Annotated in this window: 41 protein-coding genes and 2 pseudogenes (2 of these 43 running past the window's edge); 24 read left to right on the forward strand and 19 right to left on the reverse strand. The window is 44.9% G+C overall.

Annotated elements, in window-relative coordinates:
* Positions 1-112: the start of a nuclear transport factor 2 family protein gene (locus J4N43_RS16225; protein WP_053350178.1), read on the reverse strand. The gene continues 905 nt to the left of window position 1, outside the view; only the first 112 of its 1,017 coding nucleotides appear in the window; it begins with the start codon at positions 110-112; the stop codon falls past the left edge of the window.
* A 101-nt stretch (positions 113-213) separates the two neighbouring features.
* Entirely contained in the window at positions 214-1,509 is a 1,296-nt protein-coding gene (locus J4N43_RS16230) for an MFS transporter (RefSeq protein WP_005374774.1), read from the reverse strand.
* 339 nt (positions 1,510-1,848) lie between these two features.
* Here J4N43_RS16230 and J4N43_RS16235 point away from each other — a divergent pair, with 339 nt between their 5' ends.
* Together J4N43_RS16235 and J4N43_RS16240 are read left to right on the forward strand one after the other, a co-directional pair.
* Positions 1,849-3,390 (forward strand): sodium:solute symporter family protein, encoded by a 1,542-nt coding sequence (locus J4N43_RS16235; protein ID WP_017634478.1) that lies wholly within the window; start codon positions 1,849-1,851, stop codon positions 3,388-3,390.
* Between the two features lie 11 nt (positions 3,391-3,401).
* Complete coding sequence (locus J4N43_RS16240) at positions 3,402-4,772, forward strand: L-serine ammonia-lyase (RefSeq protein ID WP_053350179.1); 1,371 nt, start codon at positions 3,402-3,404, stop codon at positions 4,770-4,772.
* Positions 4,773-4,850: 78 nt separating this feature from the next.
* Here J4N43_RS16240 and glgX read toward each other — a convergent pair whose 3' ends face one another.
* Positions 4,851-6,842 carry a glycogen debranching protein GlgX gene (gene glgX, locus J4N43_RS16245; protein ID WP_053350180.1) on the reverse strand — a complete coding sequence of 664 codons (1,992 nt, stop codon included), beginning with the start codon at positions 6,840-6,842 and terminating at the stop codon, positions 4,851-4,853.
* Positions 6,843-7,288: 446 nt separating this feature from the next.
* Between glgX and J4N43_RS16250 the strand changes: the two genes are divergently transcribed.
* The 5 genes from J4N43_RS16250 to J4N43_RS16270 all read left to right on the forward strand — a co-directional run bounded on the left by J4N43_RS16250 (position 7,289) and on the right by J4N43_RS16270 (position 13,976).
* Complete coding sequence (locus J4N43_RS16250; RefSeq protein ID WP_005374784.1) at positions 7,289-8,560, forward strand: maltoporin; 1,272 nt, start codon at positions 7,289-7,291, stop codon at positions 8,558-8,560.
* Between the two features lie 100 nt (positions 8,561-8,660).
* A complete protein-coding gene (locus J4N43_RS16255; RefSeq protein ID WP_005374786.1) occupies positions 8,661-9,470 on the forward strand; it encodes a MalM family protein in 810 nt (269 codons plus the stop codon).
* A gap of 317 nt (positions 9,471-9,787) precedes the next feature.
* A complete protein-coding gene (locus J4N43_RS16260) occupies positions 9,788-10,294 on the forward strand; it encodes a hypothetical protein (protein WP_053350182.1) in 507 nt (168 codons plus the stop codon).
* Between the two features lie 120 nt (positions 10,295-10,414).
* A complete protein-coding gene (locus tag J4N43_RS16265) occupies positions 10,415-12,028 on the forward strand; it encodes an alpha-amylase family glycosyl hydrolase (RefSeq protein ID WP_053350183.1) in 1,614 nt (537 codons plus the stop codon).
* Between the two features lie 331 nt (positions 12,029-12,359).
* Positions 12,360-13,976, forward strand: a complete 1,617-nt coding sequence (locus J4N43_RS16270) for an endonuclease (protein ID WP_053350184.1) — start codon at positions 12,360-12,362, stop codon at positions 13,974-13,976.
* A gap of 99 nt (positions 13,977-14,075) precedes the next feature.
* Here J4N43_RS16270 and pulA read toward each other — a convergent pair whose 3' ends face one another.
* A complete protein-coding gene (pulA, locus tag J4N43_RS16275; protein ID WP_053350185.1) occupies positions 14,076-18,065 on the reverse strand; it encodes a pullulanase-type alpha-1,6-glucosidase in 3,990 nt (1,329 codons plus the stop codon).
* 546 nt (positions 18,066-18,611) lie between these two features.
* On the opposite strand from pulA, the gene J4N43_RS16280 reads away from it, so the two are divergent.
* From J4N43_RS16280 to pdxY, 6 genes are all read left to right on the forward strand, one after another.
* A complete protein-coding gene (locus J4N43_RS16280) occupies positions 18,612-19,808 on the forward strand; it encodes a tetratricopeptide repeat protein (protein WP_053350186.1) in 1,197 nt (398 codons plus the stop codon).
* Positions 19,809-20,345: 537 nt separating this feature from the next.
* Positions 20,346-20,792 carry a helix-turn-helix domain-containing protein gene (locus J4N43_RS16285; protein WP_025768646.1) on the forward strand — a complete coding sequence of 149 codons (447 nt, stop codon included), beginning with the start codon at positions 20,346-20,348 and terminating at the stop codon, positions 20,790-20,792.
* A 410-nt stretch (positions 20,793-21,202) separates the two neighbouring features.
* Positions 21,203-23,383 carry an ornithine decarboxylase SpeF gene (gene speF / locus J4N43_RS16290; RefSeq protein WP_044129606.1) on the forward strand — a complete coding sequence of 727 codons (2,181 nt, stop codon included), beginning with the start codon at positions 21,203-21,205 and terminating at the stop codon, positions 23,381-23,383.
* Between the two features lie 61 nt (positions 23,384-23,444).
* Complete coding sequence (gene potE / locus J4N43_RS16295) at positions 23,445-24,755, forward strand: putrescine-ornithine antiporter (protein WP_005384657.1); 1,311 nt, start codon at positions 23,445-23,447, stop codon at positions 24,753-24,755.
* A 147-nt stretch (positions 24,756-24,902) separates the two neighbouring features.
* Entirely contained in the window at positions 24,903-25,091 is a 189-nt protein-coding gene (locus J4N43_RS16300) for an AbrB/MazE/SpoVT family DNA-binding domain-containing protein (protein ID WP_017634469.1), read from the forward strand.
* A gap of 101 nt (positions 25,092-25,192) precedes the next feature.
* Positions 25,193-26,062, forward strand: coding sequence for a pyridoxal kinase PdxY (gene pdxY, locus J4N43_RS16305; protein WP_053350188.1), 870 nt, complete (start codon positions 25,193-25,195; stop codon positions 26,060-26,062).
* 65 nt (positions 26,063-26,127) lie between these two features.
* Here pdxY and sstT read toward each other — a convergent pair whose 3' ends face one another.
* The 7 genes from sstT to malT all read right to left on the reverse strand — a co-directional run bounded on the left by sstT (position 26,128) and on the right by malT (position 34,849).
* A complete protein-coding gene (gene sstT / locus J4N43_RS16310; protein ID WP_005374821.1) occupies positions 26,128-27,345 on the reverse strand; it encodes a serine/threonine transporter SstT in 1,218 nt (405 codons plus the stop codon).
* Positions 27,346-27,701: 356 nt separating this feature from the next.
* The gene (gene rsgA, locus J4N43_RS16315) at positions 27,702-28,778 is read right to left on the reverse strand and encodes a ribosome small subunit-dependent GTPase A (protein ID WP_053350189.1); all 1,077 of its coding nucleotides are present in this window, start codon (positions 28,776-28,778) and stop codon (positions 27,702-27,704) included.
* Positions 28,779-29,053: 275 nt separating this feature from the next.
* The gene (locus J4N43_RS16320; RefSeq protein ID WP_053350190.1) at positions 29,054-29,362 is read right to left on the reverse strand and encodes a PTS sugar transporter subunit IIB; all 309 of its coding nucleotides are present in this window, start codon (positions 29,360-29,362) and stop codon (positions 29,054-29,056) included.
* Positions 29,352-29,966, reverse strand: coding sequence for an SCO family protein (locus J4N43_RS16325; protein WP_042522188.1), 615 nt, complete (start codon positions 29,964-29,966; stop codon positions 29,352-29,354). The genes J4N43_RS16320 and J4N43_RS16325 overlap by 11 nt, the downstream gene beginning before the upstream one ends.
* Before the next feature lie 9 nt (positions 29,967-29,975).
* Entirely contained in the window at positions 29,976-30,401 is a 426-nt protein-coding gene (locus tag J4N43_RS16330; protein WP_025768641.1) for a hypothetical protein, read from the reverse strand.
* A 243-nt stretch (positions 30,402-30,644) separates the two neighbouring features.
* Positions 30,645-31,562 carry a polyprenyl-phosphate transporter gene (locus J4N43_RS16335; RefSeq protein ID WP_031778872.1) on the reverse strand — a complete coding sequence of 306 codons (918 nt, stop codon included), beginning with the start codon at positions 31,560-31,562 and terminating at the stop codon, positions 30,645-30,647.
* Positions 31,563-32,140: 578 nt separating this feature from the next.
* Entirely contained in the window at positions 32,141-34,849 is a 2,709-nt protein-coding gene (malT, locus tag J4N43_RS16340) for an HTH-type transcriptional regulator MalT (protein WP_005374834.1), read from the reverse strand.
* A 734-nt stretch (positions 34,850-35,583) separates the two neighbouring features.
* Here malT and J4N43_RS16345 point away from each other — a divergent pair.
* From J4N43_RS16345 to J4N43_RS16365, 5 genes are all read left to right on the forward strand, one after another.
* Entirely contained in the window at positions 35,584-38,037 is a 2,454-nt protein-coding gene (locus tag J4N43_RS16345; RefSeq protein WP_053349993.1) for a glycogen/starch/alpha-glucan phosphorylase, read from the forward strand.
* Between the two features lie 117 nt (positions 38,038-38,154).
* Positions 38,155-40,335 carry a 4-alpha-glucanotransferase gene (gene malQ / locus J4N43_RS16350; protein ID WP_158159425.1) on the forward strand — a complete coding sequence of 727 codons (2,181 nt, stop codon included), beginning with the start codon at positions 38,155-38,157 and terminating at the stop codon, positions 40,333-40,335.
* Positions 40,336-40,618: 283 nt separating this feature from the next.
* Positions 40,619-42,811, forward strand: a complete 2,193-nt coding sequence (gene glgB / locus J4N43_RS16355) for a 1,4-alpha-glucan branching protein GlgB (RefSeq protein WP_242013629.1) — start codon at positions 40,619-40,621, stop codon at positions 42,809-42,811.
* 137 nt (positions 42,812-42,948) lie between these two features.
* The gene (gene mtgA / locus J4N43_RS16360) at positions 42,949-43,623 is read left to right on the forward strand and encodes a monofunctional biosynthetic peptidoglycan transglycosylase (RefSeq protein WP_053349995.1); all 675 of its coding nucleotides are present in this window, start codon (positions 42,949-42,951) and stop codon (positions 43,621-43,623) included.
* 180 nt (positions 43,624-43,803) lie between these two features.
* Positions 43,804-45,864, forward strand: a complete 2,061-nt coding sequence (locus tag J4N43_RS16365; protein ID WP_053349996.1) for an alpha-amylase — start codon at positions 43,804-43,806, stop codon at positions 45,862-45,864.
* A 69-nt stretch (positions 45,865-45,933) separates the two neighbouring features.
* Here the strand turns inward: J4N43_RS16365 and J4N43_RS16370 are convergent, their stop codons facing one another.
* Positions 45,934-46,650, reverse strand: coding sequence for a DsbA family protein (locus J4N43_RS16370; protein ID WP_252094186.1), 717 nt, complete (start codon positions 46,648-46,650; stop codon positions 45,934-45,936).
* A 96-nt stretch (positions 46,651-46,746) separates the two neighbouring features.
* Entirely contained in the window at positions 46,747-46,953 is a 207-nt protein-coding gene (locus tag J4N43_RS16375) for a hypothetical protein (RefSeq protein WP_005374843.1), read from the reverse strand.
* 529 nt (positions 46,954-47,482) lie between these two features.
* Between J4N43_RS16375 and J4N43_RS16380 the strand changes: the two genes are divergently transcribed.
* From J4N43_RS16380 to J4N43_RS16395, 4 genes and pseudogenes are all read left to right on the forward strand, one after another.
* The gene (locus J4N43_RS16380; protein WP_053349998.1) at positions 47,483-48,220 is read left to right on the forward strand and encodes a nucleoside recognition domain-containing protein; all 738 of its coding nucleotides are present in this window, start codon (positions 47,483-47,485) and stop codon (positions 48,218-48,220) included.
* Positions 48,220-48,687 (forward strand): YjiG family protein, encoded by a 468-nt coding sequence (locus J4N43_RS16385; protein WP_005374849.1) that lies wholly within the window; start codon positions 48,220-48,222, stop codon positions 48,685-48,687. Before J4N43_RS16380 ends, J4N43_RS16385 begins: the two co-directional genes overlap by 1 nt.
* A gap of 9 nt (positions 48,688-48,696) precedes the next feature.
* Positions 48,697-49,821 (forward strand): annotated as a pseudogene (locus J4N43_RS16390) (M20 family metallopeptidase).
* Between the two features lie 222 nt (positions 49,822-50,043).
* The gene (locus tag J4N43_RS16395; protein ID WP_053349999.1) at positions 50,044-50,418 is read left to right on the forward strand and encodes a YkvA family protein; all 375 of its coding nucleotides are present in this window, start codon (positions 50,044-50,046) and stop codon (positions 50,416-50,418) included.
* Positions 50,419-50,427: 9 nt separating this feature from the next.
* Here the strand turns inward: J4N43_RS16395 and J4N43_RS16400 are convergent, their stop codons facing one another.
* The 5 genes and pseudogenes from J4N43_RS16400 to J4N43_RS16420 form a co-directional block, all read right to left on the reverse strand.
* Positions 50,428-51,621, reverse strand: coding sequence for a lipase family protein (locus J4N43_RS16400; RefSeq protein WP_025768632.1), 1,194 nt, complete (start codon positions 51,619-51,621; stop codon positions 50,428-50,430).
* Complete coding sequence (locus tag J4N43_RS16405) at positions 51,621-52,094, reverse strand: DUF6795 domain-containing protein (RefSeq protein WP_232284613.1); 474 nt, start codon at positions 52,092-52,094, stop codon at positions 51,621-51,623. Before J4N43_RS16405 ends, J4N43_RS16400 begins: the two co-directional genes overlap by 1 nt.
* Positions 52,095-52,497: 403 nt before the next feature.
* On the reverse strand, positions 52,498-53,802 hold the full coding sequence (locus J4N43_RS16410) for a dicarboxylate/amino acid:cation symporter (RefSeq protein WP_025768631.1): 1,305 nt from the start codon (positions 53,800-53,802) through the stop codon (positions 52,498-52,500).
* 389 nt (positions 53,803-54,191) lie between these two features.
* Entirely contained in the window at positions 54,192-55,457 is a 1,266-nt protein-coding gene (locus tag J4N43_RS16415; RefSeq protein ID WP_025768630.1) for a DUF1835 domain-containing protein, read from the reverse strand.
* Positions 55,458-55,737: 280 nt separating this feature from the next.
* Positions 55,738-56,629 (reverse strand): annotated as a pseudogene (locus tag J4N43_RS16420) (LysR family transcriptional regulator).
* A gap of 109 nt (positions 56,630-56,738) precedes the next feature.
* On the opposite strand from J4N43_RS16420, the gene J4N43_RS16425 reads away from it, so the two are divergent.
* Together J4N43_RS16425 and J4N43_RS16430 are read left to right on the forward strand one after the other, a co-directional pair.
* On the forward strand, positions 56,739-57,047 hold the full coding sequence (locus J4N43_RS16425) for a monooxygenase (RefSeq protein ID WP_005374871.1): 309 nt from the start codon (positions 56,739-56,741) through the stop codon (positions 57,045-57,047).
* Between the two features lie 7 nt (positions 57,048-57,054).
* Entirely contained in the window at positions 57,055-57,426 is a 372-nt protein-coding gene (locus J4N43_RS16430) for a hypothetical protein (protein ID WP_025768628.1), read from the forward strand.
* A gap of 65 nt (positions 57,427-57,491) precedes the next feature.
* On the opposite strand, the gene J4N43_RS16435 is transcribed toward J4N43_RS16430, so the two are convergent.
* Positions 57,492-57,671: the 3' portion of a polysaccharide biosynthesis tyrosine autokinase gene (locus J4N43_RS16435; RefSeq protein ID WP_033906668.1), read on the reverse strand. The gene runs 1,980 nt beyond the window's last position; the window shows 180 of its 2,160 coding nt (coding positions 1,981-2,160); the start codon falls outside the window, past its right edge; the stop codon is at positions 57,492-57,494.

Genomic DNA, 57,671 nt, shown 5'->3' on the forward strand with positions numbered 1-57,671 from the left:
AATCTTTTGAAGTATGTGCTTTTAGTACTTCTGCCACGTTCTCGTGAGTTGCGTTTTCCATTGCGCTGAAGTATTCACGTACAACGCGTTTTGCTTCTTGATATTTAGACATAATAAACTCTCTTATTTGCTGTCGAGTCGGCTTTGGGAACAGGACTCGAAACTAAGTTTTTTCATCCGGCCGGGGAGCCAGCCGGAGTTTTTGAAATTCAGTTACGCTTTTGCTGCTTCGGCTTTTTTGCTCTTATCGAACACGCCGCCTTTTAGTGTCTCTGGCAGTGATAGCCATAGAAGACCAGCAAGGATCCATACGATTGGTGAACCCCACATTGCGGTTTGTAGGTCGGTACGCTCTTGGATGAAGATAAGTACCATTGGTGCCCACATACCGAGGATACGACCGCCGTGGAATAGCGCTGCGCCGTAGCTACGTAGGTGTGCTGGGAACAGTTCTGAGAAGTAACCACCCCATACCGCAGAAGAAGACAGACCGAAGTTGTAAATCAGACCAAGTAGAGCCAGCATGTTTAGGCCGCCAATCACCATGTCGCCAGGTGCAACAAAGAAGATTGAAACCATGATGCCCGCTAGGATGAAGCCAAATGCGTTCACCTTACGACCGAATTTGTCAGCTACCCAACCCCAGAACCACGCACCAAACAGTGAACCAAATGCTGAGATAGAGAAGATGAGACCGATGGTTGCACCGTCGAACATACGTACATCACGTAGGTATGTGGTTACGAAGCCACCAAAGAATTGGAAACCGTAGAAGTTAAGGCCAGCCAGTAATAGACACGTTAGAGTGATCTTACGGTAAGGCTTGCTTAGCATTTCGCCCCAAGAGCCTTTTTTCGCTGGTGCATCTGATTCTTCTGCTTTTGCTTGCTCTTCTTCACCGTAAGCGATCACTTTGCTGTCGCTAGGTAGTACAAAGATCATGACAACAGCCGCTGCCAATGGTGGGATACCACCGACAAGCATTAGGCTTTCCCATGGTGCATCAATACTTGCAATAAATGCTGCATACGCACCCATTACCATCAGTGCTACAGAGAACATAGAAGACGCGAATGCCGTCAACTTACCACGTACCGTTGGCGTAAATAGGCCGATCATCAAGCTTACTGCCACGGTGAAGTAACCACCCAGTGACAAACCAATGATGAAACGCATTGCTGCCCATGTTGTGTAGTCGGTGAACATCATATTGATGATCGTTGCGCCACCGTTTAGGGCTGTGATGGTAATAAGAGTGGATTTCTTACCAAATTTTGTTGCGAACCAAGCACAGCTCAATGCACCGATAAGTGCACCAACCGACTGCCATGTATAGAACTGGGCAGTGTCTGACAGGCTAATACCATCATACGCTTCAACGATGTATGGGCGTACGTAGTCAATAATTACAAAGTTATAACAATAGAAAAAGTAACCAACCAGTATTGCTAGATAGGCAGCTACCCTTTGAATCATAGGAACTTCGCTCATGTGTCTTTTGGCATTCATGACCGATAAACCTCTATTTCACTTAGGATTTGTTGCTATTCAAACTTAAAGAACACGATCTTATTGGGATCATCTTCGATTTCGTGTCGTGGTGAATCATAGTTTTTTTAAGGTCATTAGATCCGTGATCAATATCAATTTTAAAATGAATGCGTACCCAATTTGTGATTTTTAGTGATGGGAGTCTCATTAAATCGGTCTTTTTGGCATTTTTGAATATATAACCGTCTATATTGGTGATTATAGTCACAGTTATGGCGGGATTATCGTTTAGATATGCTTTTTTAAAGTAATATCCAAGCACAAATAATTAGCACCCAGAATTATGGAAACCCTGAAATGGTTACGTACTCAAGTTTTGTGGTGATTGCGTTATACGTGTTAATCACCATATTAATCAGCTATTTAGTGAACAAGCGCTACAGCAATGGTGGCGACTTTTCTACGGGTGGAAAGCAATTTGGCTGGTTTACGGCGGGTGTTTCGATACTTGCGACTTACATTAGTGCGATGACGTTTGTAGGGATGCCTGGTTGGGTTTATAGCTCTGGCATGGAAGCGATGAGTATTCACCTTAACTATCCCATCGTTATCTTTTTCACCGTCATTTTCTTTGTGCCTGTCTTCTATAAGCTGGGCTTGACTTCGATTTATGAATACCTTGAGCACCGCTTTGGGGTGTATGCAAGAACCATCAACTCGATTGTGTTCATTGTGGTTCAATGTATCTCTGCGGGTGTGATTTTGTATGCCGTGGCGCTGATCTTAGTGCAAGTTCTGCCTATCAGTATTTCTGAAGCCATTATCTACATTAGTATTTTCACCGCTTGCTATACCTATGCGGGCGGAATTTCCACGGTTATCTGGACCGATATGTTGCAATCTGCAGTATTGGTAGCAGGCAGCATCGCTATCTTTGCCATTCTAATGACAGAGATTAATGCGGCAGATTACCTTTCTCGTAATCACCTGAATATCATCAACTTAGACTTTGATTTAGGCGTAGATACCACACTCTGGGCTGGCGTGGTTGCCGTGAGCTTTTTGCATTTGAGTGTGTACGGCACCAACCAATTGATCATCCAACGCACGTTAGCGACGAGATGTGAAAAGACGGCGCAGAAGTCGATGCTGTTGTGTGGTTACGGTGCGTTTTTCGTGTACTTGTTCTTCGCGGTACTCGGTGTTCTTTTGAGTGTTTTCTATCAAGATCAATCATTTGAAAACAGCAACGAAGTGATTTTGGATTTCGTCTTCAACCACACTAACCCAATAGTCGTTGGTTTGATCATTTCCGCATTGGCGGCGGCCGCAATGTCGACCTTGGACTCGACCTACAACTCAATGGCGACTGTCGCGACGTTCGATATCTACAAGCGTTTCGTTCGCAAGAGTGCCGATGATGAGCACTACGAAAAAGTCGCAAGAAAGATGAGTTTGCTCGCTGCGGCCATGGTGGTAGTGCCAGCTCTTCTGGCGGTATCGAATGAATCGGTACTCAAAACCATCGCTAGTCTGACTTCTATCTTTGTTGGTATCCGTTTGGGTTCATTCGTGCTTGGTTTATTCTGGGCGAAAGCCAATGAGAAAGGCGTGATCGTTGGCAGTATCATGAGTGTGATTGCGGTGTTTACTGCGATGTATCTCGACGTGGCTTGGCCGTGGTTCGCGCCAATTGGTACGTTTGTCTTCCTTTTGTTTGGTGTGTTAGTGAGCCGTCGTTGGGGCGCTGTGACTGCCGAGCAACAAATTTTTATCAATAATCAAAAACATCTTTTTGCAAAGCCAACCGCAAGCCATTATGGGCTGTTGGTGTTCGCTGTGGCGACCATCGCTGCTTGTATGGTTCTCCCTGATTGGCTTTATGCTGCATTGTCGTAATAGGTAAGTTTATGCTGTCCATCTTTGATATTTACAAGATTGGTGTGGGCCCTTCTAGCTCTCACACCAATGGTCCAATGATCGCGGGTTACCACTTCACTCGTTTGATTGAATCGAACTTGGCAAAAGTGGTTCGTATTCAAGTTGATTTATACGGCTCACTCTCGTTAACGGGGATTGGTCACCATACTGACCGTGCAACGATTTTGGGTCTGTTGGGTAACAAACCAGATACCATCAAAATTGCTTCTGCGAACAAAGCGATGCGCAAGGCGATTGAAGAGGGCATGATGTCTGTCGATGGCCGTCATGAAATCGAATTCAACTACAAAACGGATATGTTGTTCCACGAAGAGAACCTTCCTCTGCATGAGAATGGCATGACGATTACTGCGTTAGATGCGCATGGCAATCAGGTTGGGTTTGAAACTTACTACTCTATCGGTGGTGGTTTCATCGCAACGGCAGATGAACTGCAAAATGGCAGTACGACTGCGACTGTAGAAGTTGAGTTCCCATTCTCCAGCGCGGACGAAATGTTGGCACAGGCTGAGAAGAACGGCATGAGCCTCGGCGGTATGATTCTGAAAAACGAACAAGCGTTTCAGAATATGGAAGCCATCAATCAACGCGCAGAGCAGATCTGGCGTGTGATGACGCGTTGCATGGAGCGCGGTTTCGAGACAGAAGGTATCTTGGATGGCGGCTTGAACGTGACCCGCCGTGCGCCTAACTTGCTGAAGAAGCTTGAAGCAAATGCAGCGATTGAAAACGATCCAATGGAAATCATGGATTGGATTAACCTGTTTGCTTTTGCTGTGAGTGAAGAAAACGCGGCTGGTGGACAAGTCGTAACGTCGCCAACTAATGGTGCGGCGGGTGTGATTCCTGCGGTATTGATGTACTACCATCGCTTCATCAAAGAGCTTGATACTAAACAGCTTAAAGACTTCCTTGCTGTATCCGGTACGATTGGAATTTTGTACAAAACCAATGCGTCTATCTCGGGTGCCGAAGTGGGTTGTCAGGGCGAAGTTGGCGTGTCTTCTTCCATGGCGGCAGCTGGCTTGACCGCGCTACGTGGTGGCAGCAATGAGCAAATTTGTATTGCGGCCGAGATCGCCATGGAGCACTCACTAGGCATGACTTGTGACCCAATTGGTGGCTTAGTGCAAGTACCGTGTATTGAGCGTAATGCAATGGGTGCAATGAAAGCGATCAATGCATCTCGCATGGCACTAAAGCGTAATAGTAAATGTTTGATCTCGTTGGATAAGGTGATTGAAACCATGTACCAAACGGGCAAGGACATGAACAAGAAATACCGCGAGACGTCACAGGGTGGGTTAGCTTTGATTCACCTAGCGCCGCCTTGCGAATAATGAGTTAGGCACATCTAACCAACAAAAAAGCCGAAGCACTGAGATGCATCGGCTTTCCTTTTTTGGAACGTTTATAATTTAGCTATGCGTTTGCTCACCTTTTGGTGTGCTTTGGTTTGGTTGATAGTGCAAAATCACCATCGAGGTGGGTGACAGCAAGACTTCGCCTTCAGCATGTCCTGGGTTGAGGTTACGTACGTTTGTATCACAGATCGTCACCCATTCTTGCTTTCGCTCATTGGGGAGCTTAAAGCGCGCTGTGGCGTTAGTTTGGTTGATGAGGTAGACCAACTCTTGTCCTTCTTTACCGATACCAAGGTGAAGTGCGACAGAGCTTAAACGGTTCCAATCATCGTGCTCCATTAAGCGACCGTCTGTTCGGCGCCAGAAAATGCGGTTGTTATTGCGGTTTTCGCCACTGAAAGCTCGGATAAATGGCACCATGTATTGATTTCGGTTGGCGACCATTTGTGACATCCATGCTTTGAAATGTTGCTTACGTTCTGTCTCTTCCCAGTTCAGCCAACTGGTTTCGTTGTCTTGGCAATAGGCATTATTGTTACCGCCTTGGGTGTGAGACAGAACATCAGCAGTGAGAATGTGTGGGATACCGAAGGCAAACAGCAAGCTAGCAATAAGGTTGCGTTTTTGCTTCTCACGCGTGGCGATGATCATCAGATTTTCGGTCTCGCCTTCAACACCGTAGTTTTCTGAACGATTGTCGCCGTGACCGTCGCGATTTTCTTCGCCATTGGCTTCGTTATGTTTGTGCTTGTAAGACACTAAATCTTGCAGTGTGAAGCCATCGTGATACGTGATGTAATTTACGGTGAGTTTGTATGGCCAGTTCGCTGCACTATAAATGTCACGAGAGCCCATTAATCGAGTGGCAAACTCTTTTAAATAGCCTTGATCACCGCGCCAAAAACTGCGGGAAATATCACGCAGTTTGTCATTACATTCGTTCCAACCAAATGGAAAGTTACCCACTTGGTAGCCATTTGGACCAATATCCCAAGGCTCGGCAATCAATTTGGTTTCACGCAAAATTGGGTCTTGCGCAACGGCTTTAAAGAAAGCTGCTTCTGGGTTGTAATCATCGCCCTGTCGACCTAACGTTGCAGCCAAGTCAAAACGGAAGCCATCGACTTTAAATTCGCTAACCCAGTAGCGCAATGTATCCATCACAAGGTTTAAGGCTGGTTGGTAGGTGAGATCCACTGTATTTCCGCAGCCAGTGTAATTGGCGAAGTGGTTGCCATGTTTGATGTAAAAACAGGAGTCGAGGGCTTTCAGGTTGAAAATTGTAGGCCCTTCACCACCTTCAGCAGTGTGGTTGTAAACCACGTCGAGAATCACTTCGATGCCGTTTTTATGCAATTCGCGAATTGTTGTTTTTAATTCCGTAACGGCGTCTTGTTCTGCGTAGCGCGGATCGGGCACCATAAAGAGATAAGGGTTGTATCCCCAATAATTGACCTTTTCCATCTCTAGTAGGTGAGGCTCATGCATGCATGCTGCGACAGGTAGCAATTGCAGCGTGTTGATGTTTTGCTGTTTGTAAAAGGCCAGCATTTCAGGTGATGCAAGACCTAAATAGCGCCCCCTCAGCTTGTCCTCAACCTCTGGGTGGCGTTGGGTAATCCCTTTGACGTGCGTCTCAAACAACACCATCTCTTCTCTGGGTATACGCGGGTGATCCGTGTTTTGCCAGTCAAAATCATCTTCGATAACGACGCACTTCGGCATATCGAAACTTTTGGCTGGAGAGTAGGGAGGATGATAGTGGAGGGCTTTATCTATTGATTTTGCGTACGGATCAGAAATTAACAGTGGCTCGTCCTTGTGGGAGACAAGATAACCGTATTTTTGCCCCGGCTCAATATCTGGAATAAAAGTATGACGTATGCCAGCGTATTCATTCGGTAAACCGCGAAGCTCGTAGCTGCCATCGTCTGCAAACAATGCCAGTTGAATGTCTTTTACGCCCGGAGCATGAATAGAGAAGTTACAGCCTTCTTTATTCAATGTTGCGCCCAGGGGGTAGGGGCGAGAGAGAAGTCGTGTCATCGGAGATACTTTATTTAATATTTATTGCTACCTTTAGGAAACTATAAGTTAAAAACTTTGTCTTACTAAGGTCAACCACCCTAAATATAAAAATATTCGTGTAATTTAATTACTTTATGTGACGGCTTAGAGTCAAAAATATGAAATGGCTATCACTTTGTAGCGGCTCAAAACCGAACAAACTTACTAATTCCTCCCTAGATTGGTGATCTGACTCGAAAAAACACCATTCGGTAAATTTTCTACTCCCTTCTCATCCCCCTTAAATTAGTTTAGGGCGGAGGAAGTCATCCTTGTACGCCTCGGGTAATCTCACAACTGTTGAAACAAACGGGGATTCGTTCCCATCTTACCTCTCTTTCTTTAGGTGTGTTTTTACTGCCTATATTCACCTAAAAGAGTGAGCAGGGAAGACAGAATTATAAATACCCTTAATGGAGTTAAGAATGAAAAAAGTAAGTGCAATTGCTGCTGCTGTAGCTGCAACTTTAGCTGCTGGTTCTGCATTCGCAGTGGATTTCCACGGTTACATGCGTGCTGGCGTTGGCGTGAACGCTGACGGTGGTCAACAATTAACATTCGAAAAGAACAAGATCGGTCGTCTAGGTAATGAAAGCGATATCTACGGCGAGATTCAACTAGGTAAAGAAGTTTACAACAACAACGGCAAAACGTTCTACGTAGACTCTATGGTTGCAATGACTTCTAATGGTTCAAACGACTGGGAAAGCACTTCTGCTAACTGTGGTTTGGATAACGGCGAAGTGAAATGTGTAGACGATGCACAATTCGCACTACGTCAGTTCAACGTTCAAGCTAAAGGCCTACTAAACTTTGCTCCTGAAGCAACGCTTTGGGCAGGTAAACGCTACTACCAACGTCACGACATTCATATCTCTGACTTCTACTACTGGAACATCTCTGGCGCGGGCGCTGGTGTTGAAGGTATCGAAGCTGGTCCTGGTAAAGTTTCTTTCGCTTGGGTTCGTAACGACCGCGGCGATATCGCAGACCCAGGCAACGATGGTGGCGCAACAAACGTAAACACTCTAGACGTACGTTACGCAGGTCTTCCTCTATGGGACAACGGTTCTCTAGAAATGGGCTTGAACTACGCAATTCTTAACGAAACTGACGCTGCGCCAAACGGCACTAAAGATGCGAAAAACGGCGTAATGTTCACAGCTGAATTGACTCAAGGTCTAGACGCTGGTTTCAACAAAACAGTGCTTCAGTACGGTACTGAAGGTTACTCTAAAACAATGGCATTCTACGGCGACGGTAGCTGGTACGGCGCAGAAGCTGACAACGGTGCATCTGGTTACCGCCTAATCAACTGGGGTGTAATCGGCATGGGCGACAGCTGGGAAATGGGTCACCAGTTAGTGTACGGTGTTGGTGAAGACATGTGGGCTGGCCAAGACAAGTGGGAAACAATGTCTGTTGTTGTTCGTCCAATGTACAAATGGGATGACAACCACAAAACTATCTTCGAAGCTGGTTACGCTATCGACGATAACGACGGCGAAGAAAACAAATACGGTAAGCTAACTGTTGCTCAAGCATGGTCTGCTGGCTCTAGCTTCTGGGCTCGTCCTGAAATCCGTGTTTACGCTTCTTACCTAACGGCTGACAAAGAAGACAACTCAAACACATTTGACAACGGTCGTTCAGACGATACGTTCCAATTCGGTGTACAAGCTGAAGCTTGGTGGTAATCATCTAGCCACTAAGTCCTAAATTGTCCTAGAATGATACAGCCAGAACTTATCTGGCTGTATTTATTTAAAAAACAATAAAGAGTCGAGGTAGACAGTAATGAAAAAATGGCTTGCTCCCGTACTGCTGGGCATGTTGGCTACTGGTTGTGCGTCTGTAGAACAAGTAGAGATGAGTCCAAAAGGTCAGCAACAAGTGATCACGCAATCGGGTGATATTCAATGGGTACCGCTTAACGTGCCTGTGGTTACTGAATTCGCTTTGACTGATAAAAGCCAAATGTTGTTGGATGGTAACAGTGCTGGCGCTATTGCAGCGTTTGCTCTTCCAGGTAACCGTGGCAGTCTCGATATCAAATTAGAGACATTCGTAAGTAAAGAACTTCAATTTTATGCTCCTAATGTCGCAGTGATGAACTCGGCAGGAGAAACCATTTACCAAGCAGATTTTTCAAAGTTTAAGTACGAACCAGCAAAACTGTTGGACAATGATAAATTCGTACTTGATCTCAATGTGATTCCAGACATGACAGGTAACGATCTGCATGTGTTGGTTTACACGACTTCCGCCGATCTAAAAGGAAGTACACAAGTTTTACACCCTGCAAAAGCCTTCGCCATGGCGCGTCACACTCAGCCGCCAGATATTGCAGACCCTCTAGCGAAACATAGCCCACTTGGTCAGTTCCGCTTTTCGGTATCCGCGAATGATATTGTGAATACTAAGATTGTTGCGAAAAACGATAACATTCCCCAAGGTACGGACCTTACTAGCTACTACTACAGCTCAATTGAAGCGGCAGTCGCAGCGAATGATATTCCGAAAGCGCTCACTTTGCTTGATGAAGCAAAAGAACTGGGTATCGAAGGTGCGCAACAAGTGTTTGTGAAAGCCGTAAATAGAAAATAATCAGATAAAAAAAGGTCAGCGAAATGCTGACCTTTTTCATAGAAAATAAAGTAATAAAAATACCCCTACATAGAGTTACCTTATTCACATAATTATTTTTATTACTTTGTTTTTTATATAGGTTGGATCAATAATTAATGGCAGTTCCTAATTTATTTTGTGTACTTAGGAAATAAACAAACTTCTCGAAGTGATTTAAATTCACAATCTGACGATATTTATTTGTCGTTTGATATTTCCATTTTAATAACGATTAATATTTCTTTTAACCGTTGAGTTTATTTTACTTTGGATATACTAAAAAGGAATTACGTGAAATGAACATGATGAAGACCTCTCTTGCTGCTGCTCTACTTGTTGCCTTAGTGGGTTGTCAATCGACTGCAGAACCAGAAGCGGCCGCAGAGCCTGTTGTTAATATGTCTCAAGACGAAGTGGTTGCTTTCATGAAAGCGTGTGACAACCCAGATAGCACAGCGAAAGGACCTATTTCTAAACCACTATTTGTAGTGGGTACTTTTGCGGATTCCGATTGGAAACACGTGTCTCAGCGTCAATACACCTACAAAGGGAATAATTTCTACCAAGCCGTGGTTCAAGAAAAAGTAGGCTCCTACAAAATGCAGTACGCGACCGAGTTGTGGTTCCCACAATTTACCGCAAAAGGTAATAGAATGAACGTTGGTGAATTAACACCATTAACATTTGGTGGTTATGGTACGGATACTTCGGTTGATATTAAAGAAGATGGTAAATATGTATGGAGTCTTCAGTTTGAAGGAAAAGGTAAACCTGTTCATGTCATGGTAAATAAGTGCCAATAATATTCCATTCAATTATTTAAAATCTATTTTTATTTATTAACCCCTGCATGAAACACATGTCGGGGTTAATTTTATTACTCAAATGTCATTAGTTTATTTGAGTAAGTTAGGGAGAATAAAATGCGTAATATCCTACGTAACCATCGCCTGTCTCGATCGTTGCTTGCGTTAAGTGTGATTGGTGCTTTATCTGCGTGTAATTCTTCTGGTGGTGGCGACACTAATAGCAGCACTCCGCTACCGGATACCAGTTATGCTTGCCAAGCCAATGTCATGGCGCAAAGTAACCAACTTCGTACTTATCAAATCATGGTAGAGAGTTTTGTGGATGGTGATGCGAGCATTGGTCACGGTACAGGTTATGGCACCAGCCATCATAACGGCGATTTGCAAGGAGTGATTGATTCACTCGATTACATCCAAGATTTAGGGATGAACGCGATTTGGTTGACGCCAGTTTTTGAATCGGAAGCGATAGCGGGCCAAGAACACTGGGCCGATCGTCTGGATGCCACGGGCTACTTTGCAACGGATTACTTCACCATTGATCCACGTTTTGGTGATTTAGAAACGGCGAGAACCTTGGTCGAGGAAGCACACAAACGCGGCTTATACGTGTTTTTTGATGGTGTATTTGGTCATCACAAAGATGGTTTGATCAAACCATCTCCCTCCGGTTTGTTGCCATCGGGATCGAGCAATCCCGTTGATTACCCGGCCAGTCTCGATTTCTACAAAGAAGTGGCAACGTATTGGATCAAAGAACTGAAGATTGACGGCTGGCGTTTAGATCAAGCCTATCAAGTTCCGACAGACGCTTGGACACAAATTCGTAAAGCCGTCGATGAAGCCTCACAAAGTGTGACGTACACCAATAGCAAAGGCGAACAAGTGAATCCGTTGGGTTACATGGTGGCAGAGATTTGGAAAGGGGAGTCTGAGATCGCGAATGAGGCGTATGGATCGAACAGCGATCCGGCACTGTGCTCTGCATTTGATTTTCCTATGCGCTATCGCATCGTTGAAACTTTGGCCGTGAATGAGAGTGGCGTGGGTGGTCGCGGTGTGGATTGGCTAGACAACGGTTACAGCACACACAACCAATATCCAACACATGCGCAGCCGAATTTGATGATCGGCAACCATGATTTAGTGCGCTTTGGTGACTTGTTACAGCGCGGAAACTTGGCGGATGTGAATGATGTAGAATATTGGTTACGCCATAAAGCCGCGTTTGCTTTCCAAGCGGCGTACACAGGGCCAATCACGTTGTACTACGGTGATGAAATCGGGGAGCAAGTGGATGGTTTTGCCGTAAAACAAGACAACAGCACCTGCGCCATTCAAGGTTTGTGCGATGATCACGTTGCGCGCAGCAGTGCGAAAATTGAAGGCGTGACGGCGACGCTTGATGCAAACCAAGCCGATCTCAAATCTTATGTGACATCGCTGATGACAATGCGCGATGCGCATCCTGCACTTTATCAGGGGTCACGCACGAATTTAGTTGCGAGTAACGGCAGTTATGTGGATTTGAAACAATCTGGTTCGGACAAAGTCTTGTTTGCGCTAAATACCTTAGAGAGCGCTAGAAGCGTCACTCTTACTCAGGAGAGTGTTGGTACTGGTGAGTTGGTGGATTTGCTCACGAATGAAAAAATTACTCCGAGTAATGGTCAATATCAGATTCTGATGTCGCCACTACAAGGACGATTCTTTGCGGTAAAACCTTAAGGAATTATTCAGAATTGATGCTCACCAGTTGAGCTGACCACAAGCTTTCTTATAAACAAGCCAAGTGTTGTTGCTGACCCCCATAGGCGCACACTTGGCTTTTTTCTGTCTGTTTTACTTTTCCCTTAATGGTTTTACGACGATGTAGCCAACAAGTTGCTTCGCTTTTTGTATTGGCGTTTGTTTTCAGCAGATGGATATTTGTGAGATAAGCTGCACATTAAAAAGTAAATTAACACTTGTGCAACGTAAAAATGTGACTGAAGGATTATTTATGCCCCACTAATATGTTTATCGTGTCTGGGATTTATATAACTAATGGAAAAGTATAATGAAATCCATAACGAACTCCCTCTGTCTCCTTGCTGCTGTTAGCTCTCCGTTTGCATATAGCCAAATTATCAACGGTGACTTTGAACAGTGGAATGGCAATGTACCTACGCAGTGGTCAGAGATTGACGCGGGCATTACAGTGTCGCCAAGCAGCGAGCAAATCAAATCGGGTGGTCTGGCTGCCCAGGTCGTCGTGAATACAGGTACCCAAAGCAACACCGACTTTTTGCAAACCATTAATGTGGAGCAAGGGAAAACCTATCCGTTTTCTGTCTCGGTTTATCATACCGAAGGAAATGTAAAAGCACGTCTGGTGGTTGATGGTTATCACAATTACTCGAACCCACAACAGATAAACCAGTGGCAAGAGCTCGCGCACAACTACACAGCGAGCTCGAACAAGACCATCAACGTCGGTTTGCGTTTTTACGATGAAGCCAGTTTTGATGGCTCAGAAGTTGTCTACGTCGATAATTTTCAACCGACTGAGACGAGTACACAACCTCCTGTAGAAAGTTGTAGTGATCACCAAGTGGTCTTGACTCTCACAACAGATAATTATGGTTCAGAAACTAGCTGGACGTTAAAAAACAACCAAGCCGAAGTACTGTTTTCTGGTCAGGGATATGAGTCAGCAACCACCATTGAAAAGAGCATGTGTTTAGCTGACGGTAACTACCAATTGACGATTCAAGACGAGTATGGTGATGGCATTTGTTGTGGCAGTGGCGCGGGGTCGTACACGCTGACTGAGGGAGATAAGACTCTTGCTTCTGGCGCTGAATTCTCGAAAAGTGAAACCACCGATTTTAACTTAGGTGACACAACGACGACCCCACCAGTGGTTGATGGTTACTATCAAGCGGCATCTGGTAAGACGGGATACGCTCTAAAAACAGCGTTGTTTAACATTATCAATAATCACTCCAGCCGAGGCTATTCTGCGGTCTGGACCTTGGTAAAAGATGCCGATATTGATCGTTGTTACGAAAATGATGGCTCTATTCTCGATATGTATTCTGAAAAGCCATCTGGTAGCGATACAGTAAGCTTTACCAAAGTCACAGACCAATGTGGCCAATACAAAACGGAAGGGGATTGCTACAACCGTGAGCACTCTTTCCCGAAAAGCTGGTTTGGCGGTAAGGTTGAGCCGATGAACTCAGACGGTCATCACTTGTTTGCAACCGATGGTTATGTAAACGCGAAGCGCAGTAATTGGCCATTTGGTGAAGTGGGCACCGCGACCTACGTGTCTAGTAATGGCTCTAAACTTGGACAAGCAAGCACTAGTCTGGGCTACTCCGGTACGGTGTTTGAGCCGATTGATGAGTTTAAGGGCGACTTCGCCCGTGCTTATTTCTACATGGCAACCCGCTATGAAAATGTTGTAGGTAACTGGGAAGGCAATTCAAGCAATGCGGATGCTGTCCTTGATGGTTCAAGTTCAACGGTTTTTGAACCTTGGATGTTAAACATGCTGAAACGTTGGCACAAAAATGATCCCGTTAGTGAAAAAGAACGAAACCGCAATCAACAAGTGTTTGATTTTCAGGGCAATCGTAATCCATTCATTGATCACCCTGAGTTTGTTGAACAGATTTGGGGAAACTAACACCTTCTTGATTTTGGTATCCGCCATTTAGTGACGCCAATAAAACAAAGGGGAAGCGTGATGCTTCCCCTTTTTCATTATGGATGTTTTCAAATGAAACTAGTTTTTCGTAACGGTTACGATTGGCGCTGACTTGTCAGCTGCATTGAAGTGAAAGTTGTAATTTCCTGCTTCTGCAATCGCAATTTTTAGGTTTGCGCTACCGCCACCGGCTTCCATCGTCAGCCCTTTACCAAGTTCAACACTGCCTTCACCACCGAAGTTGGTGTCTGCTGCCCAGTCTGCGCTCGCAACTTTCATCTCGTAGTTGCCCGCCGCTAGGTCAATGTCTAGCGAGTAAACATCATTAGCGACGTAGCTGAACTTCGCTGCTGAATCTTGCGCTGGAGTGTCCCAACTTGTGATGGTGCCACGTAGGTACAGTGCAGTTTCACCGAATGTTGGTGCATCTGCTGATTTGGTCACTGACACGACCGGTTTTTCTACGCTTTCATCTTGAACATGTAGCGCGTTCAGAGTGAAGTTGTACTTACCTGTTTCAGCAACAGACAGCTTACAGTTACCTTCTGAACCTAATTCTAGTGAACCAGAAGCTATATTCGCAGCTTCACAACCGATGTTTGGATTTGCCCAACCAGAGTCCGCGAATTTGAACTCGTGTTCACCTGCTTCAAGAACGCCAGTTACAGAGTACATGCCGTTGCCAATAAAGGTCATCGCCCAGTCACTGCTATCTGACCACTCGTTCATGGTGCCTTTGACGTAAACCACGGTTTCGCCGTAAGGAGGAATACTCGATACGTCTTTATTATCCGTGTTTACTGGTAGGCCAGCACCTTGAGCGCCGTCTTGTGGCTGTACGAATACCGCTGTTGTCAGTGCTGGTACTGTGAACGTTTCATTGGTGAAGCTTGCACCTTTCACGGTGTCATCCGCAGAGTTTTGTTGAACTTCATGTAACTCGAAACCAGTTGCGCCAGCAACCTTGAAAGATTTCTCAGTTGATGTTGAGTTCACAACGGCCACAACAGCATCGTAGTTCGAATCTAAATCGGCACCTGCTGATGTACCATCGTCGATAGACATCACAATCAAGCCTTCCACTTGGTCTTTCCCTACGTTGCGGAAGTCCACACGGTTCATCACTTCTTGCGCGGTATCTAGGCGAAATAGTTCGCTTGTGCTACGGATTTTTAGTAGCTCTAGGAATTGTTGCTTAGTCAGCTCGATGTCGGTTGAATCTGGTTTCGCCGTGCTGTCACCAACGATGGTTTTGATCAGCTCCCAGTTTGCACCGTCTTTGTCTTCACGTGGTAGACCAACGTTCCAGTTATTGTCGCTTCCGTCGAAGAATACACGGTTGAACCAGTCACCAGAATCGTACGAGTCGCGCTGCATAGATTTAGAGCGCAATAGCTCAGAACCCATGTGGATGAATGGAATGCCTTGACCAAGCATCACCGTTGATAGGGACACAGACTGCATACGTGCACGCTCGGCAGATGAAGTGCCTGTCGCAATCTTGTAGGCGTTGTTATCCCACAATGTTTGGTTGTCGTGCTTAGACACGTAAGAGATGTTCTCTGATGGCACTTTTGTGTAGCCTGCAGGCGCACCATTGTAATCAACGTTCTTACCCAGCTTGGTTTCGCCTTTGTAATCAAGAAGGATGTAGTCAGCCAAGTTACCAGCCATACCTAGACGAACCAGATCTTGGTTGTGTAAACGACCATTCACCGATTCTGCGTCAGTTTTGGTTTCTTCGTTAGGGTAAGCAGCATTACCAAAGCCTTGGTTAAAGCGAAGTGGGTGCTTACCTTCAGAATCTACACCGCCATCAAACGGGCTTCCGCCACGAACTGCGTCACGCAGACGATCAGAGAAAGTACCGATTTCTGTCCCCGCCATGTTGACTTGTGTCGCCTGATCGAAGCGAGCGTTTTGCGCGACTTCACCAAAGTCCCAACCTTCGCCGTAGAACAAGGTATTCGGGTCAATTTCACGGACTTTTTCAAGTGCGTAAACCATCACATCTTTCGGCTGGTGGCCCATAAGGTCAAAACGGAAACCATCGACTTTATAGTCATCCGCCCATACCATCAATGAGTCAACCATTAGTTTACCCATCATCAAGTTCTCGGTTGCGGTGTTATCACAACAGGTTGAGTTTTCGACGCCGCCAGTGTTGACGTTTAGGCGGTGGTAGTACCCAGGGACAATCTTATCCAGTACTGATTTTTCGTTCACACCAGATGCATTTGTGTGGTTGTACACGACGTCCATGACCAGTTTCAGATCCATTTTATGCGTCGCTTGAACCATTTCGCGGAACTCAAGAATACGCTTAGACCCGTTAGGATCGGTCGCATAACTGCCCTCTGGCACGGTGTAGTGGTAAGGGTCGTAACCCCAGTTGAAGCTGTCTAGCATGCGAAGATCGTTCATCAACGCTTGTGCTTTGCCCGTTGTTGGGTCGTAGCTATTTAATACCTCTTCAATCACTTTGCCGTCATCTTCGGTCTCACAAATGGAGGCTTCTGGCTTGATGCCACAAAGTTTACCCACGGTGTCGGTGATATCGACTCGCTGGTCAGCGTCTTCATCCACGGTTGCAATATCAAACGCAGGCAGGATATGTAGCGTTGTTAGGCCAGCATCTTTCAGGGCTTGTAAGTGAGATACAGACTCACGCTCAGGTTCTGTAAGCGCCAGATATTTGCCATCAAGACTTGGTGTGCCTTTGCTGTCGTTAAAGCTGAAATCACGAATGTGTGACTCGTAAAGGACGTGGTCTTCGTCTTTTTTAACCGTTGGGCGTGCGTAGTTTTTCCAATCTTGAGGCATTAAGCTTGGATCATCTAAATCAACCACTTGCGAGTATCGTGAGTTCTTAGACAAGCTCATTGAATATGGGTCTGTTACCAAACGCGTTTCAACGACGCCAGTTGTTGGGTGGTATACCTTAACTTGGTAGCGATAGTATTTGTTGACAACGTTGCTTTGTGCCTCAGAAACCCAGATACCTGTTGCTGGGTCTTCCGTCATGGCAACGGTCGCTTCTTCTGCTAAGTTTTCATCGTAGATTATCAGAGCAACATCTTGGGCAGTTGGTGCCCATAGTTTGAAGGTTGCGGCACCGCCTTCCACAATCGCACCGAGTTCTTGACCGATCGCGTTACCTGCCTTGGAATCGGCAAACACCGCATCCAAAACGCCCGGTTTTTGCACTTCAGTTGCAGAAATGACGTCACCATTTGCGTTGTAAGCCACCATAACGATTTGTGACTTCAGGATCGTACGCAAGGTCGCGTCATCGACATCGATACCCGCAGATTGAAGGCTAGCAAGGTGACGGAAGCGTGATTTTAGTCCATCAGATAACTCACCAGCTTTTGTCAGCTCAACCGCAGTACCGCCAGAGATTTGCTTGTCTTCATCCATTTTGATGTCATTGCTAAGGCTGTAGAACAGCTTCATGGAATCCGCACTGGTCGCCGCTTCCCATGCAATGGTGTTGGCGTCTAACCAATGGGCTTTTTGACCATCAATATCAACAGGGCGCTCTTCTATTGGCTCGTAGTAAAGTTCACTGCTGCCGTGGAAGCCAAACAAACCTTTCGATTCGCCGATTTTCGTCAACTCTACTTTTGAGTTTGCGCTGCCGAACGCTTTCTCATCACCTTTGTGCAGAATGAAGTTCATGCATTCGTGTGGGTCAGAGGCGTCAGGGTTTATTTTCAGTACGTAGTAAGCACCGTAGGTGTCGTTGATGCCATCGAATGGGTGTGGCGCAGACCAATCCGTTCCTGTTCCCGGAATGCCCATTGCGTCTAAATCTGTGCTGGTACAGCCCTCACCGTTCCATAGGTGCAAGCCCCAACCTTCGTAGTCGCTTGCTGTTGAAGCTGATGCTACGTCACGTTTGTAATAAATGACGACTTCGTTCTCTCCCGCAGGGTACAAGCCTGAGCCAGGGTTCGTCGTATCTTCGTTCGTGCTATCACTACCACAACCGCTGATTACCGCGACGGAAATCAAAGGCAGTACGGTTTTGGCAATTGTTGATAATTTAAATGTCTTATTGTCCACGTTTACAAATCCATTGTTATTGAATTGATATTGAGCTGCGCGCTGCCTTCGCTGACTCAATCATCAAGAAGGTTTTGCACACGCTAGAAAGGCAGATGCCAAAAAAGGAAATGTTCAATTAGATGCTAATACACTGAATCATCAGCAAAATGTGAGAGCAGGCTGTTAAGTTTTTTACAGGTGCAAATTTTCTGTCACAGTCGATTTTGTTCACAAATTAAATAATAAAACAGGCGCATAGTGAGAGATTCTGCACATCATTAAAATGTAAATTTTTATGGGATGAGTAAGGGGGGATGATAGGGGATGAGAATGTCTCAGCCCCAAAACCGTGATTAAGTTCTATAAAAATGAGGGCTATATTTTTCTTTTAAAAATAAGTTGCAGTGATGTTGAATAAAATACCGCCATTAAGTCTTCGCAAGCTTCAGATTTTCGCTAAGTGGTCGTTATATAATGAAGGTAGTCGGCGTTATGTCGGCGCGTAATCATAAGATTTCCCTGAAAGGGAGTTGAATTGGGCCCTGAAACCAAAAGAGGCTATTTATGAGTAGTATGGGCATTGCCATTGCGGCAACTGGCCTTTCACTCGTCCTGATATTTGTGTGGATGATCTCGTTGTCGATGCGGAAACAGAGACTCGAGGCAGAGAGGAAAGCTCGCGAAGCCGCTTATCGAAAGGCGATGCATAAAGCGCGAGAGCAAGAGCGTAAAGAGCGAGAGTTCAAAGCAGAAACCGGGCATATCCCCACCATTTTATTTCTAGCGAAAGAAGCCGAAAAGGACAACATTCGTCAAGCGCTGTATTGGTATGATAAAGCCGCTAAACTGGACAATGTGACGGGGATGTACGGCATTGTTCGCTTAAGTGAACGCATGCGCGAAGATGTGATTTTAAAAGAGCAGGCAAACTTCTGGCGCACCGCAATTGCGGGAATGGAAGGGGATACCGAAGCGAAATTTTCGACGGGCAAGGCCTTGGTCTTTGGTCGAGGAACTGAAAAAAATATCCCAAAAGGTAACCAACTGATTGAAACTGCCGCCGAAGAAGGCTGCATTGATGCCATGATTTATATGGGGGAATGGCAGCTTTCACCAGACAATAGTGCAGGACGCAGTGCAGATGCGCTTTACTGGTTTATGAAAGCGGCGGAAAAAGACAGTGCAGATGGCAAGATCCAAGTCGGCTTATGTTACCTAAATGGCATTGGTACAGAAAAAAGCATGGTTAAAGGTTGCTACTGGCTGGAACGGGCCGCGGAAGGTGGCAGTGCTAAAGCGATGTATCATGCTGGCGAAGCGTGGAAGGATAAAGGTAAAACGGGTAATGCAATTGCTTACGTTTGGCTGTTTCTTGCTGCCAATATGGGCTACCAACCTGCGCGTACGTTGCGTGATGAAGTGGCGACCAATATTGGTGTTGATGTTGTCGTTGGATTGCAGTCCATAGCGAAGCCGTTGCAAAGAAAGCTGGCCTCAGGAATGGTGAGAAAGCACTCTATTATTCGAGCCCTTAACAAAGTGTACAAACGCGAAGCGTATTTTCCTGCGGAAGAGGAGCTCAATGCGGTGTTGAATGATGAGAATAAAGACGCCTCCGAAGCTTGGGAGGATACATCAACACTAGATTTTCAGCCTAACATGACAACGGTAACAGCAGAAGACCAGGCAAGCACATTGCCCAACGAAAAAAAACTTTCTAAAGAGGCGCTCGATTTCACTCAAAACTTCCTTCAACCATAACCTATCTTATCCAGAAGCCTCAAGAGTGAGGCTTTTCTTTTGCTCTTTTGCCAGTATCTCTATCAGTCACGACAACAGAATGTAAACTTACTTAAGCAGTCATTTTACTGATGTGCATACTATTTATGCGATTTTTCAACATATTTTTAGTACTTAACTAAGATGGGATCTGTTTACCTTAAAAAAGAGGTTTTTCCCTCTTTATTTACTTCCGCTATTGGGCTTAGATCAAGCCTTTTCAATTGATAGTAATAATGATTGAAGAGCAATACTTGATGCCCCAATTTATAGGTGAATAGTACTCATTACTTTATCTAATAATGTAAATTAAAAAATGTATTATAAATCTTAAATTGTTCTTTTATATTTAGGTGTCGATTATTGATTTTATGATTAATTAGGCGCAAGATAACGTAAAAATAAAATAGCATAGTTAATATGCAGAATTACACTAGGAAGTAACTTTTTCATTACATGTTTCATAATAAATAGAGATAATTTTTTATCTCTGTTTTTATTTATATTAGAGATTTGTGTATGTTGAGAATCATTAGTGCAGATAAATTTATCTCTTCAAGGTTTATCTTAGAGTACAGTAAGGCTGAGTTCGCTTCTTTATTAGGTGTTTCCGTCGCTAAAATAAGTAATATTGAAAGTGGAAAATCTTCAATCCCCCCGGTGTATGATTACGCCATTAATTACTTGTTGAGCGAACATCCATTTAAAGATAGTGCTGTTGAGGCTTTATGTTCTCATGAAACGTTAAACTTTGCTCGTCGTATTGACGTCAATACCAAAGTAAAACGCTTGTCCTGTAAGCGTTGCGATAGCCGTAGACTGCACGTTATGGCTGGCATGAGTGGCTTGTATTTTGTCGAGTGCATGGATTGTAAACACACTATGTACTCGTCAGGCATGTCTGTAAAACGTTATCAGCAATGGTCGAATGATGGAGTCAAACTAGATAGTCATTTATTTAATTGAATTGTGTTTCCTTTGCACCTAAAGTAAAAAGCCATCAATACATGTGTTGATGGCTTTTTTATTATGTGTTTAAATTTAGTTAAAATTAAAATATTTATCATTCCTAATAATATAGTCCTAATAATTATATAGTGATGGAAATCTCAAAAAATTATTTTCTTGATATTTTATTTCTAACAACAATGGCTGTGGTCACACAATTTTTAATTATTTTTCCTTTTAAGCCTGGTTTCAATATCATTGGGCTATCAATTGGAAAGTGATGAAGATCGCGAAATTTTAATTCGAGAAAATAAGACTTTTAAATATGAAAATTTAATCACGAAATTTGTTTTTTGAATTTTAAATGTCGTTTTCGTTTGTAATATCTGTACCTGTCAATTTTAAAGAACAAAAAAGAGATATTCCAAATGAAACGTTTAATTATAGGTGTTAGTAATTACATGCCAGAAGACTTCAGTTTATTAGCTGAATCTTTAGATGAACAATTTAATCGTCATTTACAACCTTTAGAGCAAGTTGAATTAACCGACGTTGGTGCGGCTATTATTACTTCAGCAGACATTAAAGCAGGTCTGCATAAAATGATTTCTGAAACGGGTTACGGTATTCCAGTTTTCTTAGTAACGGATGCAAACCCAGTTTCGGCTGAAGATTACGTTTGGCTAACTGGCGTTATCGATTTAGAAAGACAATCTATTGAGTACTACTGTCGTCAAATCAACGAAGCAGTAACCAAGTACGAATGTCGTCTGCTTCCTCCTTTCTTCAAGCAATTAACGCACTATGTTGAGATGGGTAACTCAGCGTTTGACTGTCCGGGACACCAAGGTGGTCAGTTCTTCAAAAAACACCCAGCGGGTAAACAATTCTACGATTTCTTCGGCGAAAACCTGTTCCGTAGTGACTTGTGTAATGCGGACGTGGATTTAGGTGACTTACTGATCCACGAAGGTTCTGCACATCAAGCGCAGGCGCACGCTGCAAAAGTATTTAACGCGGACAAAACTTACTTCGTACTTAACGGCACTTCTGCTTCAAACAAAGTAGTCTGTAACGCGCTGGTAACTGAAGGTGATTTGGTACTGTTCGACCGTAACAACCACAAATCGAACCACCACGGTGCGTTAATCCAAGCGGGTGGTATGCCAGTTTACTTAGAAACGGCGCGTAACCCTTGGGGCTTTATCGGTGGTATGGATGAACACTGTTTCGATGAAGAATACATTCGTGCTCAAATCGCGAAAGTGGACCCAGAACGTGCACGCGATGAACGTCCTTTCCGTCTTGCTATTATCCAACTTGGTACTTATGACGGTACTATCTACAACGCTCGCTACGTAATGGATAAGATAGGTCACCTTTGTGACTACATCCTGTTTGACTCTGCATGGGTTGGTTACGAGCAGTTCATCCCGATGATGAAAGACTGTTCACCACTGCTGCTGGATTTGAAACCAGAAGACGCAGGTGTGATCGTGACTCAGTCTGTTCACAAACAACAAGCTGGCTTCTCTCAAACATCGCAAATCCACAAAAAAGACCGCCATATCAAAGGTCAAGCTCGTTACTGTAACCACAAACGCTTTAACAACGCGTTTATGATGCACGCATCGACTTCACCATTCTACGCACTGTTCTCTGCGCTTGATGTGAACGCGAAGATCCACGACGGCGAAGCAGGTCTGCGTTTATGGCGCGATGCGGTTAAGACAGGTATCGAAGCGCGTAAAGAAATCCTTAAGAGTTGTGAATTGATTCGTCCGTTCATTCCAGATGAAGTCGAAGGCCAACCTTGGGGCGGCTACGACACTGACGTGATCGCAACGAACAAGAAATTCTTCATGTTTGAGCCAAACGCAAGCTGGCACAAATTCGAGGGGTACGGTGAAGGTCAATACTTCGTTGACCCATGTAAATTGCTACTAACCACAGCAGGTATTGCTGAAGATGGCAGCTACGCAGACTTTGGTATTCCTGCAACGCTTTTAGCGAACTTCCTTCGTGAAAATGGCATCATCCCTGAAAAGTGCGACTTGAACTCTATCTTGTTCCTACTCACTCCTGCGGAAGATATGGGTAAGATCCGTCACCTTGTGGCTCAAATTAACCGATTCGAAAAATTCATCCGTGATGATGCCCCTTTAAGTATCGTACTTCCAAGCGTCTACGAAGCGAATAAAGAACGCTACCGTGGCTACACCATCCGTCAGCTATGTCAGGAAATGCATGACATGTACAAAGAGCTGAACGTGAAACAGTTACAAAAAGCGATGTTCCGCAGCGAGTACTTCCCACAAATGGTTCACAAACCTGACGTAGCAACACGCAAATACTTCCGTGGTGAATGCAATTACCTACCACTTAAAGAGGCCGTGGGCCGCGTAGCCGCTGAAGGTGCACTTCCTTACCCTCCAGGCATTATCTGTGTGATCACTGGTGAAGTCTGGACTCAACAGGTGGTGGATTACTTCCTATCTCTAGAAGAAGGCATTAACCGCTTCCCAGGCTTCGCGCCAGAAATTCAAGGTGTGTACCTTGAAGATGTTAACGGTCGCACTACCGCACATTGTTATGTCCTAAAAGATTAATCTACCCGTTCGCACCACGCTCCGGCGTCGGTGCGAACCGCTTATTCGTGGAGAATAATTTATGAGTACTGAAACTAAAAAAATGTCGGTGGTGCAGTTAACCATTCTGACGTTCATCAATATGGCTGGCTCCGGTATTATCATGCTGCCAAGTAAACTGGCGCAAGTGGGTACCATTTCAGTGTTGTCCTGGCTGATCACGGCTGCGGGCTCTTTGGCGTTGGCTTATGTGTTTGCAAAATGTGGTCGCTTTAGTAAACGAGACGGCGGTATGAACGGTTACGCGTCTTACGCATTCGGTAAATCGGGTGCGTTTATGGCGGGCTGGACTTACGGTTTGTCGCTCCTTATTGCGAATATTGCGATCGCGATTACCTGTGTGGGTTACGGCTCCGCATTCTTTGAAGTGACCCTATCTCCGGTCGAAACCTGTTTGTACACCATCGCCATTCTTTGGATTTGTACTTTCGCTAACTTTGGTGGTGCGAAAATCACAGGTCAAATCGGTACCTTCACGGTATGGGGTGTGATCCTACCGGTATGTTCGCTAGGTATTGTTGGTTGGTTCTGGTTTAACCCAACCATGTACATCGAAGCTTGGAACCCACACCACCTACCATTTGGTGAAGCTGTGAGTGCTTCTATTGCCATGACACTATGGGCGTTTCTTGGTCTTGAATCGGCCTGTGCGAACTCAGAAGCGGTAGAAAACCCAGAGAAGAATGTACCAATCGCAGTATTGGGCGGTACGTTGATTGCTGCTGTGGTTTACATTGTATCGACAAACATCTGTTCTGGTATCGTTGCAAACTCTGAGCTTGCCGCTTCTACCGCACCATTCTCAACCGTATGGTCTGTGATGCTTGGCTCAGCAGCAGGTAAAGCGGTTGCTGGTATGGCGGTATTGGCTTGTGCGGGCTCTCTATTGGGTTGGCAATTCACTATCGCGTCAGTGTTCAAATCGTCTTCTGATGCGGGCTTCTTCCCTAAATTGTTCTCTCAAGTGGACAAACGCGGCACACCGATCAAAGGTATGATCGCGATTACTATCATCCAATCAGTATTGTCTCTAATGACGATTTCTCCAACGCTGAACGAGCAGTTCGAAGCACTGGTTAACCTAGCGGTAGTAACAAACGTTATTCCTTACATTTTATGTATGGGCGCAATATTTATTATGCAGCAAGTAGCACACGTGCCAGAGCGCGAGATGAAAACCACCAACGTTATCGCTCTGATTGGCTCTCTGTACAGCTTCTATGCGCTTTACGGCTCCGGCTACGAAGCGATGATGTGGGGCTCTATCGTAACCTTCCTAGGCTGGAGTGCTTACGGTCTGATTGCTGCGAAGCATGAGCCTTTAGCAAATTAAAAAATAATACAGAAAGAGCCTTCCCAAACGCGGTGTGGAAGGCTCTTTGTTTTTAGGCATTTACGCCAAACCCAAGTCAGCTCAATGCATTTGAGGCTAGACATCCAATGGCGTGAAAACTCATTTTCGACATTTGGAGGACGAAAGATGATAAGTCAACCTGTTAAAATCGGTGACGACACCGCCGTAGTCATTCCAAGCGTAATCCTAGCTCAGCTCGGGATAAGGGAAGGAGATACCCTAGAAATCGCACTGAATAAAGACAAAATGGAAATTAAGAAGATGGTGTTGAAAACCAGCGCGCCAACTTACTCTGAAGATATTGAGGAGAATTGAGTTAGAGAATCTTGGTTTGTCGGATACACTACTGGTTTCGCAAAACTGGCGCTTGCCGCTGTCTTTGAACTATCGATAACTACAATAAGAGGTAAGGTACTATGCAAGGTATCCTCTCTATACAATCTCATGTTTCTTTTGGTCATGCTGGTAACAGCAGTGCTGTTTTCCCAATGCAACGCATGGGTTTCGAAGTATGGCCGATTCATACCGTTCAATTTTCTAACCACACGCAGTATCAAGAAGGCTGGACTGGGCGAGCGTTTGCGGCTGAAGACATCAGCGAGTTAGTTCGTGGACTTGGTAACATCGGCGCGCTGGAAAAGTGCCAAGCGGTATTGACGGGCTACCAAGGTAGCGCAGAGCAGTGCCTTGCTGTTGAAGATACCGTGACGAAAGTGAAGCAAGCGAACCCGAACGCACTTTACGTTTGCGACCCTGTGATGGGCGCGCCAGACAAAGGCTGCATTGTGGCTCCGGGCATTGCTGAAAATCTTCTAACGCGTTTGATGCCAAAGGCGGACGTGATCGTTCCGAACCAATTCGAGCTAAGTCAATTTGCTGAGATGGAAATCCACTCATTAGACGATGCGATCACCGCATGCCAACGTGCGCTAGAGAAAGGTCCAAAAGTGGTGCTAGTTAAGCACCTTTACTGCCTAGAAAATGGCAGCTTCAACATGCTATTGGCTACGCAAGAAGGCATTTACCTTGCGAAGCGTCCTCAATTTGAGTTTGCTAAACAACCTGTTGGCGTGGGCGATCTTATTTCAGCTATCTTTACCGCGGGACTCTTAAAAGGCTGGTCTCCTAAACAAGCTTTCCAACATTGTCACGACGCGTGTTACGGGGTGTTGAGTGCAACGTACCATGCGGGTGAGTGGGAACTGCAAACTATTGCTGCGCAGCAAGAGTTTGTTGAACCAAGCAAACACTTCCTGATTGAAGAAGTGGCTTTGGTCACCGCGTAATTGAGCGCAATTAAACAAAAAAGGGGAGCCATCATCGGCTCCCCTTTCTATTTGTTCTGTCAGTCTTACTGAGCTTTTTGCTGCTCTGATTTACAAACTGCTGCCGTAAAGACAACGTCTGTTGAGCTGTTTAGCGCAGTTTCTGCAGAGTCTTGAATCACACCGATAATGAAGCCAACCGCTACAACCTGCATTGCTACGTCGTTTGAGATACCAAACAGGCCACACGCAAGTGGGATAAGTAGTAGAGAGCCACCTGCAACACCTGATGCGCCACATGCAGAAACCGCAGCCACAATACTGAGCAGTAGCGCAGTCAGTAGATCAACTTCGATACCCATAGTGTGCACAGCTGCAAGCGTTAGTGTTGTGATAGTGATTGCAGCACCAGCCATGTTGATGGTCGCACCTAGAGGAATAGATACTGAGTATGTATCCTCGTCCAGTTTTAGCTTCTCACATAGTGCCATGTTTACTGGAATATTCGCTGCACTTGAACGAGTGAAGAACGCTGTTACACCACTTTCACGTAGACAACGGAATACAAGTGGGTAAGGGTTTTGTTTGGTTTTAACGAACACGATCGCCGGGTTTACAACGAGTGCGATGATCATCATTGCGCCAAGAAGAACCGCCAGAAGGTGTGCGTAGCTTGCTAGCGCGCTAAAGCCTGTTGTCGCAAACGTTGAAGCAACCAAGCCAAAGATACCAAATGGTGCAAGACGAATGATAAAGCGCACAATGTGAGACACGCTGTGGCTTAGATCTTCAAATACGGCCTTCGTTGTTGCCGATGCGTGGTGTAGTGCAAGACCCAGACCCACACCCCAAGCAAGAATGCCGATGTAGTTTGCTTCTACTAGTGCATTTACTGGGTTGTCGACCAGTTTAAACAACAATGTGCGTAGAATTTCAGCAATACCTTGAGGAGGCGTTGCACCTTCAGCGCCGGTGACAAGCGTTAAATTGGTCGGGAAAAGGAAGCTTAGAACCACTGCTGATAGCGCCGCGAAGAATGTACCCATCAGGTACAGTACAACGATTGGGCGCATGTAAGTGTGTTGGTTTTTCTTTTGGTTTGCAATTGAAGCGGCAACCAAAATAAACACAAGAATTGGCGCGATCGCTTTAAGCGCACCGACAAAAAGGCTACCAATTAATCCCGCGCTTTCGGCATGGCTTGGAGAAATTGTCGCGAGCAAAATACCAAAGACGATACCGACAAGGATCTGGACGACGAGGTTACCACGAGCATATCGGGCAACGAGGCTGTTGTGTTGCATACATCATTCCTGCAATTTTATGCCAGAGTGGCAGGGCAATAGTCCATCATTACACGGCGATAATGCCCTTATATTACAAGGGGTGAGCATTGCTTCTGGTCACTAAGACACATGATTATCAATTATCCTGTTTTTATAAATTCAGCCATTTTCTTGCTGAATATCACATATCTTAGCTTGGTAATATTTTGTGTCTAGTTTTAGTTTGTTTTTGGATTAAATGTTTGCTCAATGTTATTTAAATAAGATTTTTATGTTGAAAATTATCATTAGTTATGAGTAATGGTTTTTAATAAAGTTGTTAAAAAGGAGACTTTCGTCTCCTTTGATTTTATTGACAACTCAAACGCAACAAATTAATAACTTTGTTGGCGCCTGCGCTTATCACTCATGGCATTGCGAGCAAGTTTACCGAATTGTCGACTTTGAGCTCGTTGCTCTGCCAAAGTCGCGCGGTTAAAGGCTTGTTCTCGCAATAGTTTTTGATAGTTATTGAAACGACGAACCTCCAGTTTGCCATTTGCAATCGCAGTTTGAACTGCGCAGCCTGGCTCAGTTTGGTGCTTACAATTGCCAAAGCGACAACGCTGAGCGAGCGCCTCAATGTCAGAAAATGCCTCACTGACCCCCGATTCACAATCTGCTAGTTGAAGCTCGCGCATTCCCGGAGTATCAATCAAGATGCCGCCATCAGGTAATAGATGGATAGAGCGCGATGTAGTTGTATGTCGCCCTTTGCTATCGTCTTCACGAATATGCCCAGTTGCCTGTTCTTGTTGCCCGAGTAATGCATTAACAAGAGTTGATTTGCCAACGCCTGAAGAACCGATAAAAGCGAGGGTTTGTCCTTCTTTGCACCAGGTCATGAGTTTAGAAGCACTCTCTATTTCTAAGCCGTTGACTGTCTCTATAGCTAATAGAGGGTCGAGCTTCTGTACTTGGCTTTTTAGTTCATCAGTATTGTCACACAAATCGGCTTTGGAAAGCACGATGACGGGTTCGACTTCGGCTTCATGAGCCAAGGCAAGATAACGTTCAATACGACTTAAATTGAAGTCGTCGTTAAGGGAACAGACGATAAACACTGTATCCACATTGGCTGCGATAAGTTGCTCTGCCACTTTGCTGCCAGCGGCTTTGCGGCTAAAGAGGCTCAAGCGATCCAGTAAGCGAACAAATTGCTGATCTTCATTTAAGATTACCCAGTCTCCGACGGTCATATTGGGTAAAGAATGGTGGGCATTAAGATGAACTTGCCCAGTTTCTGTTGCCAATAAATAACCACTTCGGTGATGCGCAATTACACGAGCAAAGATAGTGTTGTCGTAATCGTCTAATGTCAGTTGTTGCTGAAAAAATGGTTTCCAACCCAATTGTTTTAGAGGGTTTGAAGTTGAAACTAATGTGTCACAAAAAGTATGTGTTTGATTCATTATTGAATTATCCCAGACGCAACAAAGCGCCTTAATACAAATCGCATTAGGGTCTAATTCGGATAGAGTTGACCCCGGTGAAGACCGGGCAGAGAAGGGAAGTTGTGGCTATGCCACAGAGTTGGTGCTGTTAGGGTTACCCTTGCGATGCCCAGTTAGTGTTATTCAATACAATCATCTTGTGTCCTCTTCGTTGGTTAATAAATAAGTGAGTTAATTAAGCCAAAAGAGTATAGCCGCCGTTTTTTAAAGAGGGTAGCTATACTGCAAAAATATTAACTTTGTTTTGTGATGCGCTCTTCCATAATTTGCGAATACGTGTTGGCTTTTAAGCCGTATATGATTTGGACATGACGATCATCCAATATCACGACGCCATGCGCGTCATGATTTTTGAGTGCGTTCTTATCGATGACGGACGTCGCTCTGAGGGTAAGACGCAGCCGAGTCGCACATGCACCAGTTTCTAGCAGGTTCTCTATGCCCCCAATGGCGTCAATGATCGTATCGACGTCTTGTTCGACATTGGGGTTGGTATGAGTTAGGAAATTGAAAAATTGCTTCAGCACTGACTTAACCGTCATTTGAAGAGCCTTCGGTCGTTAGTTTTGAAATGGCTTCAACAATCGGTGCCGGCGAGAGCGTATGCGGTACTTTAGTGATTAACGTGCCATCCGGCTTCAAGAAGTAAAAGTAAGAGCTATGATCCAGCGTGTACTTTAGTTCCGAGCCTTCCAATTCTGTCTTGCGGAAAATGACACCATAGTTGTGTGCCAAAGGTGTCGTTACATCAAGTGGTGCCGATAGGCCTTCAATCATTGGATGGAAGTAATGGGCATATTTTGCTGATGCATCGGCCTCATCACGCTCTGGGTCTAAAGAAATGAACATCGGGCGTAGTTGTGCTTTTTGCGCGTCATCAATTTGATTCAGTGCTCCTGCCAACATTGCAAGAGAAGTTGGGCAAACGTCTGGGCAGCGAGTAAAGCCAAAATAGACGACTCGGATGCGAGGGTCATTCACATCGAAGATATTGACGGCTTGGTTATTTTCCCCAAACAATACCGTTTGTTGAGAGGTGGAACTGTCCACTTGCTCTGGCTTCGTTTTCTGATTATCTAAATAGCTCTTTACGCCAAACCCGAGTGCGAAAGCAGCTACGAGAAATAGGGACCAATTGCGGCTCATAACGATTCCTTATCTTTGCATTTTTATAGCAGGGTAAACGGTATTCTCTCCATCACTGAGTTCACCAACCCAAGTCATTGCATCCTCCGTGCAAACCGGGAGAATGATGTCACCTTGATATTGGCCAGGAGCGATTTGCTTCAGCAAAAACTTAGGCTCACCCATCTCCATTTCTCTTCCTGAAAGACTTAGGATGAGTTGCTTAGCATCGCTTGTATGCCACTCAACATTTAGAGTGGTAGGAACCAAGGGTTGAGCAGTTTCTGAGTTTAGCGTCATCGTAACATTTTCTTGGACGCAAGAGGTTGTAGAGAGAAAGCAGTATTCATCTATTGACTTGCTTTGAGTGGAAGAAGAAAAGCTTTTTATTAGAGTCGGGGCATAAAATCCCGCAACTAATGCGGCTGAAACAGCGGCGATTTGTAACAGTTTCATTAAGGTTCAGCATTTATCACTTAACATTACGAGCATCGTAGCACAGATGCGCCGCTCGCCAACTCGTGACCTCGGTAAATTGTGCGTTATACCTCGGTGACCAGCTTCTTAGTAACGCGACGGACTTTATTGCATCAAATACAGCAGAGTTTTCAATTGAGATGTTTTGCCCTTAGCCAATAGATAAAAACGGAGCCAATTGGCTCCGTTTTTATTTGGTTCAGTATGTGTTTGATACCAAAGTTATTTATCTGAATCTGCGAATTTCTCTAGACCCAAAACCAGAGCAATGGCTGCAAGCATCATTACGACAGCAAGTACTAACTGAGAAGGTTGTGATGTCACGTGTTCAAATTCAAATGGTGATAGGTTGTGCTGTAGCAATGGCACTTGCTCGCCCTTCGAATTGGTGCGCCAAGTGATGGTTTCTTTCCATGGCCAAATCTTTGGCAACGTACCAATCATTAATCCAGTCAAAAACATCAGGGTGAAATCACGGAACTTGCGTAGTAACCACGACAATAAGTGAGAGAAGGACAGTAAACCGATCACGCAGCCAGACAAAAATAGCGCTAATGTATCGACTTGAAAACCTTTCACTGCGGCTAATACAGGAGCATACATGCCAATCAGCAGCAAAATAAAACTGCCAGAGATACCCGGCAAGATCATCGCACAAATCGCGATAGCTCCAGCGAATAAGGTGTTAATGGCCGTTGGTTCCATGTGTAAAGGTTTGAGCACAGTAATACTATAAGCAAACCCGACACCAACGAGCAGAATGACAAAGCGGACAAGATCGCGTTGCTCAACCTGACGAATAATGTGATACACAGAGACCAAAATCAGACCAAAGAAAAATGACCAAAGTGGGATCGGGTGTGTGTCAAGAAGCCAAGTAATCAACTTTGCTAGCGTTGCAATACTGGTGAAAATGCCGGCAAACAGAGCGATAAGGAAGAATCCGTTGATGTGATTAAACGCGGCTTTAACCCCTTCTTTTCGCCAGATAGAGAAAAGTGAGGGGTTAATGCGTCGAATGCTTTCAAGCAGCGTATCGTAAATACCAGTGATAAACGCGATGGTGCCGCCAGATACACCAGGTACAACATCTGCTGCACCCATGGCGATTCCCTTGAAGAAAGTAATTAAGTAGTTCATTGCTCTAATGCTAAGTCGTTTCGATGGCAGAGAGTATACAAACATTGCGATGAAAAAAGTATGAAATAGTGCTGTAACTACTTGGTTTTATATCCAATCTATTGCCTATCTTTATTACCCGCCAAGAGACAATGCCGCCGTAACGAGCTTTTAATGCTTGGTTTACATTTTTGAGATGATTAACTCTACTATCAATTATCAATCTTGGTTGCATTATGCAATTGCACTTTGCATTATCAAATTGCATTTTGATAATTTGCGCGTGAATAAATCCAGCTTATATGAGATCTTGTGCCCAAAAATAAGTCTTTGCATTTTGGCATGATTAATGCATAATACTGCTCGACCCTTCTTAAGCCGAGGGTCACCTAGCCAACTGACGTTGTTAGTGAATACAATTTGTTCACACTAAATATAAGCCAATCGCGATTATTGCGGTTGGCTATTTTTTTATATGAACAACGTTACTTACGTGCTTTGCAAATTGCACTTCTCTTACTGTCAGTCATAAAAAAGGGCTGACGTGTTACGCCAACCCTTGTGTTTTACTTTACGTTTTAACCCGTTTATCTAGCAGTTCAGTATCCCATTAACTGTAGCAAATTTTCAGCTGTCACAATGGCTTCTTTACGATTAGCAATATTAAGCTTTTGGTACAGGTTGCGAATGTGGGTTTTAATTGTCGTACCTGCCACATCCAGCTCTTGTGCGATTTGCTCGTTACTAAAGCCTGAATAAATCAGTCCCAGAACCTGCCATTCGCGTTGTGTTAATGGGCTGGTACGTACTAGCTCTGGCACATTAGGGTGATTCACCAACTTTTCAATAAAGTCTTCATCAAAGTGAATTGACCGGCTACGTTGATTCGATGAAATGTCCTTCATTAACTGTTGAGCACGGTGACGCTCAAGATCGCCCAGTTCATGGCGGAGGCTCAACTTCTCCAGCAGACCGCCAATGGTTGCACCATCAATCAGGAAGTTTCCGACCATGCCAGTTTGGTTCGTCATTACTAATGCTTCTTTTAACAGAGCCTTGGCTTGCTCCTCATCTTTTTGGCGAGCAGAAAGGACTGCTTCAACCACTAAGTTGCGATTAGTATCTGTGATTAGGTTAGTGCGACGAGCTTCACCTTGGAGAAAATCTAACGCAGCACGAGCGTCGGTATATTGGCCTAAGTTAATGTGGGCGCGAGCAATGTTACGCCATTGCAATTGAGAAAAGTGGTTGCATGCCGATTCAGGACGAACCGCAGTGTTGAGCCATTCTTGCATTGCATCGGTATTCCCACGCGCTTGCCAAAATAGAATCAACGATAGTGAAGCGTTTGCAGTCCAATCTACGTGGTAAGTCGACTGTTTCATCAAGTGTTGGATGTGCTCAATGAATTTACCGGCTTTGTCTAATTCACCGCGTCCAATCGCAATACGCGCCAACATCGAATAGCTATGTAAGTGCTTGCTTGGTGAATGGTTTTCGAGAATTTGCAGACCTTTGTACGCGCATTCTTCCGCTTCATCAAGTCGGTTCCAGCACCAAAGTACTTGCGCGCGAATACGCAGCAAAAATTCATGAAGAGGAACATGCTGAAGCTGCTGATCTTCAATCAGACGGAATGCGGAATCTTGTAGTTCAAAGGCAGCTTGCACGTAACCTTGTGCAATTAAAATCTCGCTTTGCTGCAATATTGCCCATAACGCTTGGTGATATACCTGGTACTGACGAGCTAGCTTTTCAGTTTGTTGCATCATTGGCAAAGCACGGTCTAGTTTACCTAGCACGTGGTTAACTTCACCAACAACCGAAGTCGCCACAATTCGGCTACGGTAAATTGTGTTATCAAGTTGGCTAAGCGCTAACTCCGCTAATTCGAGAGCTTTTTCTGGCTGGTTACTGTTGATAGCCACTTGAGCAAGCAACGCGTTTGCTTGACCTTGATAATGAATATCTAACGCAATGTTACGCTTTTTGTGTTCCTCTTCCGCTTCTTCAAGCAGGTGGCCCACTTGGTTATAACGATGCTGACTTTGAGCCAACCATGCTCGGAGCATCGTAAGTTTTGGGTGGCTGAACAACAGATCATCGTCCAACTTGTTAATTGAGCTTTCCAGTGTGCTGAGTTCGCCTTGGTTAAACATCTTCCAGCCGAATTCGTTTAGGATCTCTACCACTAAGTCCTTATCATTCGATTTTTGTGCATGATGAATCGCTTGGTGTGGTGCTTTTTGTTGTAACCAAGCGATAGCAGCATTGCGGTGGAGATCTTTTTCTTGCTGAGGAATACGAGCTTGGCGCTCATGAGATAAAAACTCGCCAAATAAGTTATGGAACCGGAACCAGTTCTGTTCCCCTTCGAGCGGGTAAATGAATAAGCCGTAACGGTTAAGCGATTCAATCATTCCCAGTGCGTCTTCGCGTTGGGTAAGGGCAAACACTAGCTCATCATTGAAGTGGTCAAGCACGGATACTTGCATTAAAAAGTGACGAGTTTCGTGATCGAGTAAGTCAAACACTTCTTCGACCAAGTAATCCCACAAGTGCGCGTGATTGAACTGCGATACCGACTCTACAGTTTGCGCCAATGTGCGGTTTTGATGTTGGGCTTGTAATGCGATCAACTGCATCGCCGATGGCCAACCTTCAACATAGGTTCTTAGGCTGTTCGCCATGTCTTCATCAATACCATCGGCGATACGCTGGTTAAAGAAGCGAGTGGTTTCTTCGGTATCAAACGCCAACATCTCGTTGCCAATTTCGATCATTAAATCACGAACACGTAAGTTTGCAGTGCCTAGAGGCGGCGCTGCACGACTGGTTACCACAACGGTGAGGTTGTCTGGCATGTGCTTTAAAAAGAAACGCATGGATTCATGGATTTCATCATTCGTGATTAAATGGTAGTCATCAAGCACCACGTAGCACTCTTGATGAAAGTCAGCCATTTCTGCGAATACTTCGCTAAATAGGGAGCGTAAAGACGAGATCTGACGTTTTTCCGCCAGTTTTTGTGCGTTAGCGCAACTGAAGTTGGTGGCTTTGTTTAATGCTTGAAGCAGATAGTTTACAAAGCGAAAGCCGTCGTTATCGCTGTCATCAATGCTGTACCAACCGACGTTTGGCTTATCGGATAGCCACTGCGCTGCCATTGTTGTTTTTCCGTAACCTGCTGGGGATCGGAATAAAACCAATTTGTAGTAAGGCGCTTGCTGTAGTAAGTCCAACACTCGTGGGCGCACGATGGCATTGTGCAGGCGTCCTGGTCGAGTAAGCTTAGATGGAATCCACATTAGTAGTTATGTCCTTATTTATGTATACCCAAATGACAGCAACGTGATCATTCTAGTAAAGCCCCCTTGAAAGCCGTCTTACTGAATGATGCCATCAGCATCAAAAACACTGTTTGAATACCGGATAATGTCGCTGCTATTGGGGCTTGCGTCCGTCTGAAAAACCATTCCATACGGTCACTTAAATATAAAAGCTAGCGAAAACTAGAAATAACTCACATCGCCTAATTCTAGTTTGTATAAAAAGCGTACAATCCTGTGAGCTGAGAGGGATGTTACGACATCAGAAATGTTCGTTACTTTGATCCACTTCCTAATTCTCAAGGGTTGATGGATTTACCATCAACTACGCCCTTTATTTGTGATTGTCGTCACTTAAATATCGTTTGTTTCGTTAGCGTTAAGATCGCGTTGCACATAGATTACGAAAAGTTCTTCTACGCTGACCGAGTTAATGTGACCGATATTACAATTTTCACATCATCAGATGAGTGGACTATAAAAAGCGTCATGAACGGGTTTTAACCTTTCTCACATTCCATTGTGATCAAAATCACTAAGAACTGGTGCAAAGTTCACTTTGTTGAGATTTGGATCACTAACCTAGCAATGGTACCCCCTCTACGCCCTCAGCCCTCCTCCTTCAAAGGATGAGAATTAGGAGGATGTTTATTCACAGAGGTAAATGCACGATGTATGGCAGATGAATTACCAAAAGACGTGAGAATTTCGTAATGAAACCTACTCAACAAAAACAATTTGACAAGAAGTCGTTCCAAGAAAGCGTAAAGAAACACCTATCTGTAACTTACGCTCATACGATTGAAAACGCAGACAGCCGCGCATGGTACCTAGCAATGGGGCATGCTCTGGCTGAATTTACTACTCTAGATTTGCTAGCGACAGAAGAAGATCCACGCATTAAAAGTGCGAAGAGCGTTAACTACCTTTCGCTAGAATTCCTTATCGGTCGTTTGACGGGTAACAACCTAATCAGCATGGGTCTGTATGAACAAGTAACAGAAGCAATGGCTGAACTGGGTTACAACCTAACTGATCTGCTAGAAGAAGAGCGCGACCCATCATTGGGTAACGGTGGCCTTGGTCGTCTGGCTGCGTGTTTCATGGATTCATGTGCGGCACAAGAATTCCCAACTGTCGGCTATGGTTTACATTACGAATACGGTCTATTTAAACAGTCATTCAAAGATGGTCGCCAGCAAGAAGCACCTGACGCATGGCGCGGTGTAGAAGGCTACCCTTGGGAAATTGCGCGTCCAGAACTTGCGCAAGAGATCGGTTTTTACGGTCACGTTGAAGTGATTAACGAGAACGGTAAAGAAGTTCGCAAATGGGTACCAGGCATGACAGTAAGAGCAATGCCTTGGGATCTTCCAATTGTGGGTTACGAATCAGACACGGTTTACCCGCTACGTCTTTGGGAATGTCAGGCGATTGCACCATTCTCACTAGCAAGCTTTAACAATGGTGATTACTTCGAAGCTCAGCACGCACTGATCGACGCAGGTAACATCACTAAAGTGCTTTACCCGAACGACAACCACGAGAAAGGTAAAACACTGCGTCTAATGCAGCAGTACTTCCACTCAGCAGCGTCTGTACGTGACATCCTACGTCGCCACGAAGCTGCGGGCTACTCGCTAGCGGATCTACCTAAGCAAGAGACTATCCAGCTTAACGATACGCACCCAACGATTGCGATTCCTGAACTAATGCGCATCCTGATGGATGAAAAAGGTTTAGCTTGGGAAGCTGCTTGGGAAATCAGCTCTAAGACATTTGCGTACACCAACCACACGCTACTTCCAGAAGCACTAGAGACATGGCCAGAGTCGCTAATCCAGCACCTGCTACCACGTCATATGGAGATCATTTACGAGATCAACCACCGCTTCCTACAAGACGTACGTGCAATGTGGCCGGGTGATGTCGCGAAGCAACAGAAGCTTTCTATCATCGAAGAAGGTTTCCACCGCATGGTTCGCATGGCAAACCTATGTGTAATCGGCTCTTACGCAGTAAACGGTGTAGCAGCACTTCACTCTGAATTGGTTAAGAAAGACCTATTCCCAGAGTTCCACGAAATGTACCCGACACGTCTACACAACGTAACGAACGGTATTACGCCACGTCGCTGGTTGAAGTTCTGTAACCCAGGTCTGTCTCAGCTTATCACTGAGAAAGTCGGTCCAGAATGGCCAGCGAAACTAGAGCAACTTGAAGGTATTGCGAAGTACGCTACTGACGCGACATTCCAAAAAGAATTCATGGCAGTGAAGAAAGAGAACAAAGAACGCCTAGCAACTTGGGTGAAAGAGAACATGGGTATCGAGCTCGATACTAATGCAATCTTCGATGTTCAAATCAAGCGTCTGCACGAGTACAAACGTCAGCACTTAGACCTTCTACACGTACTGTCTCTGTACCATCGCATTATTAACGAACCAGGCTTCGAATGTGTGCCTCGCGTTGTGTTCTTCGCTGCGAAAGCAGCACCGGGTTACCACCTAGCGAAAGAAATCATCTTCGCAATCAACAAGATTGCAGACAAGGTGAACAACGACCCTCGCATCGGCAACAAGCTGAAAGTGGTCTTCATTCCTGATTACCGTGTGAGCATGGCTGAAATTATTATTCCTGCGGCGGATGTATCACAACAAATTTCACTTGCGGGTAAAGAAGCATCAGGTACTGGTAACATGAAGATGGCGCTTAACGGTGCCCTAACGATCGGTACTATGGATGGTGCTAACGTTGAGATTCGTGAAGAAGTAGGCGATGAGAACATCTACATCTTCGGTCTAGACGTTGAAGGTGTGAAAGCGCTGAAAGCTCAAGGTTACAACCCATTTGATTACTACAATGCGGATCACCTACTCAAAGCGTCTATGGATCTACTACTGGGTGAAGAATTCACTCCAGGTCAACCAGGCTTACTGCGTGCAACGTATGACAGCCTACTAGACGGCGGTGACCCGTACTTATGTCTTGCGGACTTTGCATCTTACGTGAAAGCGCACGAAGACATGAGCGAACAATATAAAGATCAAGCTGGCTGGGCGAAGAAGGCCATTCTTAATACCGCCCTTGTTGGCAAGTTCACGTCAGACCGCTCAATCCTCGACTACGTGAACAATATCTGGAAACTTGAAGCGGTGAAACGCTAATAGAACCTAGTTAAGACCAAGGTAGCCAAGCGCTACCTTTGGTCATTTTCCAAAAGAAGTTATTGATAACAATAAAACCCTACATGGAAGGTGTTGGTATTACCTTCGGAGAAAGCGATGAAAGAACAAACAGCATTAAAGAAAGTCGCGGAAATGGCGAGATTGGCTGATAGCTATGTCAGTGCTTGGGGAGATGAGGCTAAAGTGTCTGAGGAGACGCTACGCCGCTTGCTCGCTTCGCTTGGCTACGATACTAGCAGTGATGAAAAACTACTGGCTTCTGCTGAAAAGAAACATAAAAAAGACGTACTAGCCCCTGTTCTTGTTTTACGCGACGGCGAACCAGTCGAAGTGGAACTAAACCTAGGTACGAGTGCTCGTGAGAGTGAATTCAGCTGGAGTTTAGAAACAGAACAAGGAGAGGTACTTGAAGGCTATCTTCAGTCCCAAATTGTTCGTGATGAGCGTGCTGAGGGTGGCCCTCTAGTGTTTGCATTGCCAAAGAACTTGGCTTGGGGTTATCACAAACTGATCATCAGTCGTAAGCGTCGTAAAACACCTTACGAGATGTCATTGATCATTACGCCGAAAGCGTGTTTCAAACAAGACGATCTAAACCAACACAAAAAGCTATGGGGTCCTAGTATCCAGCTTTACACACTGCGTACTCAGCATAACTGGGGCATCGGTGATTTTGGCGACCTAAAACAACTGGTGAGTGATATTGCCTCTCGTGGCGGTGACTTCATTGGCTTGAACCCTATTCACTCGCTGTTCCCTGCGAATCCAGAAGGGGCAAGTCCATACAGCCCGTCTTCTCGTCGCTGGCTGAACATCATGTACATCGACGTAAGCTCTGTACCTGAGTTCGCGCTAAGTGCAGAAGCACAACAGCGAGTGGGTAGCGCAGAGTTCCAACAACGTCTACAAAAAGCGCGAGACTCTCATTGGGTGAATTACACCGAAGTTTCACAACTAAAAATGAGCGTTCTTCCGCTGCTATTCAGTGAGTTTAAAGCTCGCCATTTAGACAAGAACACCGATCGCGCTCGTGCCTTCTTGGACTTTGTTGAAAAAGGCGGCGACAGCTTGCTACACCAAGCTGCATTCGATGCACTTCATGCTGATTTACATGCAGAAGATGCAAACATGTGGGGTTGGCCTGTGTTCCCTGAGAAGTACCGCACATTCGACGCAGCTGGTACTCAGAAGTACATTAAGGACAACCAAGATCGTGTTCACTTGTACATGTACCTGCAATGGATCGCAGACGATCAAATCAAAGAAGCGCAAGCGCTAGCCGAAGAAAAAGGCATGGCTGTGGGTTTGTACCGCGACCTTGCGGTTGGTGTTGCAGATTCAGGCAGCGAAACATGGGCTGACGAAGGCGCGCTAGTATTGGATGCAAGCATCGGTGCGCCACCAGATGTACTTGGTCCACTAGGCCAAAACTGGGGTCTGCCTCCGCTTAACCCTCAAGTTTTAGAAGCGACTGGCTACGACGCTTACATCAAATTGTTACGTGCTAATATGAAGCATTGTGGTGCATTGCGTATCGACCACGTACTTGGCCTGCTTCGCCTTTGGTGGATTCCAAAAGGCGAGAAAGCGACAGAAGGCGCATACCTGTACTACCCAGTTGAAGACATGCTAGCAATCCTAGCCTTGGAATCTCACCGTCATCAGTGTTCTGTAATCGGTGAAGACTTGGGTACTGTACCTGATGAAATCGTTGATATCCTTCGTGATGCGGGTGTGCATTCGTACAAAGTCTTCTTCTTCGAAACATCAAAAGACGACGGCGGTTTTATTTCTCCGAAGCACTACGCTGAGCAGTCTATGGCTGCGCTGTGTACGCACGATATGCCAACACTACGCGGTTTCTGGCACTGTGATGACTTGAAGATGGGGCGTGAGATTGGTCTGTACCCTGATGAACAGCAGTTGGAAGGCCTATTCGCTGACCGCTTGAAGTGCAAACAAGGTATTCTAGACAGCGTTCGCTGGCATGGCTATCTGCCAGAAGGCATTGGTCATGATGCTCAGTACGTGCCAATGGATTCATACCTAAGCGAAGCGCTGCAACTGCACGTAGCCGCGGGTGACTCTGCACTGCTTAGCGTTCAGCTTGAAGACTGGCTAGAAATGGATCAACCGGTCAACATTCCTGGTACGGTGGATGAGTATCCAAACTGGCGTCGTAAATTGTCGATGAACCTAGATGAAATCTTCAGCCGTGAAGATGTGAATCGTATTTCTAAACGCCTTACTGAAGTTCGTGCACAGGCGAGTAAGTAAGATGCCTAGAGTGGCGTAGATGGACGAGCTGATTACGAATTTTGTTAGCTCAGAGGTACGAAAGTTCCGTCTAGGTCACTCATTCCTAAAACACAATCCGTTAGGATGAAGTACCGTTATTATGCCCGCGACAATAGCGGGCATTTTTGTATTTTGACGCCGTTTACGCAACGAACGTGAGAAGCGGAGTCTTTTTGTGAGTTCACAACGTTGGCTGTGGAGAAACCGATGTTTGATTCAGATCTCTGGTCTTGAAAAGGATGTTGGCTCTAGGGAGAAAGATTTGAAAACCACCAAAACCAAGAAAATAAAGAAACAACACGAACGCGCATACGAACTGCTTGCTGAGGCGGCTTACTCAGATCCATTTGCGGCGCTGGGTCCTTTCATTGACGACGAAGCTTCGCTGAGAGTTTGGATGCCGGGCGCAAACAAGGTTGAACTGCTTGTTAATGGTGAACCTCGCGTGGCGCTTGAGCGTGATGGCGACAGCGGTTTCATCTTAAAAGAGCAACGCGATTTACATCTGACCCACTACCGTTTAGCGGTCGATTGGAATGGTGTTGAACAAATTATTGATGACCCGTACCAGTACCACAATATCTACCAAGAGTACGAGCATCTGCATACGCCAAAAGACATGTATCACTACATGGGCGCACACTTTGTCACGCTAGAACGTGGTGGTGAAAATATTTCCGGTGTTCGTTTCCTTGTTTATGCACCACACGCATCGGCTGTTAGCCTTGTGGGTTGCTTCAACCAATGGGATGGTCGTCGTCACCCAATGCAACGCCTAGACTACGGTATCTGGGGCCTATTTATTCCTGGCTTAGAAGAAGGCGTTCAGTACAAATTTGAGCTCAAAGGGCCAAATGGGGAAGGGCTTCCTCATAAACAAGACCCTTGGGGTTTCTACTCTGAGCAATACCCATCGTTCGCGTCCATTACTTACGATCACAAGCGTTACCAATGGCAAGATGCGAAATGGCAAAACCGTGCAGTGACGCAAAAGCGTGATGAAGCGTTATCGTTTTACGAGCTGCATGCTGGGTCATGGAAGCGCAACGAGAAAGGTGATTTCCTCAATTACCGCGAACTTGCGGAGCAGTTGGTGCCATACCTTGTGGATATGGGCTACACCCACGTTGAACTGATGCCTGTGTCTGAGCATCCATTCTATGGTTCATGGGGCTATCAACCTGTTGGCTTGTTTGCACCAACTAGCCGCTTTGGCTCCCCTGATGATTTCAAATTCTTCGTGGATGCGTGTCACCAAGCTGGTATCGGTGTGGTGCTGGATTGGGTTCCGGCGCATTTCCCATCGGATGACCACGGTTTAGCAAACTTTGACGGCACACCGCTGTTCCACGACCCGGACCCACGTCGCGGTTGGCACCAAGACTGGAACTCCTACATTTACGATTTAGGCCGTGAACATGTGCGTCGCTTCCTTGTCTCGAATGCGCTGTACTGGTTTGAACAATTCCATATTGATGGTATTCGCGTGGACGCCGTCGCGTCGATGCTCTATCTCGATTATTCACGTAGCCACGATCAGTGGGTCCCGAACGTTGACGGTGGCAACGAAAACTACGACGCAATCGCAACCTTAAAATGGATGAACGAAGAAGTGTACAAGCACTTCCCGAATGCGATGACGATTGCGGAAGAGTCAACGGCGTTTCCGGGTGTGTCTGCGCCAACCTTTATGGGTGGTTTAGGCTTTGGCTTCAAGTGGAATATGGGGTGGATGCACGACAGTCTTTCATACATCAAAGAAGATCCTGTTCACCGCAAATACCACCACAATACCATCACATTCCCGCTAGTTTATGCGCACAGCGAGAACTACGTCTTGTCTCTCTCTCACGACGAGGTGGTGTACGGCAAAGGCTCTATTCACAACAAGATGCCAGGCGATGAATGGCAGCAAACCGCAAACCTACGAGCATACTACGGTTATATGTATGGTCAACCGGGCAAAAAGCTGAACTTTATGGGCGCGGAAATTGGCCAAACGGCGGAGTGGAACCACGATGATCAGTTGCAATGGTTCTTACTGGAATATGAGCGTCATCAAGGTGTCCAAAAGCTGATGCGAGATTTGAACCACTTGTACCGAAATGAAGCGGCGATGCACGATCAAGATTGTGTTCCTGCTGGTTTTGAGTGGCGTCTACAAGACGAAGCGGATGCGAGCATCCTAGCGCACGAGCGTATTAGTAAAGAAGGTGAGCGTATTCTCATCATCACCAACTTTACGCCCGTACCACACGAGCGTTTCCGTTTAGGTGTTCCAAATGCAGGTCAATACGAACTGCTGCTGAACACGGACGACAGCAAATACGGCGGAAGCGATTTTAAAGTGCTGACCAGTGTGAAAACGGAACAAGTCGAAAGTGAATCACTGCCTCAATCACTTGAGCTTCGTTTGCCTCCACTTTCAACCGTGTTCTACAAGCTGCACAAATAATTTAGTCTAATCAAATTCTAAGCCCGTTTTACATTGTAAATCGGGCTTTTTTTTAACCAAGTTTTCACTAACGATAAACAGACTGCATACTCTATACTTGCATCATATTGTTTTATGAAATCAGGCTAGGTCGGACTTTGAGAAAGATTAAATCCCTTCTGTTCAATATCTTATTGGTGCTTTTGCTTTTACCAGTGATGCTCGTTGGCATAGTGAAATACATCGATCCACCAATTTGGGGATGGAAGATCAGCCGCATAATTTCTCCTCCTGAAGGATTTCCTGAAGAGAGTCAAAATGAATGGGTGCCTTTGAGTGATATTTCTAAACACATTCAACTGGCCGTGATTGCGACAGAAGATCAAAAGTTCCCGACCCATTACGGAGTGGATTTTGATTCCTTGTTTAAAGTGATCTCAGAGTCTGGCGAGAACGGTCCCTCTCGCGGTGCGAGCACGATTACTCAGCAAACTGCAAAGAACGTGTTTCTGTTTCCTTCACACTCTTATGTGCGCAAAGCGTATGAACTTTATTTTGCTCTGCTGATGGAAGCAATGTGGAGTAAAGAACGCATTCTCGAAGTGTATTTGAATGTGGTGGAGTTTGGGCCGGGTATTTATGGGGCGGAAGCCGCTGCACAAAACTACTTTGGTATTCCAGCTAAACAACTTTCAACACGCCAAGCAGCAAGGCTTGCGGTGGTGCTGCCAAATCCGTATCGCATTAAAGTCTACCCTCAGACTTCTTACACCATCAGCCGCGTCAATTGGGCGATGAGACAAATGCGCAACCTAGGCAGCGTGCAGCTTTAAACTCCCTTTTATCCTGCTCGTAAATAGAACTACGCCCCAATAAAAGCAAAATGTGAAGCGTCACAAGCTTTAGGGCGTAGCCTTTCAGAATGATGTGCTCAGTTTTTCATCCATTTACTATTAGTGTGAATAAAACTACAACACGAATACTGCGCCTATGCGCAACCAATGGACTGAACGATGAAACTGAATCTGATTACGACGACCTTATTGCTTGCATCGGCAAGTGCCATCGCCGAGCCAAACATCACCATTTCTACCACGACCAACAGCCGTGACTTTCCTTTAAGTGCAGAGCAACCTTTGGTTGTGCCCTTAACCAAAGACGGATACACGCTCAAAATCACGGGTGTTGAAGGCGACTGTGTCGCGCCTGATGGTCAGAAGGTCAAATTCAACAAACCTATCGCGCTGAACTGCGGAAAACCAACAGAACTGCCGTTAAAAATCCGTTTTACTGGCGATTACTCTTTTGCTTTTGATGCGGAAGCCAAAACTCTACGCTTCAAGCGTGAACCTAAGAAAGCTGCCAAGACAGAATTCAAACGCCCAATCCCACAAGTGCAATGTGAGGTTTACCAAGGCGGCGAAGTCACCATCGCGCTGGGTGACAGTTTCCCCGATGGCACCAAGTTGCGTGATGCCTATTCTGGTCAAATGGTCGAAGTAAAAGATCAGCAAGTATCGCTGACACCAAGCAAAGATTCCGGCGGTTTGGTGCTACTAGAGCCAGTGAAGAAAACCAAAGAAGCAGTACCGTTTGATTACCGTAATGCCAACATTTACTTCGTGATGGTCGACCGTTTTAACAATGCCGATACCAGCAATGATAACAGCTATGGGCGAAAGAAAGACGGCAAAGAAGAGATTGGTACCTTCCACGGTGGTGACCTAAAAGGCGTGATCGAAAAGCTAGATTACATCAAGAGCCTAGGTACAGATGCAATTTGGCTGTCGCCAATCGTTGAGCAAGTGCATGGTTTTGTGGGCGGCGGCGATAGCGGCTCATTCCCATTTTACGCTTACCACGGTTACTGGACGCGTGATTTCACCAAGATTGATGAGAACTTCGGTAACGAAGATGACCTGAAAAAGCTGGTGGAAGAGGCACACAAACGTGGCCTTAAAGTATTGATGGACGCAGTAATCAACCACACCGGTTACTCAACGTTAGCCGATTTGCAATTTGATGGTATTGAGGTGTTAAAACCAAACGCTGAACTACCTAAGAAGTGGGGGGATTGGCAACCAAAAGCGGGTGAAAATTGGCATAGCTACCACCAGAATATTGATTACCAGAGTCCAAACTGGGCGAAATGGTGGGGCGGTGACTGGATAAGAACAGGTCTACCGGGATACCCAGTTCCGGGCAGCAGTGATATCACCATGTCATTGGCGGGTTTGCCTGACTTTATCACTGAATCAGACAAAGCCGTGAAGCCAGCTCAATGGCTATTGGATAACCCTGGCACTCGCGTTGAGGCGCGTGATAATTACACCGTCTCGGACTACCTAATTGAGTGGCAAACTGATTGGGTGAAACGCTTTGGTATTGATGGTTACCGTGTCGATACGGTGAAGCACGTTGAAGGCGATGTGTGGAAACGCTTGAAAGAAGAGGCATCAAGCAGCCTTGAGCAATGGCGTAAAGAGAACGGTAAGTCAGGTCAGCCATTCTGGATGATGGGTGAAGTATGGGGACATACCGCTTATCGCAGCCCTTACTTTGACGATGGCTTTGACGCGTTGATTAACTTCGACATGCAGAAGAAGTTAGACAAAGGCGCGGCGTGTTTCAGCCAAATGGCAGACACTTACCAAAGTTACGCAGATACTATCGCCAATGAGAAAGACTTTAACCCTGTGAGCTACATGTCTTCTCACGATACCGAGCTGTTCTTCTCTCGCTTCAAAGATTACGGTATGCAGCGTAACGCCGCGAATGCACTGCTTCTGAGTCCTGGTGCTGTTCAGGTTTATTATGGTGATGAAGTTGGTCGTAACATTGGTCCTTACGCGGATGATTTCCACCAAGGCACACGTTCTGACATGGTGTGGAAGCTATCGGATGAGAAGCAAGCGCTACTCAAACACTGGCAAACCCTTGGTCAGTTCCGTAAAGCGCACCCAGCGATTGGTGCAGGTCAACATCAAGTGATTGAACAAGAAGGTGCGTATGTGTTCTCTCGCTCGCTTGGCAATGACAAAGTCGTTGTGGCGTTTGTGGGTCGCGAAAAGTAGTTAGAACTTCGTTTTAAGCCTAGATAGAAAAAGCCCTTCCTTGAGTTATCAGGGAAGGGCTTTGTTGTTTTAGTTCGCCAGTTCTTGGTCGATGACTTGTTCTAGCTCGTCAAACGGCACATAGCTAGGAATGACTTGATCATTAATGATCAACGCAGGCGTGCCGCGTAAACCAAGTTGCGTGAAATACTGATAGTTTTTATCAAGCAACGCCTTGGTCTCTTTGTCGTCGACAAGCTGCGCTTCTGTCCCCGTTTTTTTCGCGATTTGATTTAAGGAACGTGCGTCATGTGCGCCCGGTTTTTTCACCAATAACTCATGCACTTGCTCGTACTTATCTCGCTGGTTTTGCCAAACATTTAATGCGTAACTTGCCGAGTTGTAGCCGTTTTTCTCGTATTGTTCTTTAAAAGAGACATTGAGGTTAAGCACTTTTACCTGCGGATATTCCTTACCAACTTTGACCAGCTCTCCTTCTAAACGTTTACAAAAAGGGCAGCTGTAGTCTGTTACGTTAATAATGGTTAACTCAGGGTTTTCAGCACCAAAAGAGGAATGTTTGCCATCACTTAGATATTGACGAACCTCCTTCAAGGTGTCGCCAAATGACTGTTGATACGCAATGTACTCTTGAAGGTTTTGGTGCAATGAATCAAGAATTTGAGGGTTATCTTTTAGTATCTGATTAACTTCCTCTAGCTTTTGTTCTGCGGTCTTTTCTGATGCGAAAGATACGGCAGATACGATAGCCATCGTTAACGCCAAAAGTGTACGAGTGAATGTCATAATATTTCCTAAAACTTTTAAATTTCGTTGTTTGTTATGTGAAGTGAATAAAATATGCACAAAAGTCAGGCAGAAAGGTCTCTCGCCTTGCTGGCTTTATTCTCTAAACACGCAAAGTTTTAGGTGAACCCGATACTTTTCCGGTATCGGTTCTGTGTATTCCAGATAACGAATTGCTGTGGTTGTCATCGGCAGCGCCACAATCAAAGCAAACAGAAAAAATGGAATAAGAATATGATCAAACTGATGTTGGTACGCTTGAACCAGCTTTTCTGAAAGGTCGCAAGATGGTGATAAATTCACACTCTCATCTTGCTGACTCTGTATTTGGTGAGCCTTCGGGCAGTTTTTCGAGAAACCAGAATTTTGGCTTAAGCATATCATCACCACCCAAAGCACGAGGGCGAGTGTCCATTTGGCTATTTTATATTGTGAGCGTAACAATGGGTCGTGTAGTCCTGTTAATTCTGGTTTATGCCGTTTACATATGACCGGGCCATCCTAACCTAAATTTCGTGGCTGAATGTTACTTTCGAGTTAATCGATATTGCCTCAATGCCAAAGTATGAAGTACGTCATGAATGTTGTAGAAAGTAATATTCGTCAGAATCATTTGTTGGGTTGATAAAGAAGTCCCGAGGTATCGATATAGATTAAAATACCTAATTGTTAGAACAAACTTTTATTATCTTTCAATTGTGATTGAAATCATAAAACAAAACTTCATAACTGAGTCGCGATAATGTTCGGCAGGCGGATTGATTTTGATCATCTCTCTAGCACATTATTCAGGTGAACATATGTGTTAAGTTCCACATGTGTAGGTAATGTTATGAAAATTCCTGTTCAAACTGAGCGTAAAGTTACACTGGGGTGCTACGTTGCTCTGGCGTTTGCGGTTGTGTTCTTTTCTGGCCTGATGCAATCTAGCGAATGGTACGGTGTATTCGATTTTACAACGCTCAATGGCTCTTTCGGCAAGGTGGCGTATGGTGTCACCGAAACGGCTGACGGTGTGCAAGTTGCAACAACGTCGCTTCGCGGTACTGGTGGTAGCGGTGCTCGCGACGGTTTCATTTTCGCACTTACTTTGATTCCAACTGTTATGTTCGCCTTAGGTATGATCAACGTACTTGAGCACTACGGTGCACTTGAAGCAGCTCGTAAGCTTCTTACTCCTCTTCTACGTCCTCTAATGGGCATCCCTGGTAACTCTGGTCTGGCTTTAATTGCTTCTCTACAAAGTACCGATGCAGGTGCGGCAATGACGCGTCAGCTAAAAGATGAAGGTCACCTAACTAAGCGTGAAACGGACGTATTTACCATGTTCCAGTTCACAGCAGGTGCAACCATCGTGAACTTCTTCTCATCGGGTGCTGTGCTGTTCACACTGACGATGGCTGACGGCTCTCTAGCAGTAACGTCTTCTATTGGTTTAGCAGTTGTGGTGATGTTCGCATTTAAGATCATCGGCGCGAACCTGTTCCGTATCTACCTGAACATGACGGAAGGTAAAGGAGACAAGCAAGACCAAAACAAATCAGAGAACTTAAAAGAGGAGACGGCATAATGGGTGACGTTAAAGCGAAAAAACCAATGGTGACGGATATCTTCGTCGAAGGTGCTAAGAAAGGTTGGGTGATTGCGACTACCTCTACGGTGCCTAACGTATTGATGGCGTTCGTAATCATCAAAGCGTTGCAAATCACTGGCGCGTTGGATCTGATGGGCACTGTGTTTTCTCCAATCATGGCGGTGTTTGGTCTTCCGGGTGAAGCTGCAGCGGTATTGATCGGTGCTTGGATGTCGATGGGTGGCGCAGTGGGTGTGGTTATCACGCTGTTTGACCAAGGTATCCTTAACGGCACGCACATTGCGATTCTAGCGCCTGCCATCTACCTTATGGGCTCTCAAGTTCAGTACATGGGTCGTATCATGGGCCCAATCGGTACTGAAGGTCGTTACATCCCAGTTATGATTGCAATCTCAGTATTGAACGCGTTTGGCGCAATGCTGGTGATGAATCTGTTTGTCTAGGAGTGAGTCATGCAATTCTCTCTAAATGAATATCTAGAAGAGCTACGTCCGCTGATTAATGTGGATTGTGGCACTTACACGACTGATGGTATCGAGTTTATCGCTTCTCAATTTGAAGAGAAGTACCAAGCGATGTCAGGTTGGAGCGTAAAACGCATCGACTGTGGCAGAGCGGGTATCGGTCTTGAAGTTCGAAACAAGCCGGAAGCTGAGCAAATCGACGTAATGCTGATTGGTCACATGGATACCGTGTTCCCTGTGGGTACTGCTGAGCTTCGTCCAATGTCTCAAGATGCAGAGAAAGCCTACGGTCCGGGCGTCTCGGACATGAAATCTGGCTTGCTGAACATCGTATAGGCGATGCGCAATCTAGACCAAGCGGTGTTGGATAAGTTGTCTATCGCTATCTGCATGAACCCAGATGAAGAGACGGGCTCTCTGGACTCTGTGGATTGGATTCAATCAGTTGCGAAAAACGCTAAGAATGTGCTGGTTGCAGAAGCAGCACGTGCAGACGGTGGTTTAGTGAAAGCGCGCAAAGGCATGGCTCGCTACAAAATGACCTTTAATGGCGTTGCTGCTCACGCAGGTAACGAGCCAGAAAACGGCCGCAGCGCAATCACTGAGATGGCGAATTGGATTCTGGCTGTTAATGCAATGACCAACTTTGAATCTGGTACTACGCTGAACGTCGGCATTGTTTCTGGCGGCAACGGTGCGAACATCGTCCCTGAGCACGCGGAAGCGATCGTGGATGTGCGTTTCTGGAGCAACGAAGAATACGATGATGTCGATAGCAAGCTAAATGGCATGCTGGAAACACCATTCGTTGATGGCGTGAGAATTGAGTTGGTTCGTGAAGCTTATAAGCCTTCTATGGTGCCAAGCCCACAAACAGAAAGCCTGATGATGCTAGTTGAAGAAGCCGCAAGTGAACTGGCGATCGACATCAACTGGAAAGAAGTAGGTGGTGGCTCTGATGCAAACAACACGGCGATTCTTGGTGTTCCAACTTTGGATGGTCTAGGACCTATCGGTGCGGGCTTCCACAGCGATCAAGAGTGCTTGTTGCTTGAGTCTATCGAACCACGTATCAAAATGCTGATGCGTGTACTGGAGAAGATTGCTCAATAAGGCATTTTGCTTCTAAAGCTTGGTTCCCAAAGCTGTTGGTTTCAAAACCATTTGGTTTCCAAAACTTTTGATTTCAAGGCAATAATCCCCGGACTTCGGTTTGGGGATTTTTTTATCTAACCATTTTGTTTCCTTTCTTCATTATCATTACTCGCTATTAATCCTACGTTCAGGTTCATTGCCTTAATATCTATGCCACAGTCATAAATTTCGGAGGCAACGATGACCACAACAATGTCTGTAAAATCGGCGCCGAAAGACGCCAAAGATCAAACGATGCAAGCGCCAGATGAGAAAACATTCTGGCGAAAAATGAAAAATTCCGTCAAGAAAGCAGGCGAAGAGATCGCTGTTATGGGCATTAAATCATGGCTCGCGATGGCAGATTCCAACACCTCAGTTCGCCACAAGGCTATACTAGGTGGCGCGCTGGCTTACTTCGTCCTACCAACTGATATGGTGCCAGACGTACTAGCAGGCGTCGGCTTTACTGATGATATGGCGGCACTGACTCTGGCGGCGAACTCGGTCGGCAATGCCATCACTAAAGAACACGAAGCACAAGCCAGAGAAAAACTGAATTCGATGTCTGATTAAGTTGAAAGTTTATTTTACAGCACTAATAGCCATTTGTGCTGCTCGATAAAGTTTTCCAAATACCATAAGAAAAACGTTTCTAATAAACTTTGCAGACATATCTTCAATTGCTGTTACTGGTTTTCCAATAAACACCAGCATATGGCCTAACAGCCCTTTGACTTGTGATTCTCTTACTTTAGAAGCTTTAGCTACTTTTTCTATATTTCTGGCGAGTATATCATAAAATGTCATTCCAGTAGATACTGTGGCTTGGGCTGCTATTGCTGCAAACAAGCCAGTATCTTTTAATAAGGTTATTAATGCTGCTTGAATTCTTTCTGACCAATATTCTGTAAATGATGCTTGGTTTCTGTGCTCAAACTTAAATCTAGTAGGTGTATACAAGTACTTGTTAGATCTGACTTTTATTGCTCCCCACGTTTCGGAGTTAGCATTATCTAAATACCCTAAGCTTGTTTCGCTAGACATACTATGAGCATTTAAATTAAAGCCAGTACTAGCGTCTAAGCGGTACTCATCGCCATTATGTGGAGCATGAATAAATGGCCAGACAGGTACTTTAGGCACAGGATCTGCGCCGTGAGTACAGCGGTATACTTTGTCGTTGCTTTTACTAGATTTACGGGAATATTGTTCTAAACCAACTCTAGGTGCGCCAAAAGTATATAAATTCACTCTTAATGAATATTCTTCTCTCAGCCAATCAGAACATAATGAAGCCAGAGCTCCTCCTAAGCTATGCCCAACACAATGAATACGGTTAGGTAAATTTTGGCATTGCTGTAAATATTGTTTTATGCTTGGTTTGATACTTGAAAATGAATTAATAAATCCAGCATGAGCGATAGAGCCATTTGGAGAGCCTTTAAGGCCGACATTTAGGTTGGTTACCCAATCATTGGCGTTTTGCGTCCCTCTAATGGAAATTACTAAATCTCCCTTATATTTTCCTTTCCCAATACCAATTACCGCAAATGCTTCAGATGTTCTCATTACACCAGGTACCACTTTTCTAAACAATGGTATACGCTCTAATCCTGTGATGCCTCCAGTTCGGCCACTAAAAACATCTTGCTGCGAAAATGCAAAGTGTTTTTCAAAACCTCCTTCTCCCCTAAACGCTAGTCTCCCTTGTCCCTGGTATACTCCATACGGTATGTTCGCGATCTCTGATGCAAGTTTTGGTGTTAAAGACGGCATTATGTATCCTCCGTAAACTCTGTTTTATATAAAAATCCATTTAAATTGCAGTTGCTAATAACCATTAGATCTCGAGCACTTTCTAGATTGATATTTTTGAAAAAATATCGGAATTCTTTATTTTTAAGCTCACAGTAAAGGTTATTTAAGTTATCTTTTATAAATATAGGCGGTGAAACGTAGCTTAACTGAGACTCCCAAATGTACTTCTTTTCTTCATTTATATAGGTATATATTCCGATATATGAATATGTTTGATTCAAAGCTGATTCTTTAAACCTTTGAGAATGTATGACTGGCTTAAAGTGAAATTCACCTAACTCATTAGTAATTGAACTCCTTTTGTAAGCATTCTTTAAAAAATTAGCTTCTAAGTAAACGGTTAAATTTTTTAGAGGTCTTTGATCAAGAACTAAAGTACCTTTTATCTCTGGGCTTAATGTATATTTAAATTTCTTAAAAAAATCGAACATACTTTCGTTGAAACCTAATGCAAGTATTGGAAATGAGAATATGAATAAAAAAAGACTATTTTTAAACATGAAATTATGATGTATGTATCTTAGTACCAACTTAATTATCAGACTACTATCTATCGCGATTTGGTTTTGAACTTTAATTTGATAATGGAATTTGTATCTCTATATGATGAAAATGTCCCTTATATCATTTTCAAAGTGATAAACATAGGCGAGTTATCTTAACCCTCTAGATGAACTAATATAGAATCTAACTACTTACCGATTAGTAATTGAAACAACCTCGGGGGACGAGAATTTTATCTAAACCTTTTTGATTTCGGGTTAATTGGAAATAAAAAACCACCTTAGAGTAAGGTGGTTTTTGCTTAGACAGGATAATTTAACTTGGAAGTATTTAAGCTTCCGCGCGCTTCAGATGCACTTCTTCTTCGGCTACGCCTGCCATTGGGTCGTTGAAGCGAGCTTCATCCAATGCACCTTCTGATTTCGCAACGATGACGGTTACAGCACTGTCACCAGTGATATTTACCGCGGTACGAATCATATCAAGAAGACGGTCAACACCCATGATGAGCGCGATACCTTCAAGCGGCAGACCAACTTGGTTCAATACCATAGCAAGCATGACAAGACCCACACCAGGAACACCTGCGGTACCGATAGACGCCAGAGTTGCCGTCATGATAACCATTAGGTAATCGCCCATAGTTAAATCAATATTGAAAGCTTGAGCAATAAACGCAGTTGCTACGCCTTGCATGATCGCCGTACCGTCCATGTTCACGGTTGCACCTAGTGGTACTGTGAATGATGATACACGGTTCTCAACACCCATGCGGTGCTTTGCTGTTTCCATTGTCACTGGAATCGTCGCGTTCGATGATGCTGTAGAAAAAGCAAACATGATCGCGTCTTCCATCTTGCGTAGGAACGTAATTGGGTTTAGACCAGTGAAACCTTTTAACATCAAGCTGTAAGTGACTAGACCGTGTAGGACAAGCGTACCAGCCAGTACTAAGAAGTACTCTGCCAGATTGACGATCGCGCCCAGACCAAGACCAGTAAATAGCTTCGCCATTAAGAAGAACACACCATAAGGCGCCAAGTTCATCAAAATCGCAACCAGTTTCATGATCACTTCATTCAGATCAGCGAAGAACGCTGCAATACGTTCACCAGGTTTGCCTGCTGCGCTGATCGCGATACCAAATAGTACCGCGAACACAATAACTTGCAGGGTTTTACCTTCAGCCATCGCACTGATAGGGTTGGTTGGGAACATATCGATGATCACCTGACCCAAAGATGGTGCTTCTGCTGATTTGAATGAACTTGCTGCGGTTAGGTCAGCGCCAGCACCTGGCTGGAACAGAGTACCCATAGTTAGAGCAAGCGTAATCGCGATAGCCGTTGTTGTAACGTAGAAAGCGAGGGTCTTACCACCCATGCGACCCAGTGTAGAAAGGTCTTTGAGAGAGCTAGTACCACAAACTAACGAAACAAATACTAGCGGTACAACAAGCATTTTTAAGCTGGCAACGAAGATCTGTCCACCAACTTCGAATAATCCATTAACAATGTATGCGTCGACAAATCCGTTGTCGGCAAAAAGTGTGCGAATTGCAAATCCTGTCAAGATACCCGCAACCATACCTAAAATTACGCGGCTGGTAAGCGACATCGGTTTCTTGGTATTCATGAGAACACTCCTTATAGTTATGCACCTTGAGTTCACTTCAAAGCGGCGAGCAGATTAGCAGCGGAGTGAGAAAATACGAAAGAATAATCCTCTAAATGGTTAATAGATGTGAACTTTATCACTAATAAAAATGGAATTTTAACCAAATATTAACGAATTGGCTGGATAAAAAGTTTGTATTTTAACACTTTTATCGAATATACAACCGATAACAAAGAGGATTTACAATAAATTCTAATAAGAGATAGAGTGCATACTCTCTTTGAGTGGATGCATTTCTGCATAACTATTTAAGTTGTATTCAGACTAGCGGTCGCTTCTTTAGGGATAATTTAGTATTGAGTGTTCATCAGAGCCAACGAACCCTTTATGCTTTCATATTTGTCAACTCAATGATGGTTGGCAAGTGTAGTTAGTTGGAGGTGATCCCAGCTCCAATAACTTTGACTGGTATTTTTAATCCCTCCAACCCAATAGCATTGTTTCGCTCGTATTAAGCCTTCCAAACACTGCTTGCCAGCCTCAGTGATACGGACGCTTTGTTCCCACCAGTGCCTTTCACGTGACTCAATCGTGATCAAATGTGTTTGACACTGTGCTAGAGGGAGGAGTAACGCGTAAAACATCACGTCTCCTAGGTAAGGAAGAGGTTCTAGTTGTTGATATTGCTCAAACCAATCTTTGATGGGAATTGAACGATTTTGCGAGCTCAAAACCTTTAGTGCGAGGTGTTGTGTCAAGCTCAATCCAGTTTGTGAATTAGGTAACTCTTGCAAATGGCGTTTAAGCACGTTGAATATATTGGGCAAGCAATCCAGGTTATGCTGCTGAATCAAATTAACTATGGAAATAGGTGTCGGTGATGTAATAGCGTGCCAACACCGTTTAGCCTGACTGAATAATTTTGCTGTCACAGGTTTACGGTATCGCCAACAAGAACGAATAGCTTCTTCAGGCAACTGCCCAAAGCCGATGAATCGTTCAGTGCCCGGGAACTGGTTCAACTCAATGATCTCTATCACTTTATTCTTTACATTCTCTAACTGTGTTAGAGCACGAATTAGCATCAATTGATCATAACTGTCATGTTCGACCCAAAAGACGATTCGTTCAAATACATCACTTTGCAACAGATCGAGGTTTGATTGTTCCAATGTGACTATATCTTGAACCGAGTCTTCACGCTTCATCACGGGCAGCAGAGTCTCTACGACATATTGGGCACGAATGGCAAGGAAGTTCTGCGGTGTTGCTGGTATGGGGCCAATACAAAGCGGATCGATCAGGGCTAAAAATGTCCCTTCAAATCCGCTGGCTTTAAGTTGTTGTTGAATGTCGTGGCCACAACGAACGTGTAGCGTTTTTACTTTTGCATCTAGGGGCGGTTTTTGTTCTTTGATGGCTAGTTTGTGCGCTTCTAGCTCTTCGACATGAGCTTTTAGTTTACTCCAACTGGATAAGCCCAGTTCTCTTGCGAGTGCATGTTGAACGTCAGCCAATTGAATTGTATTGGGAGCCAAAGATTCTGGTTTGGAGTGAAATCGCTTAACTAACTCCAACGTGGCGTCATCGTATAGGCGGATAGCTTTGAGCCTTTTTTTAGCAATGGATTTTTGCTGATTGATATTGATCGAGAAGCTATTTGTAGAGTTCATATTTCACCTTTCTTATTTCTTCCACACTCGCCTAAATAGAAGCTAAAAAGAAGGTAAAAACAGATTGTGCCTGCTAAACCAAGCAGGTGAGGATATTGCCGTGAACCGAGTTCTTTCCGCGAGTGTTGGGTGCTTTAGGCATGAGCAGAGTGATAGTAGGTGGTCGCTATCCTTCGTGCAACCTTTTGTGAGAGTGTAGCGTCACAAAATGGCCGTTTCTCTATGTTTAGGGAGAATCAATAGGCGATAACACTAGCGATTCAACTCAATACCACTGTTGCTAGACTCGAGTTTCTACACTTTTGAGTAAAATACGATAAAGCGCTTGAGTCGCAGGACCACTTTTGGCTCCTTTGGGCAAAGTGAGGTGCAGCGCAACTTGATATTGATGGGAGTGTTCGAGCTCCAATACTTTAATTTTATCGCTCTTTCGGGCTGAGACTAAGTGCGCTGGTAGCCGACAAAACCCAACGCCTTGCTCTACGGCGTGAAAAGCGTGGTCGAAGTTATCGACGGTAATACGCTGACGTGCGCGTAACCAACCCACATCTCTTTTCGTTTTGTCTGAATCACCTAAGTCACGGATGACAATTTGGCTGGTGGTTGCAAAATCGTCGATGGAAACATGCGGCTTTTTAGCGAGTGGATGGTGTGCTGCGATTACAGGCAGCATGGTTGTTACGCCAAATGCTTCGGCAGGGTAGTTGGTTATCGGTAAGTTGATGATTGCGATGTCAGCGAGCTCATTTACGACCATTTCGGTTGTTTTGCTCAGTGACGTTTCAACCACTTGAACGGAGGTCGTGTTGTTGTCCTCCAAAAATTGACTGAGTGGTGCATAAAGCCAAGAAGGGTCACAAAGATGATCTACTGCGACCGTGATTTGAGATTCCACCCCCACTTTTTAACTGCTCGCTGATGACTTCTAGTTCCCGCGCTTGTTCAAGCATGGATTGTGCACGACGCAGCATGGTTTTGCCGTGCTCTGTCAAACCCGCTTTGCGCCCTCGTACTTCGATAAGTTGAATACCAAGTTGGTCTTCTAACTTCCTCACCGAGTAGATCAATGTGGTATGGCTCTTGTTGAGCAGTAAAGCTGCGGATTGAATGCTGCCTTCTTGATTAATCGCTTGTAGCGTTTGCCATTGTTCTAAGGTCGTTTTTAGTCTCATGAGTCAATTTTTTAGACAGTTAATGGCGAAATTATGAACTTTTCTGTCAGTTTTATAAAGGTAATAATCTTGTCATCGAAAACGAGTCAATAAGAAGAGGAGACTCAAGATGGCGAAATTATTGCAAGTTGATTTTGAATTTCATGGTCCGTTTGGTGACGAGATGTCGAATGCTCTGGTCGACTTAGCTAAGTCGATTAACCAAGAGCCGGGCATGATTTGGAAAATCTGGACGGAAAGCGAAAAAGACAAACTCGGTGGTGGTATCTATCTTTTTGAAGATGAAGCCACGGCGCAAGCTTATCTCGAAATGCATGCCGCACGCTTACGAAAAATGGGCGTAGTCGAAGTACGAGGTCAAATTTTCGATATCAATGTGCCGTTAACGACGCTCAATCAAGGGCCTATTAGAGGATAAGGAGATGATGACCAACCGCACTTTTCTAACCGTTCATGGTGTCGTATATACGGTATTCGCTTTTGCGTTGTTTTTTGTACCAACCATAATGTGGCCGATGTATGGAGTACAAATTAACGACCAGTACGCGCTGTTTTTATCGCAGCATACTTCGATCTTTTTAGGTGGAATCGCAGCGGTGAGTTTGATGTTACGTAATGTGGAATCAGGGCATACTGCGAAACAGATGTTTAAAGCATTATTGATTACTAATGGCTTAGGGGCAGTGATTACTACCTATGCCGGCATTATCGGAGTATTTGTCGGTTTTGGTTGGAGTGACCCAATATTCTTTGTCTTGCTTAGTTTGATTACGTACAAGCAATTAAGAGTGCAATAGAAAAAGCCCTGCTGTTTCTAGCAGGGCTTTGTCATATTTGGTTTAATTAGCGATCTAAATTCAAGTTATGATTCGCTTTTGTACGCGTAGTTATAGTAGCCGTATCCATAGCCGTATGAGTTAGATGCTTTTTTCTCAACTGCATTGAGAATCACACCTTTAACTTCAACGCCTGATTGCTCGAAGCGACCTTGCGCGACTTCAATCTCCTTCAAAGTCGTTTGATCAAAACGAGCGACCATCAG

The sequence above is a fragment of the Vibrio sp. SCSIO 43009 genome, assembly GCF_023716525.1.
GTDB lineage: Bacteria > Pseudomonadota > Gammaproteobacteria > Enterobacterales > Vibrionaceae > Vibrio > Vibrio alginolyticus.

Coding starts and splice junctions, on each gene's coding strand:
- J4N43_RS16425 (WP_005374871.1), top strand. CDS start 56,739: ATGGCGAAATTATTGCAAGTTGATTTTGAATTTCATGGTCCGTTTGGT.
- J4N43_RS16260 (WP_053350182.1), top strand. CDS start 9,788: ATGAACATGATGAAGACCTCTCTTGCTGCTGCTCTACTTGTTGCCTTA.
- J4N43_RS16430 (WP_025768628.1), top strand. CDS start 57,055: ATGACCAACCGCACTTTTCTAACCGTTCATGGTGTCGTATATACGGTA.
- J4N43_RS16370 (WP_252094186.1), bottom strand. CDS start 46,650: ATGACATTCACTCGTACACTTTTGGCGTTAACGATGGCTATCGTATCT.
- rsgA (WP_053350189.1), bottom strand. CDS start 28,778: ATGAATCAAACACATACTTTTTGTGACACATTAGTTTCAACTTCAAAC.
- pdxY (WP_053350188.1), top strand. CDS start 25,193: ATGCAAGGTATCCTCTCTATACAATCTCATGTTTCTTTTGGTCATGCT.
- J4N43_RS16335 (WP_031778872.1), bottom strand. CDS start 31,562: ATGAACTACTTAATTACTTTCTTCAAGGGAATCGCCATGGGTGCAGCA.
- J4N43_RS16330 (WP_025768641.1), bottom strand. CDS start 30,401: ATGAAACTGTTACAAATCGCCGCTGTTTCAGCCGCATTAGTTGCGGGA.
- J4N43_RS16325 (WP_042522188.1), bottom strand. CDS start 29,966: ATGAGCCGCAATTGGTCCCTATTTCTCGTAGCTGCTTTCGCACTCGGG.
- J4N43_RS16240 (WP_053350179.1), top strand. CDS start 3,402: ATGCTGTCCATCTTTGATATTTACAAGATTGGTGTGGGCCCTTCTAGC.
- glgX (WP_053350180.1), bottom strand. CDS start 6,842: ATGACACGACTTCTCTCTCGCCCCTACCCCCTGGGCGCAACATTGAAT.
- J4N43_RS16380 (WP_053349998.1), top strand. CDS start 47,483: ATGAAAATTCCTGTTCAAACTGAGCGTAAAGTTACACTGGGGTGCTAC.
- potE (WP_005384657.1), top strand. CDS start 23,445: ATGAGTACTGAAACTAAAAAAATGTCGGTGGTGCAGTTAACCATTCTG.
- J4N43_RS16265 (WP_053350183.1), top strand. CDS start 10,415: ATGCGTAATATCCTACGTAACCATCGCCTGTCTCGATCGTTGCTTGCG.
- J4N43_RS16385 (WP_005374849.1), top strand. CDS start 48,220: ATGGGTGACGTTAAAGCGAAAAAACCAATGGTGACGGATATCTTCGTC.
- J4N43_RS16230 (WP_005374774.1), bottom strand. CDS start 1,509: ATGAATGCCAAAAGACACATGAGCGAAGTTCCTATGATTCAAAGGGTA.
- J4N43_RS16415 (WP_025768630.1), bottom strand. CDS start 55,457: ATGAACTCTACAAATAGCTTCTCGATCAATATCAATCAGCAAAAATCC.
- J4N43_RS16250 (WP_005374784.1), top strand. CDS start 7,289: ATGAAAAAAGTAAGTGCAATTGCTGCTGCTGTAGCTGCAACTTTAGCT.
- J4N43_RS16405 (WP_232284613.1), bottom strand. CDS start 52,094: ATGTTCGATTTTTTTAAGAAATTTAAATATACATTAAGCCCAGAGATA.
- J4N43_RS16365 (WP_053349996.1), top strand. CDS start 43,804: ATGAAACTGAATCTGATTACGACGACCTTATTGCTTGCATCGGCAAGT.
- malQ (WP_158159425.1), top strand. CDS start 38,155: ATGAAAGAACAAACAGCATTAAAGAAAGTCGCGGAAATGGCGAGATTG.
- J4N43_RS16285 (WP_025768646.1), top strand. CDS start 20,346: ATGTTGAGAATCATTAGTGCAGATAAATTTATCTCTTCAAGGTTTATC.
- J4N43_RS16400 (WP_025768632.1), bottom strand. CDS start 51,621: ATGCCGTCTTTAACACCAAAACTTGCATCAGAGATCGCGAACATACCG.
- J4N43_RS16280 (WP_053350186.1), top strand. CDS start 18,612: ATGAGTAGTATGGGCATTGCCATTGCGGCAACTGGCCTTTCACTCGTC.
- J4N43_RS16395 (WP_053349999.1), top strand. CDS start 50,044: ATGACCACAACAATGTCTGTAAAATCGGCGCCGAAAGACGCCAAAGAT.
- J4N43_RS16320 (WP_053350190.1), bottom strand. CDS start 29,362: ATGACGGTTAAGTCAGTGCTGAAGCAATTTTTCAATTTCCTAACTCAT.
- malT (WP_005374834.1), bottom strand. CDS start 34,849: ATGTGGATTCCATCTAAGCTTACTCGACCAGGACGCCTGCACAATGCC.
- J4N43_RS16410 (WP_025768631.1), bottom strand. CDS start 53,802: ATGAATACCAAGAAACCGATGTCGCTTACCAGCCGCGTAATTTTAGGT.
- J4N43_RS16235 (WP_017634478.1), top strand. CDS start 1,849: ATGGTTACGTACTCAAGTTTTGTGGTGATTGCGTTATACGTGTTAATC.
- J4N43_RS16345 (WP_053349993.1), top strand. CDS start 35,584: ATGAAACCTACTCAACAAAAACAATTTGACAAGAAGTCGTTCCAAGAA.
- J4N43_RS16255 (WP_005374786.1), top strand. CDS start 8,661: ATGAAAAAATGGCTTGCTCCCGTACTGCTGGGCATGTTGGCTACTGGT.
- J4N43_RS16270 (WP_053350184.1), top strand. CDS start 12,360: ATGAAATCCATAACGAACTCCCTCTGTCTCCTTGCTGCTGTTAGCTCT.
- speF (WP_044129606.1), top strand. CDS start 21,203: ATGAAACGTTTAATTATAGGTGTTAGTAATTACATGCCAGAAGACTTC.
- sstT (WP_005374821.1), bottom strand. CDS start 27,345: ATGCAACACAACAGCCTCGTTGCCCGATATGCTCGTGGTAACCTCGTC.
- J4N43_RS16300 (WP_017634469.1), top strand. CDS start 24,903: ATGATAAGTCAACCTGTTAAAATCGGTGACGACACCGCCGTAGTCATT.